Here is a 57,671-nt window from a genome sequence, read left to right as displayed (position 1 = left end):
GAATGCGCCGACACTCATGGAACGTCGATTTGCTGACGGCATCGAATACGATGTCAAATGATCGACCAATCCGAGTAAACGGCGTGGCGTGGTAATCAATTGTTTCGTCTGCACCCAAATCACGCACGAGTGCATGGTTATCCGAACTACAAACGGCAGTTACTTTCGCCCCAAGTGCTTTCGCAATTTGGACGGCGAACGTGCCGACCCCGCCTGACGCCCCATTAATCAAGACATCATCGCCGGCATGAAGTTTTCCGAGTTTGACGAGCGCTTTCCACGCCGTGGTCGCAGCAAGCGGAATCCCGGCGGCTTCATCGTAGGAACAATTCTCAGGCTTCGTAACAATGACTTTCGAGTCAACGGCAATGTATTCGGCGTAACCTCCCCCGAAGGTCTTGTCTGAGAATGCCATTACTGGGTCACCGATATTCCAGCCCTGCTGCTTGGCGGTGTAGCCGACTTCGGTTATTTCTCCGGCAACGTCAAAGCCAAGAACAGCCGGCAGTTGTTCCGGGAGAATCCACTTCAACATGCCCTGGCGGATTTTCCAATCAATCGGATTGACGCTGGCAGCATGAACGCGAATGAGGACTTGGTCTGCTGTGATCTTGGGCCGTGAGATGCTATTGAGCTTCAAGTTTTCTTCGCTGCCATATTGCTCAAGGACAACGGCTTGCATCAGGTGAGTGTGCACTTCGGAATCTGCTTCTGCTGTGGCCACAGGAATTCTCCTTGCTTGTTACGATTTAACCCGCGAGAAGTCTGGGGGCTTTACGATATCGTCGAGTTGTAACTCGGAGGATCGCTTGCCGGAAACGTTTCTTCCAACGCTTCCTGGACCTCATCGTCTCGGTGGGCTGTTGCCGAGATGTTGATTTTTCGACCGCTATGGGAACTTGTTTTGGCGGTCAATGACGTCACCAGAACTACGCTGTCCATCTGGGCTTCGACCCGGAAGGGGCAACCTGCCGGGACGTGCAAGAGTTGGTTGGGCTCCAGTACGTGGTGATGATCATGAACCTTGGCGTCGAGCTTCCCCACGACGCAGAAAATCAAGACCTCACCTGTCGAAGCGTGAGTGTTGAGGTGCTCAGATTCTTTCAGCGGAAGGTATCGCGCCTGTGCTTTCACCTGGGCGAGTGCGTCTGACGGGAGTTCAATCACCGGTGTCGTTTCTCCGAGACGCGGTAAATCAGCAATCGCAAAGTTTGTAGATGATATAGACATGACTAACTCCTTATTCGAGTGCACGCTATCTATCTAGGGTGCACATTGCATACCAATGCCAAAATGGCGGTTGGCTTGCTGAGGAGTAATGCTCACTCGTGTCAGGAGATAAGGAAATTGCCGATGGCCCGGTATTTGCCGTTCAAAGACGGCAGGCGTGTGATTTCAGAGCAATGCAAACGCCATGCTGATTCCCAAACTTTGTAATGGCAAACGGTCGACCATCTTGAGCGGATGGTGACCACACGACTGCATGGAAACGTCAATAGATAGTTGGTTGCTGGTTATTCCGGGTCAGGCTTGCCAAAACCACCTCCGCCGGGCGTCTTTAGAATAAGCACGTCTCCGGCGCTTAACGACATGCTGACGGTATTAGGTAAATGAGCGACTGGCGTTTTCTGTCGCTGAAGGAGGTTCTCTCCGCACGCACCTGCTTGACCTCCGTCGAGTCCGTATGGTGCGAAGGGACCGCGGCGTTGGGTAAGTAGGGAAACGTCGAGCGGCCGCAAGAATTCGATCTCGCGGATAATCCCATCACCACCACGATGGTGACCTGCTCCTCCTGAACCACGGCGGATGGCAAAACGGCGGATCCTGGCCGGAAAACGGAGCTCAAAGACCTCGACATCGGTGAGCCGAGTGTTGGTCATGTGGGTATGAACCGCCGATGCGCCGGGGGCGTTTCGTGTTGCCCCGGCTCCACCGCAGATTGTTTCATAATAACCAAACGTTGCGTCGCCGAAGGTCAGGTTGTTCATGGTTCCTTGGCTGGCGGCTGCGATCCCGAGCGCACCCAAAAGGACGTCGACGATACGCTGCGATGTTTCGACGTTGCCCCCGGCCACGGCCGCGCACTTTTCGGGACTTTCAAACTTCGGAGGATTGAGGAAGCACTCAGGCAGGATAATCTCTACCGGTTCGAGCACCCCCTGATTCAAGGGGATGTCTTCATCGAGCAGGCACCGCAAACAGTACATCACGGCTGCCGTTACGATCGCTCGGTTCGCATTGAGGTTGCCAGGCAGTACTGGCCCAGTGCCAGAGAAGTCGATCGACGCGGTTTCTCCCTTCAGATCGATTGCCACACGCAACGGAGAGCCATCGTCCAGGTGGTCGACAAACTCGTAGCGACCTGGCGGAATCTTTGCGAGTGCGGCTCGTGTTTTTGTCGAGGCCGCCGTCTGAATGTGTTTCGCATAAGCCACTACCCTCTCTAGCGTATATTGCTGGACCATACGTTTGAGGTCTTCGATGCCGTGATGATTGGCTGCGATCTGGGCGGCAATATCGGCGAGATTGTCAGAAACCTTGCGAGAGGGAAACGGTGCCTCGGTGAGAAGTTGTTCCAGTGTATCCCAATGCGGAGTGCCTGCATCAATGAGACGAAAGTTCTCGATCAAGACACCTTCCTCGGCCAGGTTTTTCGAGCCAGATGGCATTGAACCGGCGGCAATGCCTCCGATCTCGGCATGGTGAGCCCTGCTGGCGGCAAAGAATGTTGGTCGGTCGTCGGAGTCATCCACGAACATGGGCGTAATGACCGTAATATCAGGCAGATGGGAGCCGCCATGATACGGATCATTCGTAACGAAAACATCCCCATCTTTCATGACCAAGTGGCTAGCGATGGTCGCCTTGACCGTCTCGAACATGGCACCCAGGTGAACGGGAATATGCGGAGCGTTCGCGATCAGGTCGCCCGACGAAGTGAATAAAGCACAACTAAAGTCGAGACGCTCCTTGACGTTCACGCTGACAGACGTGTTTTGCAGAGCGACGCCCATTTGCTCGGCAATTGACGCGAATTGATTGTTCAGGATCTCCAGCAGGACAGGGTCTGGGGTGTCGAGCGAATCCAATGACTCCTTACGGCCTGATTTGTCTTGATCATCAATTCGCCGGGCAAGCAGTTCCCCCTCGGACAGAAGTTCTGCTTCCCAGCCTGGGTCGATAACCGTTGTTGCCAATGACTCTGAGATCAGGGCCGGCCCTACAATCCTTGCCCCTGGGCTGAGCTTGTCGCGGTCGTAGACCTTGGTTTTGAATTGCTTTCCCTGAAAGAGAAGTGGGACAATCTGGGCTGAGTCTGGTTCGTACGGTACCTGAGACTTGCTGGGAAGGGAGTCGGCTGTGCCGTGGCTAATCGCTTCGACACGTGCCGCAACGACTTCGATGGGATGTTCTACCCGCGCATAGCCGTAGCGACGGCGATGTTCTTCGTGGTACCGTGTTTCTAAGGTGGCAATGGGATCCGCGTCGATCGTTAGTGAGGCTTCGAGCCCTCGATAACGTAGTTCAACTTGCTTCCGATAGGAAATCGTTTGAGGGTCAACTTCTTCTTCGCAGAGCTGAGCCGTAGCAGATTGCTTTAATGCTTCGAAGGACGCCTCCAATTCGGGCATTATTTCGTCTAACGCCAAATAAAAAGGCTGAGTCGCAAACCGCGATGTATCTGCGGCTCCAATTCCTACCGCGCTGAGGATACCTGCACTGGGGTGAAACAACAGTTGCCAGGCACCGAGGATTTCGGCCACCGCACAGGCATGCTGTCCAGCAGCTCCGCCGAAGGGGACAAGCAGGTAGGATCGCGGGTCGTAGCCTTTGGCGACCGAAATGGTGCGAATCGCTTCAGCGATATTGGCATTGGCAATCTGTAGGAAACCAGCGGCGAGCTCTAACGATGTACGTTTCTGCCCTGTTGCTGCTTCTACCTGGGCGCAGACTTCCGCTAACCGCCGATCAACAGCTTCGGTATCGAGTGGAAAAGGGAGCCGGGCAGCTTGCAGCTTACCGAGGGCGAAATTGATATCAGTAACGGTTAAAGGGCCTCCCCGGCCATAGCAAGCCGGTCCGGGATCGGCACCGGCGCTCGCGGGGCCCACCACTAATTTCACACCGTCGAACCAGCAGATCGAGCCCCCGCCAGCCGCGACCGTCTCGATAGCCATCATCGGAGCGACGATTCGCACGCCTGCCTTTTCGGTTTCAAACTGGCGCTCGTAGGTTCCTTCGAAACGGGACACATCGGTGCTGGTGCCTCCCATGTCGAAGCCGATCGCTTTGTCAAAGCCAGCCGATTTCGCAGCCGCAGCGAACCCGACGACGCCACCCGCAGGCCCCGATAGAATGCTGTCCTTGCCAGAGAACGACTCGGCAGTCACTAAACTCCCGGCGGAAGTTAAAAGGCGAAGTTGGCTGCCGGGACCTAACTTGGATTGGATTTGTTCGACGTATTTTCTGAGGATTGGATTGAGGTACGCGTCCACAACGGTAGTATCCCCGCGGGAAACGATTTTGATCAGCGGAGCGACCGCGTGGGAAACACTGATGTCCGTAAACCCGAGCTCGGTTGCAATTCTCTGGGCGATCATTTCGTGCTTGGGTTCGCGATAAGCGTGCAGGAAGCAAATCGCGATGCTGCGAATGCCTGACGTGTAGAGCTCGCGAATCTTTTCTTTCAGGTCGGCCTCATCAAGCGGTGTAAGCGTATTGCCGTGAGCATCGATTCGCTCTCGCGCCTCAACAATTCTCGACACAAGTGAGGAAGGCTTCTTGATATCCAGATTGAAAAGATGAGGGCGACTTTGCGAACCGATCTCCAGAATGTCGGCAAAACCTTCGGTAATGACCAGTCCGACATTGGCACCGGTTCTCGTCAGCAAGGCATTCGTACCCCGCGTTGTTCCCAGGCGAACGTTCACTGCGGGAATGGGATCGCTAAGGGACAGTCCAAGCAAGTATCGAATCGATAGTAGCGGTGCCTCCTCTTTGCCACTCAGTTGATAGACACTTCCGACTTGTGGCAACGCGACAAGCGGGCTTGCCAGTTTCAATTGACCGTTTGTCGCATCAAATTCGGAAACGACCTTCGCGTCAATACACTCGCCATGGTGATTGAACAGTTCAAGTAGATAGCCACGCCAGACGCCGGGAGGGTCATCGCACCGAATCGGATCGATGATCACATCGTGCGAGCTTCCTTCTCCAATAGTCCCCTGGATCTTGCCAGAACTTAGAACTTTTTTTTGGCGGGGCGGTCGACCTGGGAGGTGTAACAGGCAGTCGGTGAACGTTCCCCCAACATCTATCCAGAACTCAGGTCGCATTTATCCGTCGCAATTGGCTATGAGAATCAAAGAGTATTCAATGAAGCTCTTATGATAGGCCAAAATAATGCTTAGAGGCTGTTTCAAAACCCTGACGTTATAAGCTTGCGCCAGGTAACGATTTACGTTACACCTACCATCAAAAGGAGTCCTTCGATGGCTGGTAAACGTGAAGTGCTGCTCACCGACGAGCAGTGGGATATGGTGAAACCGTTCATTCCTGAGGTCCCGAGAACACGGCGTGGCGGCAGGCCTCGGGCGGACGATCGGGCCTGTTTTGAAGGCATTTTATGGGTGCTTCGCAGCGGAGCACGCTGGAAGGATCTGCCGGACTGGTATCCATCGCCAAGCACTTGCTGGCGGCGACTAGCAGAGTGGGAAGAAGCGGGCGTCTTCGTCGACATGTGGCATGCGTTCATCGATGAGCTTGACGAACAAGGCCGCATCAACTGGGACGAAGTGTTTATGGACGGCAGCTTTGCTCCGGCAAAAAAAGGGGCCACGACGTGGGTAAAACCAAACGTGGAAAAGGTACAAAGTGGATGGTGGTGGCAGATGGCCAAGGAGTACCTCTGGCATGTTCCGTCCACTCGGCGTCGAAAGCGGAAGTGAGGCTGGCCGAAGAGACGCTGCAAAAAGCGAAATTTCCCGAGAAGCCAACGCCTGTGGTCGCCGACAAAGCGTACGACAGTGACAAGTTGCGAGAAGAATTGGCTGAGCAGAACTGGGAACTGGTATGTCCGCACCGCAAGAACCGCAAACGAAAGCCTCGGCAGGACGGCCGCAAACTGCGAAGATACCGCCGCCGCTGGATCGTCGAACGAACGATCTCGTGGATCGGCAACTTCCGTCGACTTGTCGTGCGGTACGAACATCACTCGTGGATTTACCAGGCCTTCATGCACGTAGCGTGCGGGCTCATTTGTTTACGTAGGTTTTGAAACAGCCTCTAGGAGGAAGGACCGTCGGCACTTCGGGAAATCTGATCGATATATCGAGATAGCAGTTCGTGTGACTCGTCCAGCGAATAGTGAAATGGGTCGTGTTTGAGGCTGACAAAAATCTGATCCGCCGAAGTACAGACGCAAAACGCGGCAGCCGTATTAGGCCGGCAGGGAGGAGTACCGGTGAGCCCATCGTAAACAAGGTTACCTGCAACCAAACCGCCATCGGCCAGCGGAAGTTTGGCTTGGAACCGTCGCCAAGAGTTCCCGAAGTTCGTCAGGACCGCTGTTGAGAAGCACGAAGCCCCATTCAGCATCCATGGCAAAAGCCCCAGCGATTGCACTGCGGCGAGCCCACCGATGAAATGGCGAGACAGGTTGTCTTTACGAATCGCAGCGGTTTCTGGCGCAAGAGATCTTAGAAGGTCATCTGACTTTCGAATGAGATTGCCTCGACGTGCCATAAACGCAAATCCAATGTCATTGGTGGTCGGCATTGCTGCGTCCCCTCGCCCACGTAGGCTTTGCGGCATAAGAATCCTCAAGTACTTCGAGCCAATATCGATCCCCTGGTCGGACATCCAATCGTGAAGTGTCACAAACAGGTCACGCAGTAGCACGTCGTTGACCGTGACCTTCTCCGCGGAAGTCCATTTGCGCATTGCCAACGTAGCCTCCGAGCCGACTGCCTTGGTGATATGGCCGTTCTGTTGCCGTGTGGTGTTTACGCCCAGTGGTCCACGCTTGGCGGTCAATGGCAGGGGACGTTGCATAAAGAAGTTGCTGGCCCCATAAATTCCGCAATAGACGTCGTAGAGGCCTCGCCTCCAACCAGGGCTTTCTAACGCTGAATTGCACCGGTTGAGTAGGCGTTCAGGCTCCCACTTCCTTGGCGGCACAAATTTTGTGCCTGGCGTGGCATTGTGATAGGCCGTTAGTAAATCTTCGACGAATGCAATCGAACCAACGCCATCCGAGGTGGCGTGGTGGAAGTGAAGCAGGATGGAGGATCGCTCGCTGCCTGATCTTACAAAGACCTTGATGCCAAGGTATTGGAAGAGATCGACAAACGCATCATAACCAGTCAAACAAGGAACACCATATTCGTTCCAATCGACCTCTGGCATACGATCGGTCAACTGCCATACCAGACCGAGCTTCTTGTCTTTGCGAACAAGGCTTTGAAAGAATGGGGCTCGCTGGACAGCAAAAGCAAGAGCTTCTTCGAATGGACTGCGTTCGATCGTGCCCTGAACGTGGACTTCGATGTCGCACATCATCGGGTACTGCGAACGTCCATCGGCGAGCATGAACGCTTCGACAGGTGAAAGAGGTAACGGGAACAGCTTGGCCAACTGAGACCTGGTTTCGGAGTTTGGCTGCATCGCAAGCTGTGACATGTAATTATCCTGGGCTATTCAACAATCAAGGAAGCTCTTTCACTTGGATCTTGCCTGCTGGGTTTCGTGGGAGCTTGTCAACAATGGCAATGTCGCGAGGACGCTTGTAGTAAACCAGGTGTTCGTCGCAGTAGGCTTTCAGGGCGGCCTCGTCGATTCCGTCGTTCACTGCGACGGCTGCTTTGACGATTTCTCCCTTGGACTTGAGTTGCCCAGCATAGACTTTGACTTCACGAACGCCGGGCATTGCCGCAATGACTTCTTCAACCTCGCACGGTACAACCTTCAGGCCTAGGATGTTGATCATTTCCCCGGTCCGGCCCCGGAGGTGGATCACGCCATCGTCGACGACTTTTGAAAGATCGCCTGTTTCGAAGAAGCCTTCAGCATCCCATGGCTGTAGAACCTCGCCGGTATCCGATAAATAGCCGGTCATCATGGAGGAACTCTTCACGTGAAGCTTGCCTACACCGGGTTCGAGGCCCAACTCATCAGCATTGGCAGGTGGGCGCACCCGAACCTCGACCCCATCCATCGGAGGTCCGACACGTCCATCGACATCTTGGCCGTCCGCGATCGTTGCTACCGCAATGCCGCCTGTTTCTGTGGTGCCATACAGGGGACAAACGGTCACACCGGTCTTTTTGCGGAATTGAACGGCTGATCGTTTAGGCATCATCGAGCCTGCGGTGAGCAACCACCGAAGGCGACCAAAATCGATCGCCCCGCCGAAGAGCAAGATATCGATGTGGGCAGGTACCATCGGCAGAACCGTGACCGGAAACTCGCGTAAGACACGGGTCAATTGCTTGATGCTGAACTTCGCCGTCGTAACGATGCTCGCTCCGGTTAAGAGGGGGACCATCGTTGTGACGCCGTAGCCATAGGCATGGCTCATGGGGGGAATCGCCATCAGGCAATCATCCTGGCAAATGGCCATTGTTGCCGTGTAGTGCCGAGCTTCTTCCATCGCCGGAAAGCCTGGCCGGAGGGCTATCTTGGGAAGGCCTGTGGAACCGGAGGTTGGATGAAGTGGCACACCACGCAGTTCAGGACCAGGAATATGTGTCGGCTCTGGAAAACGTCCCAGCAAGAGACTCCAGTCATCGCCTGCCAGAATCATGCCATGCTGTTCGAGCACCGATTCGGCTTGCTCGTCTCCTCCCGAGGAAATCAACCATTTCACGCCGAACCGTTGGGCATAGCGAGCCAACTCAGCCGGAGGCGTCATCACGTGAACCAGCAGGGGCGACGCTTCACAGGCGAGAAGAGCTGTGAGCGCCACCGGAAACATCGGTCCATTTGCGATCGTGACAAGAACGCGATCGCCGGCGGCGATGCCTTTCTGCTTTAACGTCTGCGTTAGCTGTTCGCGCAGGCGTTGGAATTGGTCGGAAGATACATTGCGGCCCTTATCTAAATCGAAAATCTGGCCGCGATAACTTTCCGCTGCCTCCAGTATGGGAGTAGGGCTCCATACTGAATTGGGCATTAACGTACCAGGCATTGGCGTGCACCTTCTTCCCAACGCTCTAAGACTTCATCGATGTCGCGCGACGAGTGAGCGGTGGATAGGAACATCGGTTCGAATTCATTGGGGTGGAAATAAACGCCTCGCTGCTGCATCCAGTGTTGGAACTGAATGTAGCGTTCGAAATCGGCGTGGCGTCGGACATCGCGATAATTGTAAAGTCCTTCGGTTTCTTCCTTGGTGATCATCGCTGCCATCAGAGGCCCCAGGTGATTGATCTGTGCCGGGATATTCAGCCGCGAATAGATATCCTTAATTCCTTTGGCTAGTTGATCAGATACCGCGTTCAAGTGCCCGTAGATTCCCTCTTTGTCGGCCAGAACGGTGTCGAGGACCGCCTCTGCAGCGGACATGACGATGGCATTGCCAGAGAACACGCCACCATGGAACAGTGGTCCTTTAACGATGCACTGCATCATTTCAGCCGACGCGCCAAAGGCACTGACCGGATAACCGCCCCCCATCGCCTTAGACATGACAGTAATGTCAGGGCTAACCAGGTAATGCTCTTGGGCACCACCCGGCGATACTCGCATCCCGGTAATCACTTCGTCGAAGATCAGCAGGGCACCGCAGTCGTGCGCCATTTCACGGGCCGTTGCCAGGTAGCCATCTTTGGGCATCAGCAAGCCGGCATTTCCAGAGATAGGTTCCATCATTACGGCACAGACTTCATCTCCGTGCTCGGCAAGTGCTCGTTCCAAGGCATCCAGGTCATTCCACTGGACGGTAATGACGTCCTTAATGCTGTCTCCCATGCCTGACGTACCCGGAATAGCCTGGCCGTAGCCCGTTTCGGGAAGATCTTCCAGCGGGGCGTGGTACTTGGTAAATACCGCTTCGCTCCAGCCGTGGTAGTGACCCTCGAACATGATCAGCTTGTTACGGCCGGTGAACGTTTTAGCGAGCCGGACAGCGGATGCACACGCTTCGGTCCCTGAGTTGGCAAAGCGAAGAAGCTCGATGCTGGGGAATAGCTTCTTGATTTTCTCTGCCACGCGCATTGTGACTTCTGTGGGAAATCCGAGTTGGCTTCCTTGTTCCGAGATTTGGCGATAGACGGCCTCGATCACGGCCTTGGGACGGTGCCCTAGAAGCAGTGGGCCGTACGACATGTTGAGGTCGATGTACTCGTTGCCGTCGACATCCCATAGTCGACATCCTTCCGCCCGATCGGCGACAAGCGGAATATGGTACGGCAGAACTCGCATGGTGCTGCTGTCTCCGCCGGCCAGGCTTTTCTTGGCGCGGTCGAGAACCTGCGAGCTTACTGAGCAATTGGTAGCTTCAAACTTGGAAACAGTACCGGACATGGCTAATTCCCCTTGGATTCGCTGACGATGTTGTCGATCGTGTTGTGTTTCTATTGGATGGAACGGGACGAAATCTCGGTCTTGGTGGTGGCCGAGAACTCTTGGAAACATCGGGCGATTTCTTCGGAACTGGTAGCATTTCCAGCTGTGAACAATCGTCCTGATTGCAATGCGGCTTCCCAGCTAAGTTGGCCGCGAGTAATACGATGGAATGTGTCGGAGTTCAAATAGCAGGTTGAACTGTCTCCGTTTTTGAGCCCAGATCCGACGCCCACCAGGCGGCCGTGGTCCAGGATCATGTGCCACTGACCACCGCCGTTGCCACTGATGCGGAGGCTGACATAGCGACGATCATCGGAGCTGTCTGGCGAACCGGAATGGTGCATCCAGGGAGACAGTTCTTCGGCGATCGGAAACTTACGGCGAACCGGTGTTTCTCTCGGCCAGCCGAAGTTTTTATCAATGGCATATTTCACCAGCAGGTCCATGAGTGGCTGATCGACCTGTGGGCACGGTAGGTGAGGCAAACTTGTTTCCGTGCGTGTGCTGTCGAAGGTTGGGTCGTCGCTCCAGTACGACTGATAGACTTTCATCTGATCGCGGAAAGAACTCATCATCTTTTTCGCGTCTTCAGTAAGCTTCGATTGATCAGCCGCATCGTGTTTGGCCAAGTCGAGAACCGCGTCACCGATGGATGCCAGCATGTCGGCGACGGTTGCCGCATTGGGATTGGTAAAGTGATAGGTCTCGCCATGCAGTTCTTCGCGAGCGATCACTTCGGTCATCGCCGCCGAGACCCAGTCGACTGGAACCAGATTCTTACGCTCGTCGCCTGAGAGTGCTAACGTACCGAGCCAGTCTCCTTGGGCGATCACGTCCCAAGGCAAGGTCGTCACCAGCGTATGCACCAGTCGCAGCGGCGTGTAAAAGCCGTGGTACGAGGTAGTGAATCCGGTCTGGGAGTCACCCACGATGATGGACGGACGGTGGACTGTTAATGTGTCGAAACCAGCGGCACGAACTTCTTTTTCGGCCGTGATCTTACTCGCTTCATAGTCATTGCTGGGAAGCTGGCCGACATCCAGTTCGTCTTCGCGAATCACTTCTCGACGTTGGCCGCAAACGTAGGCCGTCGAGACATGATGGAACTTGCGAATGCCGGTCTCTCGGCAAAGGTTGAGCATGTTGCGCGTGCCATGGATATTGCTACGCCATGGTTCGCCCTCTTCTTCTTCCGCATAAAAGGTCAGTGAGGCGGCCGAGTGAATTGCCGTATCGCAATATTCCTGAACCCACAGTTGGTCATCCGGCGACAGTCCACACATTGGCTGCGTGATGTCTCCTTCAAGGACGATAGGCCGGACTAATGCATGCCCTAGCTCCTTTTCCCAGTGGGTCATCGCCGTCTCGATACGACCGGCCGCCGATTCTATTCGTGACCGGCGCACGATGACCGCCAGCGGAACATCCGCCAATGTCAGATCGCGAAGTAAATAGCGGCCAAGTAAGCCTGTGCCGCCAGTTAACAGGTGATACTTCATAGTTGCTCTAACTTTGCCTGCCTAAACATGAACCGCCGCGCCGCCGTCGACGACCAGCGTTTCTCCTTGGACTAAGTCGGACAGTGGAGATGCGAGGAAGATCACCGCGTTGGCGATGTCTTCGATAGAAAGCATGCGGTCTCCCATCATGGTCTTGTCTTTGCGGTGGGCGAACATCTGATCCGCGCCCGGCAGTCGCTTAGTCGAATCGGTTTCGACTAGACCCGATTTAATGATGTTGACATTGACCCCCTTGTCGCCAACTTCAAGCGTCAGGTGACGTGCGAGGCTTTCCAGGGCGGCCTTGGAACTGCCAATCAATCCGTACCATGGCAAAGCCATGTCGCTGCCATGACTGCTGATGCCAATGACCTTCGCGCGACCTTGGCTCTTCTCCAAAAGCGGCAGTCCTGCCTGAACCAGGTACAACATGGCTAGCACGTTGGTGTGGTAGGTGTTTTCAAAATGCTTTTCATTCGCTGCCAGCAGAGGACGGAAGCCGCCGGTGGCCGCATTGCTGACGATGATATCCAGTTGTTGAATATGCTCGCCGATGTACTCCATCATCGATTCGACATCATCCTTCTGGCTGACGTCCGCCTTCACGACGAAAGAACGACGCCCCATCGCGCGAATCTCTTTGGCCGTCTCCATGGCTGCGGATCGGGAGGTCACGTAATTTACGATGACATCCGAACCTGCTTCTGCCAGCCGAAGTGCGCAAGCACGGCCCATGCCCCGCGAACTGCCGGTAACCAGTGCCATTTTTCCCGTCAAATCAATCATGAAGTCCTGCCCTTATAGCTAATCGGAATGGTGTCTCGTGGGGGCTGGCCGTGGCCGTTATTCACAGCCCGGTCAATATAGTTTTGAAAGTGGTAAACACGTTCTTCCCGTGTCGATATCAAACCACCCAAAGGCTGATCGACTGAATGCAGCCCTTGTTGAACCTGTGTCATTACCTGAGCATCTTCTTCGCCTACCTGGAACAAGAAGTCATTCGCCCAGCGGCTGATCAAGTAGCGATTCCAGAGTCGTCGCAATTTGCCTTTTTGACCGACGTGGCACATAAGACGAACGACCGATATCGATTGGTGTGGTGTGACGGGGATAACACACTCCACCCAGCGATAGAGCGACAAATGGGCGATCATTACATTGGGATAATGAGCGATATGGTGATACTCTGGGGTTCGCTCTCGACCTACTAGCCAATGCCCAAATTTATCCAGTGACGCTCGAAACGACTTCTCTTCGCTAAAGTCGACTTTAAGAGAGCTGCCCCATTCGTCCAGCTTGTGCTCGCAGTCTTCTTCGGATGGTGAGTCGCCAAACGTCTTTGGGTGTACCTCCGTCGTGTGGTAGGTTTCCAGTGCATTCTCGACCAGGCACTTCCAGTTCGCCTGAATCGGGCGATTGAGGACGGCGGCCGTATGCATTTCTGGCGAAAACCACTCCTGGTAAGTTGTGAACGTATCGCCCAGGAATTCCTGCAGCGATGGACCTTCGTCCGATAGATTGATAAAGATGAGCTCGCCGCAAGCTTCTGCTCGATACTTCTTCAGACCGAGCATCCCTTGCTTCAAGGGGCGGAATGATTTGGCATCAGGGATTTTGCGAACGTTGCCCGTCTCGTCGAATTGCCAGCCGTGATACTGACAGCGAAGCCGCTCGCAGGTGCCACACGAATCGCTACGTAACTTCGAATAGCGGTGCGAGCATACATTCAGGAAACAGTGAACCTGGTCATCGTAACGCCACAGAATGATCGGGCGCCCGTAGATCTCGAAGGTTACATAACTGCCGTTTTGGGGAAGTTCGCTCTTGAGGGCAACGGCATGCCACGCAGGAAGTAGAACGGCGTCGAGTTCCTTCTGCAGAACCTCTTCACTGGTATAGCAGTCACGGGAAAGGATTTGCGGGTGGTGCTGTGTGCTTAGGAACATAGCATCACCTCCTGGGCAATGTTTTCGCTCCATACCGCGGCGATTGCCCCATTGATGGTCGTGCGAGTCCACATGGTCAATGGCTCTGCTGCTATGCCGTTGATCCGACTGAAGACTCGATTTCGATCCATCGAGACAAGCTCAACCAAGCGAGGGTTCCATTTGCTGCCTTGACCACAAGCCTTGAAGATCGCTTCCTTCAATGCCCAGGCAATCGGCAGGCGGCTAGGGGCATCGGTTTGAATCCACTTTGCTTCCTGGTCAGTGAACCAGCGAGATCGAAAGGTGGATGCTTCAGGGATATCGGTGACGACGTCAACTCCAATTCGATCGCTACCATGTGACAGTCCGACGAGAATTGCACGGTTGCTATGCGAAATCGAAAGTCGGTACGAGGTTGCCAATCCGCTGATGGAAATGGTAGGCGATCTCCCGAGGCCGTCTTCGCCTCGAGAGAGGATTTCTACCTCACGCATTTGGTTCGTTTGCGTCGAGCGAGTCAGTATACGCTTGGCGACCCAGCGTCCGGCCAGCCACTGGTTACGTCGCGACAGGTCTTTCCAGAAGGAAAGCTCGGACATTTCCAGATCGGTCAACCAGGATAGCGTGGCTGGGATGCTCAGCTTCTCGAAATTCGCGACATAACGAACAATACGCGGGAAGGTTGAAATCATTGGACCTCCCCTCGCATGAGAATCACTTTTTCGTAGCCGGTGGCCTTGAGGATGACGGTTCCGTCCTGACCAACGACAACCATATCGTACAAAGCAGACTTCTCCGCAATGTTGCGACAGGTGAAATGAACGTAGCAGTTCTCGCCATCTTGAGGCACGCGGCCTAGTTCAAGTAGCTCGATCTTGCGTGGTAGTGACACGGCCCCTTCGCCGTGCAAATACAAATGACAACCGCACGCGTAAAGAGCCGAGTCGAGAACACATGAGGGAATAACCCACCCGTCTCGTTTGGACTCGCCAGTCAAATCCACCAGAGGCTGAGCGAGAATATGGCCCCAGCCACTCGTGGAATCGCAGCTAATCGCTTTCAAGCAGCGGTAGGGTTGTCCATGGTAAATCGCGCTGTCTTCCGGGTATTCAACGGCGTGCCACTCGGTTGGGAATGTGGGCAGTGAAGTGGTCAGCGTCGAAGGCGTGTCCGCGACAACGGCGGTGGCTTCAAGATAGAGTCGGTCCTTTTGAATCAAGCCCCCGGTCCGATTACGGAAATCACAGGTCCAGCGGCAATGGACAAGCTGATCGTCAAGCACGATGCCCCGGGCCTGAGCCGTTTGCGGCTTGTCGGTGTGGAACACCAAGCCATCCATCATATCGACATCGCGGAATGCGACCACTGTTTTGCCGGTAGCAAGTACCGCCGCTTCGCGAAGAGCTTCCAAGGTCGCCACGACAGGCATGATCGGTTTGCCACGCAGGCGATGTTGGATCAGGAAGGGGTCGGCCGTAGGGTCGAGCGGAACGTCTCCGATCAATTCATTGCCTTCGCGACGGGTGGTCTGGATCAGCGGAACGTCGCTGGCCTCTTCTCCCGAACGCGGTTGGAATTCACCAAGAGGGTACTGCTCTTCCGGGTAGAACATGGGATAGAAGTCGCCGAACGTATAGAGCGTTTCGGCTTTCATTCCACCGCCAGCCATTTCCTCTTCCAACCGGCGAACACCTTCTTCCGGCAGCATGTATTTCATCTTCATCACGCTGCGCGGACCCCAGGCAAACCGGGACAGGGTAGCAATGCCAGCCCCTTCCCAAGATTCCCAATGGATGCAGATCGTCGTGCATTCAGGACGGGCCTTGCGATGCCAGTCGAGAGCCTTCGACATCGAATCATTGCCAGCCGCATAGTCGCTAAGCCCATTGCCGCCGAATCGACCGCTGATCGAACCAAAGCCGATGCAGTGGGTTAGCGGATCATTCTTGGTGAGCGCCAGAAGATGCAAGAGTCCATCGAACTTCGTACGAACCAGTTTCTCAACGAAACCACGTCGCTTGTGTTCGAATCGACCTGGCTCGATGAGCCCGGCACCATGCATGAGACCTGTAACGGGACCGTCAGTTGCCCGAACCTTTTCCAGTGCAGCCGCAAGCTCTTCTCGGCTGGTCACATCGCATTGATGGTAAGTTGCCTGGATACCTGCTTCCGCAAACTTCTGCAGGTTATTGAAGATCTCGCAATCCTTCAGCACACGATCCCAGGCTGCTCCAGGAGATTGCCCTTCGGCAACTGCCTGGCGGGTAATCTGGGTCTTGTACGTCTTGAGTTGCTCCTCATCGAAGTTGCGCCAAGGCGCATTGTCAATTGGAGGCGGGCTCTTTCCGAAGAGATGGAGCTTCCAGCCATATCGCCGGGCAAGTTCTCGCGCCGCGATTGCCGTAATGCCTCGAGCACCACCGGTAACTACCCAGACACCACCTCTGGGAATGTTGGCAGCCGGTCCTAGTGGAAGATCAACTGAAATCGGGCGAACGACACTTCGTTTGCCAGCTACCCAGCTAACTTCCACCTCAGGACGATCCGCAGCCGCTTCACGAAGCAGAGCATCGACGACCGTCTGTGAAGAATCGCTCGAGGGAGCATCAAGCACCTTGCAGCGGGCGGCTCGCTGTTCTCGCCTCGAGTCTTCAATGTGCAGCGATTTGACGAAACCGGCCATACCGCCACCATCTGGCAGCGTCACGGTTGACTCAAAGCCAAAATCCCCCCCAAGACTCGTTGCGCCAACAAGCAAGCCTGGGCCGTGTTCGGGCGACTTGATCAGTCGTTTGTACCAACTTTGGGCAATGAAAAATGGGGCGATGATACCATCATGACGCCGTTTTTCGATCGCTTCGCTTGAAAGTATATCCCCTTGGACGGCATCACGACCCGATAACAAGAACAAATGACCTGCTGGACGATCGGGATGGAGCCCTTCGACTTTCGCCAGCAGGGCATCAAGGTCTTGCTCAGTGCCAAATCGGTAGACTTCAGCGCCGAGGTCCTGCAATTTTGCTTCCAGAGCGATAGCGTCCGCATTGCCACCAACGATCCAGGCCGGCCTGGTGAACGTCGGAGTTGCTGGGCTATTGGCAGGCAGTGGAGCTTCAATCAGCCTGAGCTCGCAGCGCTGGGTACGAAGTTGAACCGATACATCGGCTGGAGCAAGGGGCTCCGTAGAAACGGGGGACGGTGTCGTCTCTTGAGATGGTGCTTCTCGCTTACTTTCAGCTAACTGACCAAGTCCGTCGGCAAATCGCTGCCAATGGCGGCGCTCGGTTATCAGAATCTCGCTTCGCGGCGTGTCGGCCTCGATTTCGCGAATGAAGTGCCCTAGCCCCTCGGCAAGTGGCATCAGGTTCAAATCGCTCTTCTCTTGCAGAACGCTTTGAGTTTCCGGACGAGCGGCCATGCCGACTTCGTCCCAACCATGCCAGTGGAAGCCGACCGCACGAACCCACGGGCGCTGACGACGGTAGGCACCAATCAGTTTGCACAGCAAATCACTGGCCTGGCAGTAGTCGGCCTGGCCGAAGCTACCGAGGCGACCGGCGATCGAGCCGAAACCGATCACATGCCGAATTGGATCCCTTTGGGTAAGAGCAGCCAAGTGAACCAAGCCGCCTGCCTTGATCCCAAGCGTGGCATTGACGACGTCGAGCCGTTTCTTCTCGAAGCGACATGACTTATCAATACCGGCTCCTTGCAAGATCCCGGCAATTGGTCCATCCGTACGTCGAATGTGTTCAAGCACGCTAGCCAGCGAATCGCGATTAGATACGTCGCACACATGGTAGCTTGCTGAAACGCCTGCGGCTTCGAAGGCTCGCAGCGAATGGTCAATTTCCAGGCTCTTCTGCACACGTTCCCATGCTTGGGGAGCCGTTTGACCTGCCTTGCGGGCGGCGATCATCGTTTCCGCTTTGAGCTTCTTCAGTCCATCTTCGTCCAGTGTGCGCCAGCTTGGATCGATTTCGGGCAGGGGACTGCTACCCAGTAGATGCAGTCGCACGCCATATCGTTTACCCAATTCCAAAGCACAAGCGGCAGTGATGCCACGAGCACCACCGGTTACGATCCATGCTCCGTGAGGAAGGTCTGAATCGGCAGCGACGCTTTCGGCGGCAATGTCGACAGCATAGGGGACGCGGCGTGAACCACCGGACCACGAGACTTCGTAGTCTAGGTTCCCGGAGGCCAGTTCACGAATAATGTCTTCGGCAATCTGACGGGGGTAATCGCTTGCGGAGGTGTCGAACGCTTTCACGCGAGGGCCTTGGCCTCCACGCATCACGGTGTACTCGATGAAGATGGCCTTCATTAGCCCAGTCAACGCGCCGCTATGAGCACCGATCGATCCAGAGCTAAAGCCAAAGTCACCACCGAGAGAAGTTACGGCAACGACGGTGGCCTGGGGTAACCAACCTTGCTTGTCCGCGATCGCTAGCCACTTCTGGCAGACGAATAGCGGTGTTTCCATGGTGAACCGCTGTTGCGATTTCCACTTCGCTTCATCGAATAAGGCGACAGTTGGATCGCCATCGCGACCCGTTGTGATAAACAGGTGTGGCGCTGGTCCCGCCTCGCAGATCGCTTCCACTTGCGAAGCGGCAGCGTCCAGGTCTAACGAATCGGCGATTTGAAAGGCTACGACACCAGCTTCCGTTAGGTTCGCCAGTAACGCGTCAGCCATGGGGCCTGCGCCCAGTACGATGGCTGCCCCCTGCCACGCCATGCTTGCTACTGCTGAAGCAGGCAAAGGGGCATCCCGCATTTCCATCTCGAAGCGGGCCGTAACCTTCGGTGGCGTAAGAGGGAGGCGATTGACCTTTCTCTGGATGCGCACCGGTGGCTCTGGCATTGTTTCCAGCGAGGCGAGGTCGAAAGTGACTTCTGTGGATTTACCAAGACATTGCTTTACGCGAAGCTTGTTGTGGGCATAGTCGAAGGTGATGACCAGAGCTTCTTGGTTATCTTGTTCGATAAGCTGGCTCGCCTTTTCATCGTCCCAATCAGGGTCGGACATCGAGAGAGACGAAACGCCTGAAACAGCGGCCAATTCAGGCCGACGCTGCCGGGCAACGGGCGCGTCACTCGCGATGTTTACACCTTGGCGGGTAAGTTCAATCGTTGCCAGACGCTGCGTGCTCGGCTCGCTGAAAGTGATGCTCCCGTAGAATGATCTGTTATGCAAGGACGTTGCATCGATGGCATCTTCGAGCGATGACGACGTACCTAAAATTTGAAACAGATCAGGATCACCACACGAAGTTGCTGCCAGGCCATCGCGATTGATCCCCCCCAGGCAATAGACCGTACCAATCGGAGTAACGCCGATGTGGGAGAGCCCGTCCACTGGTTGTCGCAAGAACGTTGCCAGGTGAATGGTGTCTCGCAGGGGGCCCATTGCCTGCGAGACAATTCTCGCCGAGTGCGTCATGCCAGCGTAATCACTTCCCTCTACAGCGACCTGCTCGGATTGGGAGAGGAGTTCCGCTGTGACGAAGTGATGGACGAGTAGATTTGCTAGAGGAGCCTCGACGGCATCGGCGATACCTTGCAGTTCATCCAGCTGATCTGGAGTGAGCAGCGTGTAGGCCTGCTGGCAGCGATGCGATCCCGGCAACTCATCGACCGATTCACCAACATACTCAGCGTATGTCTGTAAAGTTCGGCAGATTTCATTGCGGAACACGCTTCCATGGGTAAAACCCATTTCATAGGGTGTGCCCGCAAGTAGTTGCAGGGCTGAAGCGTCCTCATTCAACTCATTCTTTGAAATGTTCGTAGTCGCGACTTCCGCGGAAGCCAATGCTACGACCGGCGCGTTGGTTTTAGTTTCCCTGGCCGGCGCCGGAGCGGCCGGGGAAAAAGACGATGCCTCGTTGGCGTTGGAATTTGCCGACACTTGCTGGCCATTGGCCGACAGGAAGTCGAGCACGTGTCGTAGCGTTGGGAAGTCATCGAGCGACAACTCTGTGGCCGAGGTGCTGATCTCGAAGTATTCCTGTAGCTCGCCGAACAGCTGAGCTTTCTTGATGCTGTCGATGCCGAGGTCGGCTTCCAGATCGGCATCCAGGTCGACCACTTCCGGCGGATACCCGGTTTGTTCAACGACGAAGTTCACCAGAAACGATTCCAACTCGGCAGGGTTTGTCGCTGGCTGCATCGATGCTGCTGCCGTTCCATTGGCGGCCTCATGCGTCGTGCCGTTGGTCAGCGGCGCTGGTATGGGCGGGGAAGGTTCCGGTGGTGGTGGCGGAGCAGGTGCCATCACTGCAGATGGAGCAGAAGAGGTTGGTGCTTGTCCCGCCGCTTGACCGTTGGCCGCCAGGAAATCAACGACGTGACGCAGGGTCGGGAAGTCATCGAGCGAAAGTTCGGTGGCCGAGGTGCTGATCTCGAAGTATTCCTGAAGTTCACCAAACAGTTGGGCTTTCTTAATACTATCGATGCCGAGGTCGGCTTCGAGATCGGCATCCAGGTCGACCACTTCCGGTGGATACCCGGTTTGTTCAACGACGAAGTTCACCAGGAATGCTTCGAGTTCGGCAGGGCTTGTCGAGCCGGTCGGTGCCGCCGGTTCTGGCGTGACTGCTACAGTGGCAGGTGCGGCTACCGGAGGAACAATCGGTTGAGGTACCACAGCGGGAGGAGCTGCAATCGGTTCGGGAGTGGCTGCTGCTGGTGTGCTGGCCGCTTCCCCGTTTGCCGCCAGGAAATCAACGACGTGACGCAGGGTTGGGAAGTCATCGAGCGAAAGTTCGGTGGCCGAGGTGCTGATCTCGAAGTATTCTTGAAGTTCACCAAACAGTTGGGCTTTCTTGATACTGTCGATGCCAAGGTCGGCTTCCAGGTCGGCATCCAGGTCGACCACTTCCGGTGGGTAGCCGGTTTGCTCGACGACAAAGTTCACCAGGAATTTCTCGAGATCTACTGCATTGGATTTCGGGGCCGTCTTCGTCGCGGCTCCATTGGCCGATCCGTTCACTGCCCCATTGGTGTGGTGGTTCCCAGTACCGTTCATTACCGGTGCCGCTAGTGGAACAACCGGTGGCGGGGCGACAGGTGCCGATGGGGGTGAAATAGGTGGGAGCGGTTTGGGGGGCGGAGGTGTTGGCGTCGATACCTTTGGCGGGCTGACTGGCTGAGCAGGTGCGACCGGAGGAGCAGGTTGTGCCGGCGGTGCGGCAGCCACAGGGCGGTCGGAAACGCCTCGCATCTTTGCTCGTCGACGTTCGGTCGCATCAAAGTGCGGAATATCGTCCATCAGGTTCATCTCGTGGGAAGGTGTTAACGCGGATTTCGCAGCACTCGGAAGTGCTGAAGAAGTTTCAGGTACAACGTTTGGTTTAGTTTGCGTAGGCTGAGCCGCAGCTTCACCGACGCCGAGGCAATTCAGCAGGGCTTGAACACCCAATATTGACTCCAATGCACTACGCTTGGGATTATCGACGGCGATGACGTTGGCATCGCCTGACAAGATCTTGCGGTTCAATTTCGTCAACGTCTGTTGAGGCCCGACTTCGACAAAGACGGTCGGGGCATCCTGATCAAGCTGCTCGATTAAAGGGACGTATTTGACCGGCGTGGTCAATTGAATACCCAGGTTTCGCTTGATCCGCTGTACATCGGTTACTTGTTGGTTGTCGACTGTGCTGACAAACATGGTCGACGGAGTTTCAAGCGTCGCTGTTTCCAGTGCTTGTTGTAGTAAACGGCTCGAGCCTGCCATGAGCGGCGTGTGAAATGCCGCTGGCACTGCCAGAATGCGAGCAGGAAAGGAATTCGCCTGCAATGCCGTAGCCAACTGCTGCAGAGCGACGAGTTTTCCACCGACAACCGTTTGGTCAGGAGCATTGAAGTTGGCCAAGTACGCCTGGCAGCCGCACTGCGCGATGAGAGTCTTGATCTCATCCGGAGCGGCAGTTGTTGCTAACAGGCCGGCATCGTTTTTTGAAGTTGCCAAAATTCCATCGCACCGTGCCTTGGTCATACGGATGACATCATCCAAGTTCCATACACCTGCGGCGTACAGTGCTGGGAACTCACCGTAGCTATGCCCCAACACCAGGTCGGGCGTGATGCCTTGCTGCTCGAGTGTTGCCAGGCAGGCAAGGTCGGCAAGGAGCATAGCGATCTGAGTTTCGAACACATCTTTGCCAAGCTGTGTAGGAGACTCCCAGGCCAACTGCGAAAACGTTGGGAAGCCTTGCCGCTGCATGGCGGCGTCTGCTTCTGCAATGGCATTGGCTGCTGCCGGTGAGATGACCGCCAACTCCTTTAGCATGCCTTCATACTGCGAGCCTTGCCCGGGAAATACAAAGACAACACGCGGAGGTGTTTGCGGCCGCTGACGATAGAAGATGCCTTGCTGTTCCAGAACCTGCCGTGCCGAGGCATTCCCCAGTTGGCTGGTCGCCATGGCGAGCTTCTTGGCCAAGCTGGCCAGACTGTCCGCAACAATCGCAAGACGAAACGCATCACCCTGCGAGAACTTGATCGATGCCGCATTACTCCAGATCGATTCGGCGTTATTCACCGTTTCCGAGAGACGCTCAAGCAATTGTTGGTGGCTTGAAGCACCGAGCCGAATAATCTTTGCGTCGGTCGACACGGGGGCTTTATCAACGGTGGGGGCAGCTACTTGGGGCTTTGGCGTAACGTGCGAACCGTTGTCCAGCAGTAGGTAGAAAGCTTGCCCTTTGGCCCAGTTGGCAACACCACCAAGGCCTCGATGGCTTAGCTTAGTATTTCCACGGAGCACGGTTTCCAGGTTGGGGCCAGCTCCCTTTCTCACACCAATCCCTTGGGCGACTTCCTGCTTTTGTGATTCGAGCGCGGCTTTGACCAATGCCAGGACGGGACCGCCGCCGCCCATTTGACCGAACTGGGCAGTCGTCGATGCGAGGTTGAGAGGATGCTGCCGCGCACCTTCCACGTGGGAATGAGCGAGCATCGCAAGTGATGACGAGCTTACTTCGGCTCGCTCGTCCGTTTCGATATCAACAAACTCGACTTCCGCTGGATCGATACCGGCCATAGCCGAGGACCGCTGAATGGCCAGACGTATGGCTTCTGCAGGGTTGTCATGTGTACCGGTGCCAAGGCCGCGAATGACGGCACGAATCTTGTCTCCGTCACGGCGAGCATCGGCCAGACGTTTCAGAACAACGACCGCGACACCTTCGCTGGGGACAATGCCATTGAAGTCCGCGTCCCACACGTTCTTAGCATGGCCATCGTTACTAAGGATTCCGGCAGCCTTGTGTCCATCGTAAATCGTCGGACCCATGCGGCGTTGGCCAGCGGCACATATCATTAGGTCGTTGTCGCCCGATAGCAGCGAATCGATGCATAGGGCAATGCCTGACATACCACTGGTGGCACCACTGTCGATCGCGACCGCTCCACCTTTGAGATCAAGTGTTTTACTGATTCGCGATGCCAACGTGCTGCTGGTAAAGCTGCCCGTTTCATCAACGAGTGCAGGCCACTTCTTTACGAGAAGATTGCTGAAGTTCTCGTTGATGGCGTTGATTTGCTCGGGCGATAATCCCTTTTCCCCCAGTCGACGCGAGAGGATTGCCTGCATTTCGGGGATGCGAAGTCCCATTTCGAGTTGATCAGAGAAGTCTCCGCCGAATTCGGTGCAAACGACCACGCCGGCCAGTTCTTTCGGGATCGAGTCGCGATCGTAGCCTGCATCGGCCAGGGCCTTTTCGCTGGCATCGAGGAACATGAACTGCAGCGGGTCGGCTTCTTGTACTTGCTTGGGAGGAACGCGATGTTTCCGCCAGTCGTATTCGTATTTTTCAATGAAGCCGCCCACGGGAACGTAGCCTTCTCGGCTGGCTCGCTCGCGTGATTGAGGCGACCAGCGATCTCCAGGCGGTTGGCCTTTGGGATCGGTACCTGATTCAACAAGATTCCAGAACTGATCGAGTTCGTCGGCCCCCGGGACGATACACCCCATGCCGATGACGGCAATCGCTCGATCGTCGGCGGATTCTTTGGCTGTTGTTCGTGGTCCGCAGATCTGTTCTGTCGTCTGACCGACATACTCGTCGATTACGACGTGCATGTTCAGCCCGCCAATCCCAAACGCGTTCACGCCTGCACAGCGTGGGCCTCCATCTTCAGGGGCTTCCCAGACGGCTGGCTTCATGGGGACGAAGAAGGGAGACTCTTCCCAGGGAACTTTCGGGTTTAGCTCTTGAATATTGATGGCAGCTGGGAACTGTTTGTGCTGCATGCACAGCACGGTCTTGATCATCCCCGCGATACCAGCGGCTTCCAGGGAGTGTCCGATATTGGCCTTGGCGCTCGTAATCGGAATCTTTTTACCCGGTGCGAATTGAGGCTGAAGAACTTCACGCAGGGTTTCCAGTTCGGTGGCGTCGCCAACTTGGGTCGCGGTCGCGTGACATTCTTGATATTGCAGTCGCGAAGCATCGGCCCCACTACGGTAGGCTCGACGCATCGCACGCATTTGGCCTTCTTTTCGCGGAGCCCATAGGCTCTTGCCGCGTCCGTCGGTGGCCACACCCAGACCACGAACGACAGCCTGAATCGGGTCGCCGTCAGCGATCGCCCGGTCGAGAGTTTTCATGACCAATGCGACGTAGCCTTCCGACATGATGAGCCCGTCGGCATTGGCATCGAAGGGGCGGCTATCGTCTTTGGTTAAGGTTTGAGCATTGGAGAAGAGCACTAGCGAGTCCGATTTGCAATCAGAAGCTCCACCCACCACAACGGCATCGGCACGACCACGCTGCAAGGCCCGGGCACCCATTAACATCGCATGAAGTGACGACGCACAGGCCGAGTTCAATGCCAGCCAGCTTCCATTCAGTCCGAATGCTTTGGCAACGGTCCCGGCAACCATGTTGCAATTCAAGAAGCGCGTGGAATCAGGCCCCGGCGGCAGTTGCTGATTGAGTTCGGCAAGCAATTCCCGTTCAGCTGCCAGACGCAATTCCAGGGGAAGCTCCTGGAAACCTGGCGTTTGATCTAAAAGAGCGATCGCATCCTCAAGGTAAGTCTGGAACGTCAGTTCTCCCAGACGCGAGCTTCCTTGGGCATGACCAATGAAGACAGAAACGTTGCGGTTGGCCAGTTGAAATGGATCGTATCCAGCATGACGAAAGGCCTCGGCGGCTACCTCCGCCATGAGAAGATGCGTGTTATCGACCGAATCGATTAGTGATTGAGGAAGTGGGCAACGTTGCCGGTTGAACGTGCGATCACTAAGCAAAGCAGCTTTAGTGGAGTACGTTTTGCCCCGAGTACCTTTTTCTGGATGGAAATAGATCTCTCGATTCAGACGCTCTGGCGGTACTTCGCCAACTGCGGATTTGCCCTGAGAAATCAGTTGCCAGTACTGTTCGAGGTTTGCCGCACCTGGAAGCCGGCAAGCCATACCGACAATCGCTACCGGAATATCGGTTCGATCGGTCGTAATTGACATCGAAATATCCTGAAGGCCGACCGGGACACCTCCTTTCGTTCGGTCATACCGCAATGGGACATCGGTTTACTCCATCCATGTCGGCCCTGCCTGATATGTGGACGGATGTGCACACCCATTCGATTGGAATTCCATTCACTGGAATGGAACGGGCATTAACGATTGGGTGGTTCCTACTGGCCGTATCGTTTAGGCAGGATCAACGAAATCCCATGATTACATAAGTTGGGTAAGGAAGGCAATAAAAGCTGGATTTTTTCTTGTAAAGAAAATGGGGGGGATGGCAACGGCAAGTAGCTGGCAGGATTGGGCTTTAAGTGAAATTGGCGTCGGTTAAGTGGCCTAAGGTCCCTCAAAATCGCTAAAGAGGGGGGTAATATTCCATTCGTGCGATTTTTGGTGGGGAAATTTAAAGTCTGCCCTGGCACTAGCAGATCAAAATGATTTCTGCATTACGTAGCAGAATCTAAGTTAGCACGAGGTGCTCGCGTTTCGGGTGAAGGGCGATCTGGCTGACTGGAACGTCAATGTCGTGATTCCAAACCACGCGATATGCGTTTTGAGCGGCGAAGTCAAATAGCTGTTTTTTGACCTCGCGTGTACGAATCAGGTCGAGATCGTACGATGTGCACCACAGCTTTCTAATGTGATGAGACGTAGGGCCAATATCCCCCAGGTAAAGCAGGCCGCTTCCTTCCGACTCAACGAGCACTGCCTGATGACCGAGTGTGTGTCCGCCGGTCTGTAAGACCTGAATGCCAGGCACGACTTCTTCCAAGTGATCGACAAGACGCAACGCTCCGGCTTCTTTAAGAGGTACGAAATCCGCTGGCACATAGCCTCCGGAACGCTCGAATTGTCCTGAGGTGGCATCCGTCCATTCTTGTCTGTTGACGACATACTGGGCTGATGGGAACGTTGGGTGCAAGGAGCCATTGGTCTTGGATGTTGCCCCCCCGCTATGGTCCCAGTGCAAATGACTGAGGATTACGTGGTCGACTTGCTCAGGCGTAACACCCAGCGTGGCTAAGTCATCGAGCAGGGGCCAGCCTGGGAAAAGTCCGTGAGATTTTCGTTCGAGTGGGGAAAGCTTGGAACCATGGCCGGTATCGATCAGTACGCATTGTGACTCGCTACGAGCCAGAACGCAGTTCATTGCCAAAGGGACCAGATTCTGCGAATCGGCCGGTAGGACCGTTTGCCAGATCGACTTGGGAACAATGCCAAATAGCACGCCAGCGTCATGCATGAATCGTCCACCAGAGACGATGTCGATTCGCCAATTTCCAACTTGAATCATGAGCCGTTTCCGAGAAATACAGAGTTAGTCGAGTTGGACCTATCTATTTCATCCTATTTCATGCACGATGCATGTGTTATTCTCAATCAACGAAATACGACATCTTGTTGTCGCCCTTTGATTTGCAACCTGGTTTTATTTCATGTCCCAATCCTCGTGGCAGGACCGTTTCGGTTGGTTTGTCCTGGCCTTCTTTTTGGCCGTAACTCCCGTTGTCATGATTGGGACCAAAGGCGCATGGGACGGAATCAAGAATCGCGTTGAAGATTGGTTGCCAGAATCGTTCGAAGAAACACAGCGTTTGATGTGGTTCTACGAGCGGTTCGGAACCGACGAAATGCTGATGGTGAGTTGGAAAGGATGCACTCTGGACGACCCTCGGATCGCACAGTACGCCCAGGCGATCGGGGCGAACGATGGAATTGATGGTGAGGAAGATGCCTGGTTTGGCAACGTCATTACTGGGCCAGATGCACTCAAAGCGTTGACCTCCGAACCACTGGAACTGCCCAAGAGCGTGGCCGTTGACCGACTCAAGCACTTGTTGATCGGCGAACAGGGGGATCAGACGTGTGTCGTTGCCGTTGTCTCGCCGGCAGGAGAGGCTAACAGGGCTGGGGCCATTGAATTCGCGCTCGCGGCGGCTGATCAGGTCGATGGTCTAGCTCGAGAAGACCTGATCATTGCCGGGACCACGCTGGACGGAGTGGCCATCGATGAGGCCAGTAAAGGGTCGCTGGCGGCGTTAAATTTGGGGTCCTTCGCCGTTTGTATTCTGATCATGGCGGTCAGTTTTCGCAGTGCCAGGGCAACGATCATTGTATTTGTGCTGGCCATCTTCTGCGAACAACTGAGCATGGCGATCATGTATTTTAGTGGTCAGCAGATGGACTCGGTGCTCACGCTTGCATCGAATTTGACGTACGTTCTCAGTATTTCCTCTGGCGTTCACCTGATGAACTACTATCGCGAGTCATTGGCCGAACGTTCGGTGAAAGAATCGGTTGGTTGGGCATTGCGATCCGCGCTGATTCCTTGTTTGCTGTCGGCCGGAACGACCGCTGTCGGCATGTTGTCATTAACCGTAAGCCAGATCCGTCCTGTGACTAACTTTGGTGCCTACGCAGCGGCATCGATACTGGCCGCAGCCGTAGTGCTGCTGGTTTGGGTGCCGGCGGCCATGTACAAGTTTCCGATCGATCCAGAAACCTGGCATCACAAAAGCAAGTCTGCCTCGCGGCTTCAGCCGATCTGGGAAATGCTCTCGCTAAATATGAACTCGGCCAAATGGCCCATCTTTGCGTGCTCGCTCGTTGCGATTTTTATTAGCATTCTCGGTGTGCAGAAGATCTCGACGTCTGCCCAGCTTCACGATTTGTTTTGGGATGATGCACCCATCTTGCAAGATTACGACTGGCTGGAAGAAAACGTCGGACCGCTTATTCCAATTGAAGTTGTCCTGAAAATCGATCAGCCTGAGACGATTCAAACGGACGAGCGTTTTCGAATAATCGAGCACGTGCAGAAAAGCATCCAATCCGTGGAGGGAGTTTCGGCAACGATGTCCGCTGCGACATTTGCCCCCATTATTCCGCCTAAGGATGAGGAAGGATTTCGTGCCGTGATTCGTCGCGCCTCCATTCGGAAGATCTTGGAGGGTCGCCTGTCGAACTATGTCGAAATGAATTATCTCAGAATCGAAGACGGAGATGAACTTTGGCGGATCAGTGCGCGTGTGCATGCTGCCGATCGCTTGAACTACGGCGAGCTGATGCAGTGTCTACGCGAGTCTGTCGATCAGTCGTTGACAGAGTATCCAGGTGTCGAGCCGATATACTCAGGCTCCGTGCCGCTCATCTTCAAGGCTCAGAGCGAGATGCTTAGTGACCTGATCAAAAGCTTTGGTTTAGCATTCGTGATGATTGCGGTCATCATGATGATTCTGCTGCGAAATGTTGTGACAGGGTTGTTCAGCATGATCCCCAATGTACTGCCGACGCTACTGGCATTCGGTACGATGGGGTACCTCGGAGTTCAGGTCGAAATTGGATCGTTGCTGACGGCAAGTGCGGCGCTTGGGATCGCGGTAGACGATTCGCTGCACTTTATTAGCTGGTTTAACAAAGCTCTACGTGCTGGCAAGTCGAAGACGGAGGCCACGCTGCTAGCCTACGAGCACTGTGGCCTGGCAATGATTCAAACCTCGTTGATTTGCTCGTTTGGTTTATTGGTCTTCGCTCTGAGTCCATTTACGCCGGTGTCGCGGTTTGCATGGTTAATGTGCGGGCTGTTGCTGACGGCGTTGCTTTGTGACCTGCTAATTTTGCCTGCGATTCTGCTTTGCTTCACAAAAAAGCCCAAGCCGACAACCGAAATATCGGAAGCCGGCTTGGGTGACGTACGCGCAGAAGATTAATGCTTACCGAGATTACGGTTTGGGATCCGCGGCGGAAGTTGCCACGTAGAGGCTCTTTGCCATCTCAAAAAGTTTTTGATAGGTGTTTTCATTTCCCGGTTCCGGCGGAGCAAATTCGACCCCATTACGTACCATGTAGGACAATAGCGCGGTCAAGTTCTTGCCGTCCACCGATGGGTTGTAACCGTTGATGACCAATGCCCCGTCCGCTTTGCCGACACGCTTCAAGCGACGAACGGCTTGGGAAAGGCTTTGCAGGTGTTGCTCCGACTCACGGTACAAGTAGTAGTCGGCCACACCTTTACGGGCCATGGCCTGACCGTCAACTTCCTGCAGGAATTTATTGGCTAACTGAAGGATCGAGTTCTCGAGTTTGTCGATCAGAACAGGATCGATTTCGGTTTGCTGGGAAGCGGCCTGACGTACTTCTTCCAGGTTGTTCTCGATCTTTTCTCGATCTTCCTTGAACTTGTCGTTTTGCAGTAGATAAGGCCACCATTGGAAGCTACCGAGCTTGCCGGTATCGGCCTGGAAAACACCCGTCTCGCCACGGACGTTCGTTAGTTTCAAGTTGATCTTGGAAAGATCGTCCGGAGTCAGTTGGAAGCGGGCCATCAGTTCGGCCACATCAATGTCATCGTTTAGATAGTCGAAGGAAAGAACGCTTGACCGCAGAGCTTCCTTCATCGTATTCAGGGCTGCTCCATTGGTGAGCCCTTCCCCGGTGAGATCCGGATGATCGACCAAACGCCGAAGGGCCTTTTCTTTGCGAGTGTCAGCTTCGTCGAGATGGTTTTTCAGGACGTTGGCATCACGTACGGCACGGCGCTCGAAATAGATTTCAACCGCTTTCAAGGCGTTGTCCAATTCCTTATCGTAAGCATCGGCGGCAATCGTGCGAGCCGTTTGATAGTCGACGGCCGCTTCCCCTTGAGCTCGGATCAGTTCGGCCTGGCCAAAGATCAGGCCTACTTCCATGTGCGGCGAACGCGAGTAATACCACGGACGCGCACCATCTTCGACAACAACTTGCTGTGCCTGCGCGACAATTGCCGGAGCGAACAGCACTGCCAGTGTAAGGCAAATAGGGTTGGTTGGTCGGGACATCGATCTACTTCCTCTGCGCTAGACAAGATTAGTTTTTCGAGAATCGGCGGATAAACGGCATTACATCGGCAATCACGGTCGCATCGAACGTCTGGCCTGTGGGGGGCGAACCCAAGGTCATTTCCGGAGTAAGACGCGAATAGATGGCAACGAGTTCTCCTTGCGAATTCAGCAGAGCGGATCCATTCCAGTTCGTTTCGAGGTGAACTGCCGGCGCAAGCGAATCAAATTTCGCAATCAGCAGACGGGCATTGTCCTCTGCGCCTGCTTCACCCACGGAACTCTGAATACGTACGGTTTTCTCCTCGATGGGCAATTCGCTATTAGGCGGCATGAATGGCGCGACGCGGTCGAAGCCATGCCCTACGAGGGTTAGTTTGGAAAGTGGCGGCAGCGATGCGGTTTCAGCCAGAGGCAGCCAGTAAGGGAGTGCTTCTTGGACGTGAATGATCGCCACGTCGTAATGATGCGGCTTTTCTGCAATCACCATGAAATGGCGATAAGCGTCTTCGAGAGTCTTCTTCAGGTCGGCACTAATGTCATTCATGTCGACTTGCGAATAGATGCCATGAAACTTGGCCTCCGCGCCATCTCCTTCCTTCATCGCCGCCACGTAGGTAGGGTGGGGGACAAATTGGGTGATCGTCAGCTTCTTCGGCCCGAGCAGCATTAACGCAGGGAAACGCTGCTTGGCAAGTTCAGAAATCGTTTGGGCCGTCCCGGTGGTGAGGATCGAATGGGGGCCGATCGCAATGCCTGTTCCGATCCGATACGGTTGCTCGCGGTTCTCATCGGCGACTGCCAGCACGTAGATGGCTTCTTCAGGCGAGTGTTGAACTGCCGTCTCTTGCATCTTCGGTTTGGGTGGTGGAGTAGTGTTTTCAGGGGGCTCTACAACCGGCTTTTTAGTTTCAAGGTCCTTTTCATCAGGGCTTGGCTCGACAAGGCCAACGTCTCCCGGATTGTTAGCAACCGGTGGATTCTCTTTGGAACTTCCGCTCAAGGCCATGATGGCGAACAAGATGATCAGCAGAAGTACGGTGGCACCAATGCCTCCGGCGATCATCAAGTGGGCGGGGAAGGGGGCCTCTTCTGCATTTCCGGTCGCAGCCGAATGTTCAGGAGGCGACGGTGGCGGAGTCTTGGGGCTGGACAACTGGGACGGCATCGGCATGGTGACGTTGCGGCCAAGCGTCACAAGGGCATCGGGGTGGATCTGCTTCTTCTTGTAGATCCGCTCGCCGTTGATAAACGTGCCATTGGTGGACTGGAGGTCCTCGATGAAAACACGACCATCCTCGAATTCCAGGCGGCAATGCTCGCCGGAAACCGTCGGCTCATCGATGACGATATCGCAGGTATCGCGAGCACCAACAATCCAGACCTTCTTCGATCCCATCCGCTCTACAACCATCCTTCCTTCTTCATAATCACTCGAAGCGCGTTTTGCATTTCACGAGCATTGGGGAAACGTTCACAGCATTCAGTTTGCAGCGACGTATCCAGCACATCCGCCAGGCCGTGGTGGAATCCGGGGTAGCGTTTACGCAGCGGTTGAACTTCGCCGCTAAGGACGAGTGCCAAGGGATCGCTCCCTTTCTCGTCGCCACGCGGATATCGACCCGTGATGATTCGATAAAAACTCGCGCCCATGCTGAAGACATCGCTGGCAGGGTTCACGAACTTGTAGTCGGTCAGTTGTTCGCGCGGCATGTAGGGAAAACTGCCGGTATAGGTGCCGGTTGCCGTCATCCCAGAGAAACCTGCTTTTTCAAAGTCTTTGGTCAGACCGAAGTCGGCAATCTTGGGGATCCAACGTTTATTGCGTTTAGCCGCCAACAAGTTGGAAGGCTTCAAGTCGCGGTGAACCAGACCCTTTTCATGAGCGAAGGCCAGGCTATCCAGCAGCAAGTAAAGCGAAACGGCAATGTGCTTTGGCTGCACATTCGATTTCTTCTGGCGAAAAAGCTTCGACAGAGGCCCACCGTCGCAATACTCGTTGATGACGTAAAACTCGTTGCCGATGCTGCCAGCCCCAAACGATTGCACGATATTGCGATGGCGAAGCCGACCGCTGACTTGCATGGCTTTGAGGAATGCATCGCGTGCATCATGGGTTACGTTTACACGTGATCGCAAAAACTTGATGGCCACTGGGCTGTCATCGATGGTGCGTTTGGCAAGATAAACCTCGCCCAACCCGCCGGCCCCCAGGAACTCTTTGAACTCGAAACCGTCTAGAATGGGAAATTCTCCGGGCTTTCGCTCGGGCGGTTCATAGGTGTGATCGTTATGGCCAATTCGACTTCCAAACGCGCCGTTGGGGGCATTCGCGCCTTCGACCATCGTGGCTCGTCCGGCAATCTGCGAGTAATCCGCCGGTGGCGGCATCTCGTTGATCGTTTGTCGACCGACGTCGGAACCAGGAGATGGCTGAGGCAACTCGCGGATTGTTTGTCGGCCTGCATTGCCTGGCATCGAGGGGGGCAACTCGTGCATGGTCTGCCGACCGATCGCCGACGGAGAACTAGGGGGCGGAATCTCGGTGATGGTGCGGCGAATATCACCCCCGGGAGAAGCATCTTCGGAGTCGTCGTCCACGAATTTATCGAAGACGCAGGTAGCCGTGATGGGCTTCTTTTCTTCCACGAAGACCTGAAAGACCGTCTTACCTGCTGTGATGACATCTCCGTTGGTTAGATCAACAGAAGCCCCGCCAACTTTGCCTTCGTTTTCGAGACTGGCGAACGTTACACGACCGCCATGTTTCTTACCGTTGACAAACGTACCATTGCGGCTGCCCAGGTCGCGAAGCCGAGAGAGGGGCGGATTGACTTCGAGCAAGAAATGATGACGCGAGACAAACGGATCTTCCTGGATCGAAGCGTGACAATGTTGTTCGTCACGCCCGAAGAGAAAGATATCGTGTCCCTCAAACTCATAGACCCGACCTTGCATCGGGCCCTTCTTCACTTCAATCCGAATCAAATCATCGCCTCCGCTGGGAAGTTCACACCTGGTGGCTCCGAACCCAATCAGGCCCAGGCAGCGGCTCGTTGGCATGGGACGCGTTGCAATCGCTTAACTCAGGTACATTCCTGAATTGCTTTTACTCGCATACTGCTTTTTCGATATTCTGTCGAAGTTATCGAAACGGTTGCGTGGCTGTTGCCAATAATCCCCCAATAAGGTGTCAATAAAAGTCGACACATGGTTATGCTGCGATCTGCTAAGACGCTTTGCCAATTGGGAGAACTTGCTGCTGTGATTTGCGAAACTTCCGCTCCAGTAAGACCTTAACTATATAGGCTGTACTGATTTTAGTTTGCAGCAATCTATCGATGCAAACCTATTTCAAGGTGAAAATCCGTGGGTAAGAAATGACCCCCAAACCGCCAGTCAGGGGGCTGCGATCGGTTATTTCCCGTTCTTGACTGGGAATTTGCCCGATGGCCGCTACGGTACCCAAAGCATCCACGCAGCGATCAGAAGGATGGTTCCCACCAGGGTCACGACCAGTCCGGCTCCGCGCTGGCGTTTCAAAAACAACAGCAGGACGAGCCCCGTTACCGAGACCAGCACCATCAAAATTGCCGAAATATCGATTACCCATGACCACCCGGCTCCGGAGTCTCGACCTTTGTGAAGATCGTTCATGATCGCGATCATGCCGCTTGAAGTCTCGCTGACGGTATATTTGCCCGTTTCTCGATCGATAAAAACATCCGCCGCGTAGCCGGGACTCTTGAACGTTACCATGCAGTCGAATTCCGAAACCTCGAATTCGGCAACTTTCCCTTTCAGGTGATGCGTTTCCCGAAGGTGTTCGACTATCGATAGCTTGTCTATTTCGCCCGCAAGTTGCGAGGTCGGGAAAGAACCATCGTCGTCTCGGATAACTACCTCGTCCGCTCCAAACCAGGTTGGATGATTCAACGTGAGCCCTGTCGCGGCAAAGAAGAGCAGCGTCGCGAAGCTGATCATCGATAAATAGGTATGCAACCAACGGGTCAGCTTGGCGCTGGCCGCATACCAAGATTTACGACGGCGAGGCGTCTGTTCGTCCGACCTCATTGAGCCACTTTGTCCGTACTAGGCTGAGGAACAAAGCGATACGACATGGCACCAACTTCCACATTCCCTTTCAGCTTCTTCTCGGCGATTGGTTTGTCTCCCCACTGGATTGTTTCACGAATGAGTTGATAGGTGCCGTGCTCACGAGCTACTTCCAGGCACAACGTATACTTCCCTTTAGCAAGCGGAAGGTCGAGATTGTCGGTTCCATCGAAATGAGCTTTGTACTCGCCTGGGCCGCGTGTTGCCCCGGAAATGGTTTCAATCAGATCGAGGTCCTCGACGGACCTGCGAAGCCGATCGTTGCGATACCAACGCGTAAGATCACGATGCCAACGTGGCCCTGGCTGCTCCTTTTGCAACCAGAGAATCTCCGTCCGAACGGGAAACCCTTCGGCGTCTTCCAGCCACATTGCCACGTAAGGACGTCGATATCGTCCCCCACCGGCACGCTGGATCGTGAAGTCGACGAAAAGGCCATACTCAGGCTGCGGTTCATCCTCTTTGGCGACAAGCTGCCGCGTATTGGCCTGGATCGCGCCAAGCGGCCAACCGCTGGAGGTCACGATTTCTCCCGAAGCGTTAACGACGCAGCACTCGGTGTTATCCAGGCGTTCAATCAAAGCGAGACCTTCTTCCGGACCGAGAACGCTGACCGAAGTCGCCAACGCATCGGCATCGATAGCGGAAGCGCTAACCACGGTAACCGAGCATGTGAGTTCAGCCGGCAAGCAGGTCCGAGGGTCCACGATATGAGATACCCGGCGATCGCCAACATTTAGGAACCGTCGGTAATTGCCACTGGTAGCCATGGCGATGGGCTGCGAAACGATAAACGTTTGCAACGGCTTGGCACCTTCGGATGTGTTGCTGGGGTTCTCGATGGCCACTTCCAGCGGCTGGTCTCCTAACTTTCGCAGGTCGCCGCCGATGTTAATCAGGAAGTCGTTTGTATCTGGATACTCTCGCTGAACCAGTTCGCACACTTGATCCAAGATGTATCCCTTGGCCAGGCCGTCCAAGCTGATGGGCAGTTTGTCGCTACGCTGAACCGTTCCGTCTTGCTTGAACGCGTAAGGAGCGGTTCGTAGTTGGATTGCCAGTTGCTGACGCTGGGGATCACTCGGAGCATGCCCCTGCCTGGCTGCGTTTTTCCATAATTGTGAAACGGCTTCTGCGCGAACGTCGAATGCCAAGGACGTTGCACTTCGCCAATCGTCGGCACGCTTGAGGACGGTCGCGAGATCACGGGAGATTGAACTCTTTGGGCCTGCTTGCCATGCCGTAAATTCGCTATGTTCGTCCCAGCGGCTTAGTACGGAGTTCAGGCGATCGATTTCCTGAAGAACACGCTGCTCGATGGTCGAAGCTTGCGCCTGGTTGTCACACGAAATTGCCAAGTGCAGCGAAGTGCCGAGCACGTGTTCGTGTCGAAAGTGAAAGTCCTCTGCACGAACGGACGCTGCGAAAGCTGCCATGAGGGACAGAGCAATAAGGTTCCAGATTCGGAGTTTCATGCGTTTTCTTATGAAAAAGGTTCCGTGGAAACCGCGAGTTACCATTTTTTGCAGGATAGTGGCCATTGAGCCCTATGCTTCGTCCTTACCCTGTTGGGATTTCGCTTCCTTTTCTTGTTTCTTCAGGGCGGCAATCAGTTCTTCCCGCGTCAGCAGTCCGTCGTTGTTCTTATCGCCAGACTTGATGAGCGAACCGAGTCGATCCCCTAACTCTTCGGCTGAAAGCTTACCATCCTTGTTCGTGTCCTTTCGAAGCATCGTCTTGGCGTTGGCTTCGGCTTCGCTGCCACGACGACGGCCTGAGAAGTTTAAACCTTCGGCCGCGGCAGGAGTTTCGCGAGGATTGGGATCAAACAGGACGAAATTGGCCTGCCCGTCCACTTCTCGGTCGATACCGTAAAATAGCAGACGTCCGCCGAAATTGAACATGGCCATAGAGCTATCGATTCCAGGCAGTTCATCTGCCAGGACTGTCCAGCGGTCGGCCTGGGGATCGTACACTTCCAAGGAGGGTTCCTGCGAGAAGTGTCCCTGGGCATTCGAGAAACCGCCGAACAGGTACAAACGCTTGCCATCGCTGGCCAGGCTCGGAAAGACGCGATGCTTGTGCGGAGCGGCAATGGTTCGCCACGTGCGATCTTTCAAGTGGAAGACATCGACCGTATCGACGATTTCGCTTTGCCCCAGACCGCCGACCAGGAAGTATTCATCCCCAATTTGGGCACTCCCGAATGACCGACGCGGATGGGGTAGGGCAACTTCCGGAAGGGGGGCGATCGATGTTTCGTCACCCCACCAATGCAGAACGTTGGCGTTCAGACCACGCCCCTTGCCCGCTTCACTACCACCAAAGCACCAGACGGCATCATCGAAGCTGACGGCGTTGAACATGCCACGTGGTGTGGGCAGTGTCGAGTTAACCGTTGTCCAGACCTTACTTTCAGGGTTGAAGGAGAGCACTTTAGCGAGCGAGCCAAACTCTTGGTCTGGCATACCAAGACCGCCGAGAACGAGCAGTTGCTTGTGTTCGCTGGTTTGGGCATGGCGAACCGCCGCTCCACTTTGCAGGGCATATGGCATATCCGGAAGACGTTCCCCCGTTTGGTTGGCAATGTCGTAGACGAATGCCTCGTTGAGGATCGTGTCCTTGGTGAAGTCGTGCGGCTTGCGGCTGGAATTACCCCCCAATGCGTACAGGTTCGTACCATCCAGCACCAAGGTTTGGCTTTGCTTGGCCTTGCCATCGAATGGCAACGACCAGCGGACAACATTCGGCCCTGCCGATTCTGATTGAACCGGAACCGATTCAATCGTGGCCAGACGGCCACCCAGCATGGAAGTTCCTCCAACGGCAAGCAGTCGATTTTCGCTTACCGGCAGGAGTCGCAAGAACATACGTGGGTACATCAAACGCGTTTCGACTTCCCAGGCAGTGCCATCTTCGCTCAGACGGTAGAGGATGCCAGAACTGCCGGTGACGTACAGGTGTCCCCCAGTCGCGAACGAACTAGTCGCAAATCCGGAAGCACTGCTGTCGGCTTTCAGTTCTGGGCATGTCGACCAACTGTTCGATTTCGGATCGAACACAGAAACCTTGCGGGTAATGCCACTCTGCTGGATGCCACCAAAGAGATAAATCTTCCCCTCATGTGCAGCGAGGGAAACGGCTCGGGTCAGGTATCCCGGTCCCGGGAGTGATTCCCAGCCGTTTTCTGGATGATCGAGATCGAACCGCAGGATGTCATCGTGCCAGGGAGCGTCGTTGGACGATTCGCCCTGCAGATCCCAGCCGCCGGCAACGTAGATGTGACGACCCAGCACGGCCGCATCGAGCGAAGAACGCGGTTCAGGCAGTGGGGCTAAGTCGGTCCATTCGTTCTTCTCGGTGTCGTATCGCGTGAAATGCGTTGTCGACTTGAAATTGGTCTCTTCGTCTCCCTTGTTCAGGAACGTGAGACCTCCGATGCGATAAATATAGGTGCCATCCGTGACCAGGGCAGTGCTCTGGGCAGGTTCCTGCTTGGCGAGTTCTTCCCACGGGGCACTGGGGTCGTCGAACTTGATACGACGGAAGTGGTCGGCCAGGACATCTTTGCCAAAGCCATGGGCGTCACCATCGTGTCCACTGAAGACATACAAATAGTCGCCCAGAACAGCGGCACCAAAACTGGTCAGGGATTCTGGCAAGGGGCGATGCAACTTGACGGTGCTGGGCTCACCCAGGTGCAGTTGGTGAGCAGTGAATTCGAGCTTGCGAACGGAACGCTCCCCCTTTTCGCCAGTCTTGACGGTGTAGCAATGATCGGGAAGGTAGAATTCGCCAACCTGCTTCCAGGCGAAGTAGTTGCTCAGGTTCGATTCAATATTGCCGGTCTCGGGATCTCGGAAGGTAACCGATGTGGTTTGCGGAAGGACTTTGCCGGCTGGCGTCGTGAAGTTTTCAAGCGTGGTGATCTCGAACCAGGACGACTCGTTTCGCCGGATGACTTCCTTGATCTGACCGTCTTGAATCCGGAAGACGCCTGAGCCATCGTTCTCGGCGATCAAACGGCCGGCAACGTGCTCTGTGGCTTCGTCCTGGAACGAAACATCGTACTGTTCCGGAGACGCCGATGGTTCACGATGGGAGATAACCGAGCGAAGCTTCGACTTCAGCCAAGGTTTCTGCGCCTCGTCGTCGATGTCGAGAACATACTCGAAGTCTTTCCCGACACGAATTGTTCCTTCGTACCGCTCTGAATCTTCGGATACGACAATGTTCGCCGTGAATCCAGGGAAGTTGTTCCAGACTTCACGAGCATCGTGAGCAGCTTGACGAAGACTGGCCGCCGTCGGATCGGATGTCTTGCTGGTTGTTTGCGTATCGGCTTCGACCGCATAGCTTGGAATCGCAATGGCTAGGGCCAAAGCAACAAACAGGTAGGTAGATTGGTTTCGCATCGGTAGAAGTTTTCGTTGGGTTGGAAGGGAGATTAAAGCCACAGGACTATGTGAAAAAGGGAGGGGGCTACTTTTCGAAGTCTTGTGGATCCTTGAACGTCACGGTCAAGTAATGTGACGTCGATTCATATTTCTTGTCGTTCAGTGTGCCTCGTTCGTCTTTCAAGGTGTGGCCCACCATGATGCCGTTGAGGCCGTCTTCTACTTCTTTGTCGGTGAACGAGACTTTGCCATCGCTGTCTGTCTTCTTCGAGGCATCTTGGTGGCCTTCTTCACAGAAAAGCTGAACGTCGGCATCGACTAGAGGTTGGCCTTTCCAGGTGATGTAAGCGTCAACGCCATGTTCGGTGTCGACAAGGTTTGCTTTCAGGGTGAGATCCGAGGAATGCTTGTTGGAGTCTTCGAGTGAAGCAGGCAACTTGCCGCCATAATGAACCGTATAGTAGTCGAGCCGCGAGCCGTGGTAGATCCCGAAGGTGACCTGCGATTGCAGCAGAGAGTTCCGATCGATTGCTTGGCTGGTGGTGCGTCCAACGAAGTCATCTGTTTCGATGGGGCTGAGTTCCAACTTCTCTTTCGTTCCCTTGGCAGTGACCAATTCAATGTCGGACTTCGCGATGGCCCCTGGCAATTTGTAAGTGCAGTCGGCCGGATTCTCACCGAAGAAGTACTGCACGTTCCCATGTTCACTGATGGTTAACCAGGGAAAGTGGGCATAGGCAGGAGTTGCCGCGGCAAATAGGCACAAAGCAACGAGCGTCTTAAAAAGTTTCATGAATCTACCTTAGGGGGAAGGTGAATGCGTTGTTCAGAGTTGTCGGTTTAGTTGGATGATTTTTCTCGAACGGCGTACAACGTGCCCCCGGTGCGAAGGATCAGATAGGGAGGAACGGGAACTGCGGAATAAAGGATCTCGGTCGAACTCCCTTCTCCCTCCTCCCCTTCCGGACTAGCCCAGAGCGAGTTCTCGGCAACGATCTCGCCGGTGGGCAAATCGAGGATCGAAGTCGTGCCCTTCGAGCCAAAGATATACAGCCGATTTCCTTGCTGAAGTGGAGTTGCCCAAACGCCTCCGGCAGCCAGACGTGCCGAGGTCGTTTGCTTGCCGGTCTCTTGATTCACACCAAACAGAACGCCGCTGCGATTGATGAACCAGGCCGTTCCATCGGCAACAATAGGGCTACCAAAGCTCGACTTGGCCTTCGCCGCTTGCCAGGCAAAATCTGCCATGAAAGTTCCGTCGTCTTGCTTGGTAATCTGAATGACGCCATTGGAAGTGCCATCCGTTTGAGCCGCCGCTTCGCCCCGTCCTTCCGAAGCGCCGATCAGGAATCGACCATCCCCAAGCGGAATAGGCGTACAGGTCGTGTTGTTGGCGATCTGATCGAATTGCCACAATCGATTTCCGTTGTTGGGATCGAAGCCGGCAATCTTGCCGCTGGCACTGCATACCAGTTGGGTCGTATCTCCCACAGGGATCAAGCGAGGCGTGCTCCACGAGGTTTTGCCCAGCCCCTCGACTTTCCAGACGGTTTCGCCTGTTTCTTTGTTAAGAGCAGCCAGGTACGGCTCTTCCGAGCGTTCCACCCAAACGAACACCAGATCCTTGTTTTGTTCGAGCGAGGAAGAAAGACCATGACGCGAGGCGATCGGGCCGTATGCTTCGACAAGGTCTCGCTGCCAGCGAACTTCTCCCTTAGGGGAAACGGCAACGACCAGACCCCCTTCGTAGTAAGCGATGTAGCCAGAATCATCGGCGATAGGCGTTGGTGCGGCCCGGCTGACGTACGAGGTGTTTTCAATGGGGCTGGGATTGGTGAACTCTTTCTGCCAAAGCTTCTCGCCGCTCTCCAGCGAGTAGGCAACCAGATAGTAATTCTCTTTGTTGGGACCGCTGGTCGATGTCACAACGATCTGCCCGTTGGTGACAATCGGAGTCGACTGACCATAGCCGGGAATCTCGGCTTTCCAGGCAATGTTTTCCTCGCCCGACCAACGTGTCGGAAGCGTATCGCCGGCGACCGACATTTGTCCACCGTTTTGAAAGGAAGGCCAAGCGGCCGATCGAAATTCCTCGGCCACTGACTCGGCAGTAGCGAGCAGAGTCAGCAAAGTAATCCAAATGCAGGACGCAAAGTGGTACAGCAACGCATATTTCATGAGGGATACCTGGCGAAGTTCTTTCGTGATGATCGCTCAGTTACGACTACCCATTTGGGTAAAGCAAGCAACTGGTGCACCGCGACGATGGGGACAAAAGGAAATACAGCATCCTCAAGAGACTACAATTCCCGCAGATGGTCTACGCGATTATGAGGTAGTGTGCCTGGACGCTGGCAAAAGAGGCTGGCGGCAGCTTGTTGTTGATATTGAATCTCAGTACGCTTATAGGATATCAGCCTGGGCTAAGCTTGCAAGAGGCTTTGCCCGAAAAACATTCCTAGCTGATGGTGTAGCGAAATGCGTCCATAAAGTACTGTCGCTACAACGCTTAAGCGCCGTCGGAGGAACGACGTGGCGCGTACTTCGACGGCCGAATCGAGAGAATTCGGGTCGGCCGTTACGTGTGAATTGCCGTCTCTAGTTATGTGATGGAGGCGTCGTAAATGCTCTGGATCGAGCGATCCAGCATTGTGTCAAACTCCTCTTCCGTCTGCTGGGCCGTCAGCCCTTCGGTAAGCGCACGAGAGAAACTCGCCACTACACCGTTGTTCCGGCTTAGCAGCTTGTTGGCCTCGTCGCGCGTGTATCCGCCGGAAAGGGCAACCACCTTCAGGACCTGGGGATGCTCGACGAACGCACGATAGAAGTTATCTTCGTCCGGCAGCGTAAGTTTGAGCATCACGTATTTGTGATCAGGAAGGTGCCCGAGATGACTGGCGATGCATTCTTTCAGCAAGGCCTCGGCTTGGGGTTTTTCGGGACTGTGGATATCGACCTCAGGTTCAATGATTGGAACCAGCCCTGCAGCAATAATGGTTTCCGCAACCTCGAATTGCTGATCGACGACAGCTTTGATGCCAGCGGGATCGGCCAGTTTGATGACCGATCGCATCTTGGTGCCAAAGATGTTCTTGGCTTTGGCCCGTTCCAGAAGTTCTTTCAGCTGTGGCATTGGCTTCATTAGCTGGACGCCTTGGGCCTCGGCTTCCAGTCCTTTGTCGACCTTGAGAATGGGTACGATCCCTTTCTCGTTCCACAGATAATCGGCGGTAGGCTGGCCCTCGATTTCGCGATCCATCGTGTTTTCGAACAGGATCGCAGCCAGAATTCGGTTGCCATTAAAACTGGGGCTGGTGATGATGCGCGAGCGCATTTGATGCACCAGGTCAAACATCTCTTCTTCGTTGGACCAGGCATCCTTTTCGATCCCGTAAAGATGCAGGGCCTTGGGGGTGCTGCCGCCACTCTGATCGAGAGCGGCGACAAAGCCAGGTGTGGTTTTGAACTTCTCGAACTCCTCGCTGGTGACATTGATGAAGTGCATCATTTCTCCTTTGTGGCTCGATAACGGCGGATGAGGTTGTTGGTGGAACTGTCGTGCTGAAGATCAGGCGTCTCGCTGCTTTCTAGTTCAGGAATGATGCGCTGGGCAAGTTGTTTGCCGAGCTCAACGCCCCATTGATCGAAAGAGTTGATTTGCCAGATGCTGCCCTGAGTAAATACGCAGTGCTCATACAAAGCAACAAGTTGCCCCAAAATCGATGGAGACAACTCGTCGGCGAAAATCGTGTTCGACGGTCGATTTCCCTCGAAAACACGATGCGGAACCAGCCAGTCAGGCGTTCCTTCTTCTTTCACTTGCTCTTCGGTCTTACCAAAGGCCAACGCTTCCGACTGGGCCAACACGTTGGCGATCAGCATATCGTGGTGGCGACCTAGCGGATTGAGGGACTTGCCAAATGCGATGAAATCGCAGGGGATCAATTCGGTTCCCTGGTGGATCAGCTGATAGAACGAATGCTGGCCATTGGTTCCAGGTTCGCCGAAGTAAATCGTACCGGTCGTGTAATCTACGCGGTTGCCGCTAAGCGTAATGTACTTCCCGTTACTCTCCATGGTGAGTTGTTGGAGATAAGCTGGGAACCGCTTCAAGTACTGTTCATAGGGAAGGACGGCGATCGATTCTGAGCCGAAGAAGTTGCTGTACCAGATCGATAGCAAAGCCATCAGGACGGGAATGTTTTTCTCGAACGGTGCCGTGCGGTAGTGCTCGTCCATTTGGTGGAAACCGTCGAGCATTGCCTTGAAGTTATCCGGGCCAATGGCCAGCATGGTCGAAAGGCCGATCGCGGAGTCCATTGAGTAACGTCCGCCGACCCAATCCCAGAAGCCAAACATGTTGGCCGTATCGATGCCAAAGGCCGAAACCTTTTCCGCATTAGTGGAAACGGCAACGAAGTGCTTGGCCACCGCCGACGAATCGCCAGCAAACGCGGCCAACAACCAAGCACGGGCTGTGTTTGCGTTGGTCATCGTTTCTAGCGTGGTGAACGTTTTGGACGCGACAATGAACAAGGTCTCGGAAGGATCGAGGTCTTGCACCGCTTCGGCGAAGTCGGTTCCGTCGACATTAGAGACAAACCGGAATACCATGTCGCGCTGGCTGAAGTGCTTCAGGGCTTCGTAGGCCATAACCGGGCCCAGGTCCGATCCGCCAATACCAATGTTGACTACGTTGACGATGCGTTTGCCAGAGTGCCCCTTCCAGTCGCCGCTGCGAACACGTTCGGAGAAGGCAGACATCCGGTCGAGAACTTCATGGACATGGGAAACGACGTTTTCGCCATCGACGATAATCGTTTTGTCTCTGGGAGCGCGAAGAGCCGTATGTAATACTGCCCGGTCCTCGGTGATGTTGATTTTCTCGCCGCTGAACATGGCTTCGATTCGCTGGCGAAGACCGGATTCTTCCGCGAGTTGAATCAGCAGTTTGAGTGTTTCATCGGTAACTCTGTTTTTGGAGTAGTCGAAGAACAGGTCACCTCCTTCCGCCGTCAGTCGTTCTCCACGTGTTTGGTCTTCTTCGAAGAGGGTACGAAGGTGTGTCGACTCAATGGCGGTGAAGTGCTGGGTCAAGCTTTTCCAGGCGCTGAGCTGAGTGAGGGGAGTCGTCGTCGATGTCATCATGTATTCCTTGTCGTTCAAGCCTGGGCGATACTTCCAATTGACCATATTCGATGAGAGAAGTCGACGAACAGACTTCCCTCTAATCACCAAGATAACCTTTGTGGGATTGGCTACCAGTGGAGCGAAAATCACGCAGGGGCGAAGAGACTTGACAAAACCGCAACCTGCCGGCGATTGCAGTTGATGAAGATTGTGTGACGCCTGTGAGAAACGAGAAGGGTGGTTCCCGACGTCGTAAATGAATGCATGTCGAGGACGTTAGAGTTTCTCGACGCGATCGGTTTGTTCTGTTACTTCTTTCAAACGGGTGAAGTAATCGCTTTCCAGTAGTTCGCTGGGGCAGCGCCAGTCCCAGTTTCCGTCTGCCTCGCCGGGAACATTCATTCGCGCTTCGCTGCCGAGATTGAGTACGTCCTGTAGCGGTGCGATTGCCAACGCAGCATCGGAAGACCAGGCCGTACGAATCAATTGCCAGGCCACGTCATCTGGCGTGACGGGTTCAATGTTGAGCATTCGCCAGACGACCTCGCGGGCCGACTCGGGCAACTCGTCGTACCATTGCCGGGTTGTCGCATTGTCGTGCGTGCCGGTGTAGACGACGGCGTTGTGTTTGTAGTTTTCGGGCAGGTAGAAGTTGTTGGGATCGCCATCGAAAGCGAACTGCAACACCAGCGTTCCCGGAAGGTCAAATTGATCGCGAAGTTCGTACACGTCTTTCGTGATTGTTCCTAGATCTTCGACGATGTACGGCAACGAACCAAGTTCCGCCTGGATGGCCTCGAACAGTTCGGCACCAGGACCAGGGACCCAAGCCCCGTCGACGGCCGTGGTGGCTTCGGCCGGTACATTCCAGGCAGCGGCGAAGCCTCGGAAGTGATCTAATCGAATCGCGTCGGCATATTCCAGTAGCGATTGCAGGCGATCGATGAACCAACGGAAGCCGTTGCGTCGATGTGCTTCCCAGTTGTAAACAGGATTGCCCCAAAGTTGACCGAGGGAACTAAAGTAGTCTGGCGGAACTCCAGCGACAAACTTGGGACGCTTGTCTTCGTCTAACATAAACAAACTGGGGTTTGCCCATGCCTCGCTTGATTCGGCGGAAACATAAATCGGAACGTCCCCGACAATGCGGACATGCTTTGCCCGGGCATGATCTCGCACGCGTCCCGCATGCCCCGCCATCAAAAACTGGTAGAAGCGAAACTTGCGGACCGATGTAGCGAGTTCCTCATGAGCTTCGTCGATGGCACTGCGATCGCGATTCACAAGATCATGTGGCCAAGTCAGGAAATCGGCGTCGTCAAATTTCACCTTCAGCGCACGGAAGAGTGCGTAGTCTTCCAGCCAGTGGGCATGGTGATCGCAAAATTCCTGAAAGCTTGCCTGTTGTTCTGCCGTCGCCTGTTGAAAACTCGCCCAGGCTTTTTCCAGTAGGTCGTACTTGAAGGTCGTAACGTTCTCGAAATCGACTTTGCCTTCAGGAATGTGAGTTTCTACGTCCGACGGGGAGATCCACCCGTCTTCGATCAGCCAATCGGGGCTTACCAGGATTTCGTTGATGGCAAATGACGAAAGGGGCAGGTAGGGGGAACCGCCGCGCCCAGTTGGCCCCAAGGGTAAGACTTGCCACCACGATTGACCTTTTTCGTGCAGCAAGTCGATCCAGCGGATGGCCTCGGGACCGAAGTCTCCAATCCCGTATGGCCCAGGCAAGGAGGTCACGTGGAGCAAGATTCCCGCACCGCGATATCCATCGGGAAAGGGAGGGATATGACTCACCGAACCATCGTCTGACATCATTACCAATTCCAATAGTTGAACAGCGTAATTAGGGCTTCTTTACGCCGTATTTCGAGGGGGTTGCGAACTCGCCGATGCTAAGCAAAAGGGTGTCTCATTTTCGTTGTAGTGATGATCATCTCAGGCAAGTGTTCTCTTTTGAAGGCTTCCTGAGAGATTTTGGTCAGGTTTTCCTAAGCCCGTAATATTGGAAGATGACGCACCATATTAGCCATCGTATTTATTGTTAAAGTGGCTACCGTTCAGTTGAGGTCAATGGCTGAGAATGCGTCAAAGGGAAGGTCTCGGGAATTGTGCAACTCCTTCCTATCTGATAACTTCTGGCATCGACGGCGAGTATTTCCAGCATCCGAATATGGGAATACGAAAGCTGTGCCGTTCGTCCCTCCTTGGTTTCCTCCTCCCTATCGGTCCTTATAACAAATCAGGCCAGCCAAGATATGCTCGCGATTGTTCTAGGAATGGTGATCGTCATCTGTGGCGTTCTCTTCTTACGGATGCATGCCTTTCTCGCGTTATTTTTGGGGGCTTTGGCAGTCGCAGCAGCAACCAGCCCCCTTTCCGTCTCGCAAAGTGTGCTACATCGCTTGACCTCTGGTATTTCCGAGGTTCAGGGAAACCAGATCGTGCTGTCCGATGTCGAGGAAGGGCTGCCCAAAAAGCCTGGTGCGTATTACATCACCTTCAATTCACCAGATGGAGGAGCCAAACAAGAGCCCCTAGTGGTATGGGTCGACCGATTTGCCGAAGAGGACAACGTTACCAGAGCGTTCGTCGCCCATGAATTGCCAAATGATATCGATCTGGCCGGTGCCCGGTTTGTTTCTCAGGACACGTATCGAGAAGCTAAGCAATTGTCAGGCAGCAGCGCGATCAACCGGGTGGCGAATGCCTTAGGTTCGACGTTTGGCAAAATAGGGATTCTGATCGCCATGGCGTCGATCATTGGTCAATGTTTGCTATCGAGCGGGGCGGCTGAGCGGATTGTCTATGGTATTCGACATGCGATGGGGGAACGCTGGACGGCACTGGCCTTTGTCGTCAGTAGTTTCGTTTTGGCGATTCCGGTCTTCTTTGACACGGTTTTCTTTCTGATGCTGCCGCTGGCCCAGGCCATGGCTCAGAGATCCGGTAAAGACTATTTGAAATACGTGTTGTCGATCGTGGTCGGGGGAACCCTGGCACACTCCCTTGTTCCACCGACGCCTGGGCCGTTGTTCGTAGCGACCGAACTGAATGTGAGCATCGGTGCGATGATTCTCGGAGGGATTGGTGTCGGTATCTGGGGGGTCATCGCAGGCTACTTCTATATGCTCTGGGCGAATCGGCGGTGGCAGATTCCCCTTCGGATTGAAGCGGAAGAAGCGATTGCCGAAGAGCCCAACGACGAAAGTGATCTGCCTAGTTTTTGGTTTTCCGTTTTACCGATCGTAATTCCGATTTTGTTGCTAGGACTGAAAACGGTCAGCCAAACCGCTTTGCCGGCATCGACCAGCGAGATCTGGATCACGGCGATCTCCTTCCTTGGCGACAAGAACATTGCGTTGTCGATCGGAGCGCTTTTGGCACTGGCTACCTTGTTTTGCAAGCCAGCGATGACCTGGGTTGGTCTCAGCAAGTCGGTGCAGAAGGCCCTCAGTGAAGGGGGCGTAGTCGTCCTGATCACTTGCGCCGGGGGTGCGTTTGGTGAGGTCATTCGTCAAACGAATATTGGTGCCGCGATCGCCGACTCGCTGCCAAGTACCGTGGGGGGGACAGGCCTGTTGGTGACGGCCTTCATGATTACAGCGATCATTCGCGTGATTCAGGGTTCGGCAACGGTGGCCATGATAACGGCCATTGGGATTGTCGTGCCGGTTGCCATGCAGATCGGATTGCCTTTCCACCCCGTTTATCTGGCCCTGGCGATTGGTTGTGGATCGAAGCCCCTTCCATGGATGAACGATAGCGGCTTTTGGGTCATTAGCCGCATGAGTGGTTTCACCGAAAAGGAAACCCTGAAAACGTTTAGCGTCTTGTTGACCATCATGGGGTTGGTGTCGTTTCTGGCGACCCTTGTTTTTGCTATCCTCATTCCACTGGCTTAACTCACCGCGAATGCCCACCGTGCTTCGCAAACCTCCCCCGCAGATTGATTGATCGATGGCATCCAACCCGTCAGACGAATCGGAACTTCGCAGTGGCCGCTGGTTTGATCCGGACTCCCTACGCGGGTTCGGGCACCGATCGCGACTGAAAGGGATGGGATACGACGACCAGGATTATCGCGGCAAACCGGTCGTCGCGATTCTGAATACCTGGAGCGACCTCAACACGTGCCATTCGCATTTCCCCGAACGCGTGCAAGAGGTGAAACGCGGTATCTGGCAGATGGGCGGGTTTCCGGTGGAAATACCGGTGATGTCGCTGGGCGAAATGATGATGAAGCCCACGACAATGCTCTATCGCAATCTGCTGGCGATGGAAACCGAAGAAGCACTTCGCTGCCATCCGGTGGATGCGGCTGTTCTGATGGGTGGCTGTGACAAGACTGTCCCAGCGATGATCATGGGGGCCATTTCAGCTAACTTGCCGGCGATCTTTCTACCGGCTGGCCCGATGCTGAAAGCTCGTTGGAAAGATCAAACACTCGGCAGTGGCAGTGATGCCTGGAAATATTGGGACGAACGCCGCGCCGGTAATCTATGTGATGAAGCGTGGGGTGAGATCGAGAACTGCATCGCTCGCTCGGCCGGTACGTGCATGACGATGGGAACCGCGTCGACTATGTCTGCCATCGCCGAGTCGATGGGGCTGACGCTGCCGGGTGCTTCCTCGGTGCCTGCCGTAATTTCCGAACACTCTCGTCTGGCGGTTGCCACAGGGCGACGAGCCGTGGAGTTAGCCCAAGAGAAGCTTTGCCCGTCCGACTTATTGACGGCCGAGTCGTTTGACAACGCAATTGTCACCAGCATGGCGATCGGTGGGTCAACAAACGCTATCGTGCATATTATTGCGATGGCTCGACGTGCCGGGTTTGATTTGACGCTCGAGCGATTTGACGAACTCTCGCGCACGACGCCAGTCTTGGCGAATATTCGTCCCGCTGGGAAGTTTTTAATGGAAGACTTCTTCGATGCTGGCGGATTGTGCGCGCTGCTCAAGCAACTAGGGAAGCACATTCAAGGAAATTGCCGGACCGTGAATGGTTCGACCATCGCCGAGAATATCGCACGTGCTGAGGTGATCGATCCCGATATCATTCGATCGACCGAGGATCCAATCTCGCCGACTGGTGGCACGTTCGTACTGCGGGGAAATCTCTCGCCATCAGGCTGCATCATCAAACCGACTGCCGCATCGCCACGACTGCTGGAGCACACGGGACCGGCGGTTGTGTTTGATACCTACGCCGAGCTGAAAGCGAAGCTCAATGATCCCGATTCCGGTATCAACGCCGATTCGGTTCTTATCCTGCGGAATGCTGGTCCCCAAGGTGGGCCTGGTTTTCCGGAGTGGGGAATGTTGCCAATTCCAGATCATCTGCTAAAGCAGGGTGTCCGCGACCTGGTGCGAATCTCTGACGCTCGTATGAGCGGAACGAGCTACGGAACGTGTGTCCTGCATGTGGCTCCCGAAGCCGCTGTCGGTGGTCCCTTAGCCTTGGTACGCAACGGAGACATGATTCAGCTAAGCATTGAACAACGACGGCTCAATCTTCTGGTGGATGACCAGGAACTGGCCGAGAGACGCAAGAGTTGGTCGGCTCCAAAACCGAAATATCAGCGTGGGTACGGTGCGATGTTCCTCAAGCACGTTACCCAGGCCGATGCCGGATGCGACTTTGACTTCCTGCATCACGGCGAAGATACGCCTGATCCCGAAATTTACTAAAAGCCATTATCAGGAATTGCGATAGGCCATGGATACTCAATTATTAACTACTGAAACAATTGCTCGTTCCGTTTGGGCGGTTCCTTCCCTTGCTCGAAGTGCTGATGGTTCGCTAAGTCGGGCAGAGAATGAAAAGATCATCCGTCACATCGAACAGGGTGGAATCACCACGCTGCTGTATGGTGGCAATGCGATCTTCTATCACCTGACACTGGCTGAGTACCGAACGGCTTTGGAACTGGTCAGCGAGTTGGCTGCCGAAAAGACCCTGGTCATTCCCGCCGTAGGACCTGCCTACGGAACGATGATGGACCAGGCCGACGTGCTGAAAGATTTTGATTTCCCGACCGTGATGGTCTTGCCGCAACGCGACGTGATCACCTCTGCGGGCTTCGCCACTGGTGTGCGTCATCTGTCCGAGAGAATCGGCAAGCCAATCGTGCTGTATCTGAAATACGACGGCGTGATGACTGCGGACGATGCGACCTCGCTGGTCGATGACGGTTTGATTTCCGCGATCAAGTATGCGGTGGTTCGCGAAGACTACACGCAGGACAAATACCTCAGTGAATTGACCGGCAAGATCGACACGAAACTGATATTGAGCGGCTTGGGTGACCAGCCTGCGATAGTGCACATGCGAGATTTCAAGCTGGGTGGTTTTACAACCGGATGCGGTTGTGTCTTCCCGAAGCTTTCGATGGATCTGCTGCACGCGATTCAGGCCGGCGATTTCGAGCAGGCCGAGACGATCCGCGAAAAGTTCCTCCCGCTGGAACAACTGCGTGACTCGCTCGGTCCGATTACGATTCTACATCGTGCGACTGAGTTGGCTGGTATCGCCCAGACCGGGCCTGTTTCGCCACTGCTTTCCGAGCCAGCAGCATCGATCCAAGAGAAAATCGCGGCGTCGATCAAGCAGATTCAAGCCTCGCTTTGATCGATTTCCCTCAGAAAAAGGCCCCGTACGCTCTAACTCCTTTGGAGGGGCGACCCATCAGCGAAAATGCTTGAATCGGTCGGCCTGGAAAGGTAGTCTATGGTCACCTGTTAGAGGTAACCATTCACAGCTTACGGGGCACTCATCTTGAGAACTATCTTGTTTTTAGTCTTGGTATTTATGGCGATCGGTATCGATCGCCTGAATGCTCGGGAGTGGTCGGACAAGTCTGGCACTCATAAAACGGAAGCGGAGTTTATCTCGTTTAAGAACGGGAAGGTCTATCTCGAAAAAGGGGATGGCGATATTGTCTCTGTCCCGATCGAGATTCTCAGCTCGCCAGACTTAGAGTTCTTAAGCAGCAAGCCAGACGTCTCGAAGTATTTCGAGTCGCATCCTGAACTTGCCCCGAAACGTTCCGTTGGAACAAGCAGTGCCAAAGCCCAGGTCAAGCCGCAGTTTGTTGATATCAAAGCTCCTGAAGGCGTGGGCTCGGGCGAAGTCCGTCGCTTTGAGGACATGGGATGGTCGGTCAAGTCGTTGGCCTTTTCTGGCAACGGCGGACTCCTGGCCGCTGGCAAACAGGATAAAACCCTCTTGCTGTTTGGGGTAAGCGAATCTCAAACGTTGATCAAGCTTGACGATCTCGATGCATTGGGACAACTGACCTGTTGCCTGTTCACGCCAGATAACTCGAAGCTGATCGTCGGAGGGTACTCCGGGCGAATCATTGTCTGGAATGTTGATCCGTCAGGCCAACTCGAACAGGTCAGCCAGTTTGTAGGGCACAACGGCGAGATCAAAACCATCTCGGTATCCCAGGATGGAAAGAAGGTCGTGTCCGGCGGAAGTGACAAAACGCTCAAGTACTGGGAGTTGGAAACTGGGGAAGAGATTCATTCGTTTCCTGTATTCGACGGAGCGGTACGAGCCAGTTTTATCACACGCAGCGGAAAGCAGGCTCTCGGTTCCGATGGGGCGCAGCTAGTGCTGTTCGACCTGGAAGAAGGGGAAGCGATTCAGGCGATGGATTTAGTCAGCACTTCTGCACATGACGTCGCAATTTCGCCCGATGGTCGTAAGGTTGCCGTCAGTAATCTCTACGCGATCCATGTGTGGGATACGAAGTCGGGTAAGGGCTTTCTGCTACAAGACCGAGAGATTCAATGGACGATCCAGTTTGCTCCCGACGCACAGAAGATTCTTTCCGGAGCCAGAGCAAAGGTAAACGTGTGGGATCTGCGAAAGCAGAACCGCATCAATGTCTTCGATACGGGCTCGCACGGTTACGTCCAAACGCTGGCGTGTTCACCAGATAACCAACATGTCGCGGCCATTGGAAGTTCGGCTGGGCAAGATCTACAAGTCTTTCGATATTCAACGTCACGTAAGTAATTCGTAACTGATTCTACGGATCCTGTTTCTTATCGCTTGGTTTACTCGAACGGGTCAACGGCAACACATGATCGACCAAATCAATTTCCGCACACGGCTACGAATCTGCATCGCCTGGTTGGCTCCTTTCGGTATTGCTTTGACGCTGATCGCCAACAACTCGAACAAGGTTGATGCACAAGATCCTGCACAGACGCCCGCAACAGTTGAGAGTTCCGAATTTGGAACCGCCCCCAGCTATGCCAAGCAGCGTGAGTATTCGACTCCGAAGACCCAGTTGCAATACAATTTGGATACTGGAAAGGCCATCGGATATGAGTTCCACTATCAATCGAACATACAAGGCACGTTTTTTGGCTTTGCCGGTAATATCGTTCAGAATATTACCTCGCTGAAGCCGTCAACTCTTACCCCTGACCAGAAGGAAAAGAGTGTTGAAGGGAGCGGCACCGCGTTTGTCGTTCGCCCTGATGGTTTCCTGATAACGTGTGCCCACGTGGTGGAAGGTTCGAAGTCGGTCATGGTGCATCTCGATAACAAGCAGTACCCGGCCAAAGTGATCGATTTCGACTTCTCTAACGATCTCGCATTGCTGCGGATTGACGCCGACAATCTGACGCCTTTGCCGATAATGGACTCTAGTAAGATTGAGTTGGCCGAAGAAGTTCGAGTGGTAGGCTATCCTCTTTCGACAGTTCTCGGCGAGAGCCTGAAGATCAGCCGAGGTACGGTCTCGGGTATTGGTCCAACCGATGGAAGTCAAAGCTTTCAGCTCGATGCGGTTGTGAACCCCGGAAACAGTGGTGGCCCTGTTGTTACCGAGAAGGGACACGTCGCCGGTGTTGCGAAGGCGCTTTTGTCGGGAGATGGGATTTCCAATGTTGGCCTGGCTGTTACCGCGAATGACGTTCGCCGACTGCTCGAGAGGAATAAGCTAAAGTATCGTATTCCACCTGAGTCTGACGACTTCCTCCGCGGGCCGGACCTGGCCAAAAAGGTTGCTCCGGCGGTTGCGCTATTGAAGGTAGTGTCTGGCGACGACGGCACTGGAATTCCCCAACAGCGTATAATTAGCTTCGATGCTAATTACTTGCCCCAGCCAGATCCAAGAAACACGATCGTTCCCAAGCTCGGAAGCACTGCCTTGCAAGAGTCCGGCAAGGTGTTGGTCAACGCGTTTGGTGAGGTGGATTACTATGACGGCAAGTTCGGCTTGCCTTGTCTGTTAGGCCCTCTGGGAACCATGGGGCTGGAAGCATTTCCGCGAGAAGACTGCGACACGTGGCAAAGTCAGAAATTGCTATTCGTTCCCAAGGATCGGCTTGTGGGGCTGATGGTCGATTTTAAAGCCTTGCCCACATTCGGTACCAGGCTGAATGCCAAGTCTGACTTCGACTCGAAATCAGGCCGCCCTCGACTGACGCTCCGCGAGTTGTTTTCGCAGCCCGTGTTGGAGACTTCCGACTACAAGATAGTAAGTGAAAAGGGATCTCTCGTCGAAATTGAAAAGACCGTCAACGTCAAGTCGATTCACAAGGAAGACCAGATCCCGGCATTTCAGATGTCCGGCAAGTCTACCATTCAGTTCAACAAGCGATTAGGACGAATTGACTCGATTCACTACCAGGGGAATGCGGAAGTGACATCGAACCAAACCACTGTCCGTATTCCGATTACCTTTACCTGCTTCAGTACGGATGTATCTCGAAAAGAAGCCCTGGCGGCGGCTCCCGAGATGCCGCAGGTGCAAGCTCCGCCGAATCAAGTCGCGAATAATCCCCTTCCGCAAAACAATCCGCCCCCTCAAATGCCGCGACCACCTCGATCTTCGACGCCACCGCGTAGTTTTTCCGTGCCCACACCGGTCTCCCCCATGCCGACTTCCAAACCGATTCCGCGATCGCAAGGTCTTTCGAAATTGAGACTCGACTAGGTTGAATTTTGGGGGCTAAACGCGATTTTGTTGTGGTTCGGTCGAATGACCGTTATTCTGCGGTTACTAGCCGTCGACTTCCCGCCACCTACCTACATGAGAAGTTTGATCATGTACCAGCCGCAACTTGTCTCGTGCCTGCTTGCCTTGGTTTTCACCATGCCCTGCGTAGCCGGCGATTTAGAGATGACGCTTCGATATCAACAGGAAACCAGCCCAGATAGTGGTCGATACCATCGGCTGACTCGGCAGGAATCCTGGAAGCCATCGGAAACGGCAATCATCGTCTGCGATGTGTGGGACCTTCATCATTGTCAGAATGCGGTCCTGCGTGTCCAAGAGTTTGCGCCCCGTCTTGATCACGTACTTTCCAAGGCTCGCGAACAGGGCGTGACCATCATTCACGCCCCCAGTGGCTGTATGGAACACTATGCTCAGCATCCGGCGCGCAGAAGGGCTCAACTGATTGCGCCTGCTCCAACTCTGCCAGAAGAAATTACCAAGTGGTGCTACCAGATACCTTCGGAAGAGAAGGGCGTTTACCCGGTGGATCAGTCCGACGGTGGTGAAGACGACGAGCCTGAGCAACATGTAAATTGGGCCGAAGAACTCATGAACCGCGGACTTAACCCGAAAGCTCCCTGGTCGAAGCAGACCGACCTGCTGACGATTGATGCTGAAAAGGACTACATCAGCGATAAGGGGGACGAAGTCTGGAATATCCTGAGTGCGAAAGGGATCGACAACGTCATTCTGACGGGCGTGCATACGAACATGTGTGTGCTGGGAAGGCCATTCGGTTTGCGGCAACTAGCAAAAAACGGCAAGAACGTTGTGCTGATGCGAGACATGACCGACACCATGTACAACCCTGAGGCCTGGCCGTTTGTTAGTCATTTTACTGGTACTGACCTTATCATTTCCCACATCGAGAAGTTTGTCGCGCCTACCGTAACGAGCGATCAACTGATTGGTGGCAAGCCCTTTGTCTTTAAGGGAGATGTTCGTCCACATGTCGTGATCGCTATGGCAGAGGCAGAATATGAGACCAATCGCACGCTACCTGAGTTCGCCAACGCTTACCTTGGCAAAGATTTCCGCGTGAGCTACTGCTTTGCCAATGATACCAATCGCGACAACATCCCTGGTTTCGATACTGCCCTGGAGGATGCCGATGTGTTGGTACTTAGTGTGCGCCGACGAGCGTTGCCCTTAAAACAGATGGAAGCTCTGCGAAAATATATCGTTGCCGGTAAGCCCGTGATTGGAATCCGGACAGCATGCCATGCGTTTAGTCTTCATGGGAAGGAGCCGCCTGAGGGAACTGAAACTTGGGAAGCGTTTGACCCTGAAGTGTTTGGGGGCAATTACCATGGTCACTACCCCAGTAAGATCGCTTCGCACATCGATGTCGTAACGGACTCTTCTTCGCATCCGATCCTGCAAGGTATTTCCCGCGATCGCTATACTCAATATGGGTCGCTGTATAAGACGTCGCCGATCGCGAACTCAGCATCGCTATTGTTGACAGGCGCTGTGGAAGGCCAACCCCAGGAGCCGGTCGCCTGGACATTTGACCGTGCCGACAGGGGGAAATCGTTTTTTACCTCGTTAGGCCACAAGACTGATTTTGACAAACCGATGTTTCAACGGCTCCTTCTCAATGGCATCTATTGGGCCGCTGGAGAACCGATTCCCCAGGAGTTTGATTTGGAAAAGCCTGTCGAGCCTCGGAAGAAGTGGTAGTAAGATGCCAAGAGTAAATTCAGCAAGACTTGAGACCTTAATTTGAGTATCCTAGGTGTGTTCCGCATTAGGGTGAGGTGTTTTCTTATCATCGCCAGAGAACTTCTATCGGACTCCTGCCCATCATGAGAGCATGTTGGAATCGATAAGATCTGCCATGGGTAGGCCGAAACGCACCATATGACCAATTTGTTACCTTCAGCCCCTTCTCATCGGTCGAGACTTATCTCCGCGGCCTGGTCACTTATTGCCGCACGAACGCTTCTGTGCCTGGCTTTGGGAACTGCCGTGGTGGTCATGATTGCCTGGCCGGCTGGTTGGAACTCGCTTCGATCACTCATCGAGGGGCTACCGACTATGAAGTTTAATACGGCCCTCGGTTTAGCCATCTTGGCTGGTGTCGGCTTGCTGCGGTCTCAGACCGGTGCTCAGGAGGATCGCCGAGGCTGGACTTCGTTAATATTGGCTGGTGGTGTATTTGCCCTGGCTATTGTCAGTCTGCTCGAAATTGCATCGGGACTGAGTTTGGGAATCGACACGTTAACGGATAATGACTTGCGATCGCTAAGTCACGGTAGAACCCCAGGACTCATGTCAACGGGGACAGCGGTTGGCTTGTTCCTGTTGTCGTCTAGCCAATTGATCTCTGGTCTCACACCATCTTGGGTGAAGAAAACTCTCGCTTCGCTGGCCGGGCTCTTGGGCGCTTCTAGTGTCTGTCTTTTTCTGCTGCGAACCAATGTTCGCGCGACTAGTATTTTTTCGACAACAGCGATCCATACCGCCGTGTTGTTGACGTTTATTGCTGCTGGCTATTTGCTAGTTTGGCAAGCGATGTCAATTATTTCGACTTCTTCCGATCGGGATATGGTGCGATCCGAATTGTTCCGTGTTCGCGCACTTACGGCGGTCGTCATTGGGGCATTGTCACTGGGACTATTTGTCACCTCCAATCTCGTGGTCGATGCCCAGGGAACGATCCGTGAAGCAAACCAGGCACGTTTTGCCTACTTCACGGACCTGGTCGTCGAGGATATCGAACGAAGTATCAATCGCGTAGTGTTCGGCTTGCGAGGCTTGCGGGGACTGTACATGGCCAGCAAGCAAGTGACCCGGGACGAGTTTGCGGCAATGGCCCAATCGCACGATCTTGCCGATGAGTTTCCCGGAGCCATTGGGCTTGGGCTTATCGATCACGTGAAACGTGAAAACCTCGATACGTATATTCGGGAAGTACGCGCGGACAATGCTCCCGAATTCGAGGTGAAAACCGAGGGGGATGCTGCGGATTTATACGTGATCAAGTTTATCTTTCCGCTTGCTCGTAATCGTGATGCGTGGGGGTATGACGTCGGTTCCGAAGCAGTACGACGGATTGCCGCCGAGACAGCCGTAGCTACCGGTGAACCTACCATTACCGGGCCAATTGAATTGCTGCAGGACAAAGAGAATAGGACCGGCTTTTTGTATCTGCTGCCGTTCTATGATACGCCGGAAACACCGGAGACGCCGCAGGAACGAGAGGAAAAGCTACAGGGGCTTGTTTACGCCCCAATCATTCTGGATGAAGCATTGGCCGGAATTGGAGATCGCACGCAAGGTAACGTTGAGGTTGCTATCGACGATGTAGAAGACAACGCCGACGGATTTGCGACCTACGGTCATTCCACGATCGATGAGACAGCGCTTGGTACGGCTGGACATCGGATACCAGTGTTTGCCCAGCAGAAGACGATCGTCGCCGGTGGACGACACTGGCTTGTCGGTATTACGAGTTCCGTTCAATTCGAAAGCCGTATTGACCGGGTTACTCCTGCCATGATTGGGGTGGGCGGCACAATTCTTACGATTCTTTTGGTGGGTGTTATTTGGTCTATGGGAAGGAACATGGCCTTGGCACACAACATGATGGTCGAGGTCCAGGCCAGCGAGGAAAGGGCTAAGGAAGCTCAACTCATGGCAGAGAAGGCCAGCCAGGCAAAGAGCGAGTTTCTGGCCAATATGAGTCATGAAATCCGTACCCCAATGAAT

The 57,671-nt window shown here is 54.4% G+C and carries 33 protein-coding genes (2 of these 33 cut by a window edge); 10 read left to right on the top strand and 23 right to left on the bottom strand.

Annotated elements, in window-relative coordinates:
* The 3 genes from C5Y96_RS17545 to C5Y96_RS17535 form a co-directional block, all read right to left on the bottom strand.
* Positions 1-724 carry the 5' portion of an NAD(P)-dependent alcohol dehydrogenase gene (locus C5Y96_RS17545; protein WP_199188730.1) on the bottom strand. The gene continues 302 nt to the left of window position 1, outside the view, so 724 of the gene's 1,026 nt are visible here — the first part of the coding sequence; it begins with the start codon at positions 722-724; its stop codon lies beyond the left edge, outside the window.
* A gap of 50 nt (positions 725-774) precedes the next feature.
* Entirely contained in the window at positions 775-1,230 is a 456-nt protein-coding gene (locus C5Y96_RS17540) for a hypothetical protein (RefSeq protein ID WP_146115711.1), read from the bottom strand.
* Between the two features lie 284 nt (positions 1,231-1,514).
* Positions 1,515-5,195 carry a hydantoinase B/oxoprolinase family protein gene (locus C5Y96_RS17535; protein ID WP_233199009.1) on the bottom strand — a complete coding sequence of 1,227 codons (3,681 nt, stop codon included), beginning with the start codon at positions 5,193-5,195 and terminating at the stop codon, positions 1,515-1,517.
* 297 nt (positions 5,196-5,492) lie between these two features.
* On the opposite strand from C5Y96_RS17535, the gene C5Y96_RS17530 reads away from it, so the two are divergent.
* Both C5Y96_RS17530 and C5Y96_RS17525 read left to right on the top strand, forming a co-directional pair.
* Positions 5,493-5,948, top strand: coding sequence for a transposase (locus C5Y96_RS17530; RefSeq protein ID WP_105355991.1), 456 nt, complete (start codon positions 5,493-5,495; stop codon positions 5,946-5,948).
* Positions 5,879-6,277: an IS5 family transposase gene (locus C5Y96_RS17525; RefSeq protein ID WP_233199008.1), complete on the top strand. Its 399-nt coding sequence runs from the start codon at positions 5,879-5,881 to the stop codon at positions 6,275-6,277. Before C5Y96_RS17530 ends, C5Y96_RS17525 begins: the two co-directional genes overlap by 70 nt.
* Positions 6,278-6,285: 8 nt before the next feature.
* On the opposite strand, the gene C5Y96_RS17520 is transcribed toward C5Y96_RS17525, so the two are convergent.
* The 9 genes from C5Y96_RS17520 to C5Y96_RS17480 all read right to left on the bottom strand — a co-directional run bounded on the left by C5Y96_RS17520 (position 6,286) and on the right by C5Y96_RS17480 (position 26,769).
* Positions 6,286-7,680: a hypothetical protein gene (locus tag C5Y96_RS17520; protein WP_105355987.1), complete on the bottom strand. Its 1,395-nt coding sequence runs from the start codon at positions 7,678-7,680 to the stop codon at positions 6,286-6,288.
* A gap of 25 nt (positions 7,681-7,705) precedes the next feature.
* A complete protein-coding gene (locus tag C5Y96_RS17515; RefSeq protein ID WP_105355984.1) occupies positions 7,706-9,187 on the bottom strand; it encodes a class I adenylate-forming enzyme family protein in 1,482 nt (493 codons plus the stop codon).
* Positions 9,172-10,524 (bottom strand): aspartate aminotransferase family protein, encoded by a 1,353-nt coding sequence (locus C5Y96_RS17510; protein ID WP_158261294.1) that lies wholly within the window; start codon positions 10,522-10,524, stop codon positions 9,172-9,174. Before C5Y96_RS17510 ends, C5Y96_RS17515 begins: the two co-directional genes overlap by 16 nt.
* Before the next feature lie 50 nt (positions 10,525-10,574).
* A complete protein-coding gene (locus C5Y96_RS17505) occupies positions 10,575-12,065 on the bottom strand; it encodes an SDR family oxidoreductase (protein ID WP_105355979.1) in 1,491 nt (496 codons plus the stop codon).
* Positions 12,066-12,086: 21 nt separating this feature from the next.
* Complete coding sequence (locus tag C5Y96_RS17500) at positions 12,087-12,851, bottom strand: SDR family oxidoreductase (protein WP_105355977.1); 765 nt, start codon at positions 12,849-12,851, stop codon at positions 12,087-12,089.
* Positions 12,848-14,011, bottom strand: coding sequence for an aromatic ring-hydroxylating oxygenase subunit alpha (locus C5Y96_RS17495; protein WP_158261293.1), 1,164 nt, complete (start codon positions 14,009-14,011; stop codon positions 12,848-12,850). Before C5Y96_RS17495 ends, C5Y96_RS17500 begins: the two co-directional genes overlap by 4 nt.
* A complete protein-coding gene (locus C5Y96_RS17490; RefSeq protein ID WP_105355972.1) occupies positions 14,002-14,685 on the bottom strand; it encodes a 4'-phosphopantetheinyl transferase family protein in 684 nt (227 codons plus the stop codon). Before C5Y96_RS17490 ends, C5Y96_RS17495 begins: the two co-directional genes overlap by 10 nt.
* Complete coding sequence (locus C5Y96_RS17485; RefSeq protein ID WP_105355970.1) at positions 14,682-25,469, bottom strand: type I polyketide synthase; 10,788 nt, start codon at positions 25,467-25,469, stop codon at positions 14,682-14,684. The genes C5Y96_RS17490 and C5Y96_RS17485 overlap by 4 nt, the downstream gene beginning before the upstream one ends.
* Before the next feature lie 466 nt (positions 25,470-25,935).
* Entirely contained in the window at positions 25,936-26,769 is an 834-nt protein-coding gene (locus C5Y96_RS17480) for an MBL fold metallo-hydrolase (RefSeq protein WP_105355968.1), read from the bottom strand.
* Positions 26,770-26,911: 142 nt separating this feature from the next.
* On the opposite strand from C5Y96_RS17480, the gene C5Y96_RS17475 reads away from it, so the two are divergent.
* Complete coding sequence (locus C5Y96_RS17475) at positions 26,912-29,185, top strand: efflux RND transporter permease subunit (protein ID WP_105355966.1); 2,274 nt, start codon at positions 26,912-26,914, stop codon at positions 29,183-29,185.
* 12 nt (positions 29,186-29,197) lie between these two features.
* Here C5Y96_RS17475 and C5Y96_RS17470 read toward each other — a convergent pair whose 3' ends face one another.
* The 11 genes from C5Y96_RS17470 to malQ form a co-directional block, all read right to left on the bottom strand.
* Positions 29,198-30,292 carry a hypothetical protein gene (locus C5Y96_RS17470; RefSeq protein ID WP_105355964.1) on the bottom strand — a complete coding sequence of 365 codons (1,095 nt, stop codon included), beginning with the start codon at positions 30,290-30,292 and terminating at the stop codon, positions 29,198-29,200.
* Between the two features lie 28 nt (positions 30,293-30,320).
* Positions 30,321-31,691 carry an FHA domain-containing protein gene (locus C5Y96_RS17465; RefSeq protein WP_199188729.1) on the bottom strand — a complete coding sequence of 457 codons (1,371 nt, stop codon included), beginning with the start codon at positions 31,689-31,691 and terminating at the stop codon, positions 30,321-30,323.
* Positions 31,692-31,696: 5 nt separating this feature from the next.
* A complete protein-coding gene (locus C5Y96_RS17460) occupies positions 31,697-33,355 on the bottom strand; it encodes a protein kinase domain-containing protein (RefSeq protein ID WP_105355960.1) in 1,659 nt (552 codons plus the stop codon).
* Between the two features lie 393 nt (positions 33,356-33,748).
* The gene (locus tag C5Y96_RS17455; RefSeq protein WP_105355958.1) at positions 33,749-34,366 is read right to left on the bottom strand and encodes a PepSY-associated TM helix domain-containing protein; all 618 of its coding nucleotides are present in this window, start codon (positions 34,364-34,366) and stop codon (positions 33,749-33,751) included.
* Positions 34,363-35,883, bottom strand: a complete 1,521-nt coding sequence (locus tag C5Y96_RS17450; RefSeq protein WP_158261292.1) for a DUF2271 domain-containing protein — start codon at positions 35,881-35,883, stop codon at positions 34,363-34,365. The genes C5Y96_RS17455 and C5Y96_RS17450 overlap by 4 nt, the downstream gene beginning before the upstream one ends.
* A gap of 72 nt (positions 35,884-35,955) precedes the next feature.
* Positions 35,956-38,823, bottom strand: coding sequence for a DUF3386 family protein (locus C5Y96_RS17445; RefSeq protein WP_105355953.1), 2,868 nt, complete (start codon positions 38,821-38,823; stop codon positions 35,956-35,958).
* Between the two features lie 67 nt (positions 38,824-38,890).
* A complete protein-coding gene (locus C5Y96_RS17440; protein ID WP_105355950.1) occupies positions 38,891-39,598 on the bottom strand; it encodes a hypothetical protein in 708 nt (235 codons plus the stop codon).
* Between the two features lie 47 nt (positions 39,599-39,645).
* Positions 39,646-40,983, bottom strand: a complete 1,338-nt coding sequence (locus C5Y96_RS17435; protein ID WP_105355948.1) for a PQQ-binding-like beta-propeller repeat protein — start codon at positions 40,981-40,983, stop codon at positions 39,646-39,648.
* Between the two features lie 424 nt (positions 40,984-41,407).
* Positions 41,408-42,310, bottom strand: a complete 903-nt coding sequence (locus C5Y96_RS17430) for a fructose bisphosphate aldolase (RefSeq protein WP_105355945.1) — start codon at positions 42,308-42,310, stop codon at positions 41,408-41,410.
* Positions 42,310-43,953: a glucose-6-phosphate isomerase gene (pgi, locus tag C5Y96_RS17425; protein ID WP_233199007.1), complete on the bottom strand. Its 1,644-nt coding sequence runs from the start codon at positions 43,951-43,953 to the stop codon at positions 42,310-42,312. The genes C5Y96_RS17430 and pgi overlap by 1 nt, the downstream gene beginning before the upstream one ends.
* Before the next feature lie 258 nt (positions 43,954-44,211).
* Positions 44,212-45,753 (bottom strand): 4-alpha-glucanotransferase, encoded by a 1,542-nt coding sequence (gene malQ, locus C5Y96_RS17420; protein ID WP_199188728.1) that lies wholly within the window; start codon positions 45,751-45,753, stop codon positions 44,212-44,214.
* 440 nt (positions 45,754-46,193) lie between these two features.
* On the opposite strand from malQ, the gene C5Y96_RS17415 reads away from it, so the two are divergent.
* The 7 genes from C5Y96_RS17415 to C5Y96_RS17385 form a co-directional block, all read left to right on the top strand.
* Positions 46,194-47,840 (top strand): GntP family permease, encoded by a 1,647-nt coding sequence (locus tag C5Y96_RS17415; RefSeq protein WP_105355943.1) that lies wholly within the window; start codon positions 46,194-46,196, stop codon positions 47,838-47,840.
* Between the two features lie 55 nt (positions 47,841-47,895).
* Positions 47,896-49,626, top strand: coding sequence for an L-arabinonate dehydratase (gene araD / locus C5Y96_RS17410; RefSeq protein ID WP_105355941.1), 1,731 nt, complete (start codon positions 47,896-47,898; stop codon positions 49,624-49,626).
* Between the two features lie 28 nt (positions 49,627-49,654).
* A complete protein-coding gene (locus C5Y96_RS17405) occupies positions 49,655-50,566 on the top strand; it encodes a dihydrodipicolinate synthase family protein (RefSeq protein ID WP_105355938.1) in 912 nt (303 codons plus the stop codon).
* 159 nt (positions 50,567-50,725) lie between these two features.
* Positions 50,726-51,961, top strand: a complete 1,236-nt coding sequence (locus tag C5Y96_RS17400) for an SHD1 domain-containing protein (RefSeq protein WP_146115710.1) — start codon at positions 50,726-50,728, stop codon at positions 51,959-51,961.
* A gap of 67 nt (positions 51,962-52,028) precedes the next feature.
* Entirely contained in the window at positions 52,029-53,894 is a 1,866-nt protein-coding gene (locus C5Y96_RS17395) for a S1C family serine protease (protein ID WP_105355934.1), read from the top strand.
* A 45-nt stretch (positions 53,895-53,939) separates the two neighbouring features.
* Positions 53,940-55,640 carry an isochorismatase family protein gene (locus C5Y96_RS17390; RefSeq protein WP_199188727.1) on the top strand — a complete coding sequence of 567 codons (1,701 nt, stop codon included), beginning with the start codon at positions 53,940-53,942 and terminating at the stop codon, positions 55,638-55,640.
* 357 nt (positions 55,641-55,997) lie between these two features.
* Positions 55,998-57,671: the beginning of a CHASE domain-containing protein gene (locus C5Y96_RS17385; RefSeq protein WP_158261291.1), read on the top strand. It continues 1,911 nt past the right edge of the window; only the first 1,674 of its 3,585 coding nucleotides appear in the window; it begins with the start codon at positions 55,998-56,000; its stop codon lies off the right edge, out of view.

Origin of the sequence: Blastopirellula marina, assembly GCF_002967715.1 — a bacterium.
Taxonomy (GTDB): Bacteria; Planctomycetota; Planctomycetia; order Pirellulales; family Pirellulaceae; genus Bremerella; species Bremerella marina_B.
Note: the sequence above shows the minus strand (reverse complement) of the source record. Positions and strands in the feature narration are given on the sequence as shown.

Excerpts from the sequence above, each read along its gene's own strand:
- C5Y96_RS17540 (WP_146115711.1), bottom strand. The coding sequence starts at position 1,230 with ATGTCTATATCATCTACAAACTTTGCGATTGCTGATTTACCGCGTCTC.
- C5Y96_RS17530 (WP_105355991.1), top strand. The coding sequence starts at position 5,493 with ATGGCTGGTAAACGTGAAGTGCTGCTCACCGACGAGCAGTGGGATATG.
- C5Y96_RS17525 (WP_233199008.1), top strand. The coding sequence starts at position 5,879 with ATGGTGGTGGCAGATGGCCAAGGAGTACCTCTGGCATGTTCCGTCCAC.
- C5Y96_RS17520 (WP_105355987.1), bottom strand. The coding sequence starts at position 7,680 with ATGTCACAGCTTGCGATGCAGCCAAACTCCGAAACCAGGTCTCAGTTG.
- C5Y96_RS17515 (WP_105355984.1), bottom strand. The coding sequence starts at position 9,187 with ATGCCTGGTACGTTAATGCCCAATTCAGTATGGAGCCCTACTCCCATA.
- C5Y96_RS17510 (WP_158261294.1), bottom strand. The coding sequence starts at position 10,524 with ATGTCCGGTACTGTTTCCAAGTTTGAAGCTACCAATTGCTCAGTAAGC.
- C5Y96_RS17505 (WP_105355979.1), bottom strand. The coding sequence starts at position 12,065 with ATGAAGTATCACCTGTTAACTGGCGGCACAGGCTTACTTGGCCGCTAT.
- C5Y96_RS17500 (WP_105355977.1), bottom strand. The coding sequence starts at position 12,851 with ATGATTGATTTGACGGGAAAAATGGCACTGGTTACCGGCAGTTCGCGG.
- C5Y96_RS17495 (WP_158261293.1), bottom strand. The coding sequence starts at position 14,011 with ATGTTCCTAAGCACACAGCACCACCCGCAAATCCTTTCCCGTGACTGC.
- C5Y96_RS17490 (WP_105355972.1), bottom strand. The coding sequence starts at position 14,685 with ATGATTTCAACCTTCCCGCGTATTGTTCGTTATGTCGCGAATTTCGAG.
- C5Y96_RS17485 (WP_105355970.1), bottom strand. The coding sequence starts at position 25,469 with ATGTCAATTACGACCGATCGAACCGATATTCCGGTAGCGATTGTCGGT.
- C5Y96_RS17480 (WP_105355968.1), bottom strand. The coding sequence starts at position 26,769 with ATGATTCAAGTTGGAAATTGGCGAATCGACATCGTCTCTGGTGGACGA.
- C5Y96_RS17475 (WP_105355966.1), top strand. The coding sequence starts at position 26,912 with ATGTCCCAATCCTCGTGGCAGGACCGTTTCGGTTGGTTTGTCCTGGCC.
- C5Y96_RS17470 (WP_105355964.1), bottom strand. The coding sequence starts at position 30,292 with ATGTCCCGACCAACCAACCCTATTTGCCTTACACTGGCAGTGCTGTTC.
- C5Y96_RS17465 (WP_199188729.1), bottom strand. The coding sequence starts at position 31,691 with ATGGGATCGAAGAAGGTCTGGATTGTTGGTGCTCGCGATACCTGCGAT.
- C5Y96_RS17460 (WP_105355960.1), bottom strand. The coding sequence starts at position 33,355 with ATGCCAACGAGCCGCTGCCTGGGCCTGATTGGGTTCGGAGCCACCAGG.
- C5Y96_RS17455 (WP_105355958.1), bottom strand. The coding sequence starts at position 34,366 with ATGAGGTCGGACGAACAGACGCCTCGCCGTCGTAAATCTTGGTATGCG.
- C5Y96_RS17450 (WP_158261292.1), bottom strand. The coding sequence starts at position 35,883 with ATGAAACTCCGAATCTGGAACCTTATTGCTCTGTCCCTCATGGCAGCT.
- C5Y96_RS17445 (WP_105355953.1), bottom strand. The coding sequence starts at position 38,823 with ATGCGAAACCAATCTACCTACCTGTTTGTTGCTTTGGCCCTAGCCATT.
- C5Y96_RS17440 (WP_105355950.1), bottom strand. The coding sequence starts at position 39,598 with ATGAAACTTTTTAAGACGCTCGTTGCTTTGTGCCTATTTGCCGCGGCA.
- C5Y96_RS17435 (WP_105355948.1), bottom strand. The coding sequence starts at position 40,983 with ATGAAATATGCGTTGCTGTACCACTTTGCGTCCTGCATTTGGATTACT.
- C5Y96_RS17430 (WP_105355945.1), bottom strand. The coding sequence starts at position 42,310 with ATGCACTTCATCAATGTCACCAGCGAGGAGTTCGAGAAGTTCAAAACC.
- pgi (WP_233199007.1), bottom strand. The coding sequence starts at position 43,953 with ATGATGACATCGACGACGACTCCCCTCACTCAGCTCAGCGCCTGGAAA.
- malQ (WP_199188728.1), bottom strand. The coding sequence starts at position 45,753 with ATGATGTCAGACGATGGTTCGGTGAGTCATATCCCTCCCTTTCCCGAT.
- C5Y96_RS17415 (WP_105355943.1), top strand. The coding sequence starts at position 46,194 with ATGCTCGCGATTGTTCTAGGAATGGTGATCGTCATCTGTGGCGTTCTC.
- araD (WP_105355941.1), top strand. The coding sequence starts at position 47,896 with ATGGCATCCAACCCGTCAGACGAATCGGAACTTCGCAGTGGCCGCTGG.
- C5Y96_RS17405 (WP_105355938.1), top strand. The coding sequence starts at position 49,655 with ATGGATACTCAATTATTAACTACTGAAACAATTGCTCGTTCCGTTTGG.
- C5Y96_RS17395 (WP_105355934.1), top strand. The coding sequence starts at position 52,029 with ATGATCGACCAAATCAATTTCCGCACACGGCTACGAATCTGCATCGCC.
- C5Y96_RS17390 (WP_199188727.1), top strand. The coding sequence starts at position 53,940 with ATGACCGTTATTCTGCGGTTACTAGCCGTCGACTTCCCGCCACCTACC.